Origin of the sequence: Streptomyces sp. enrichment culture, from assembly GCF_964273255.1 — a bacterium.
Taxonomy (GTDB): Bacteria; Actinomycetota; Actinomycetes; order Streptomycetales; family Streptomycetaceae; genus Streptomyces.
This window is the reverse complement of sequence record NZ_OZ186835.1, coordinates 3432275-3489182: the sequence shown is the minus strand read 5'-3', so window position 1 is coordinate 3489182 and position 56908 is coordinate 3432275. Positions and strand designations below refer to the sequence as shown.

The window sequence follows — 56908 nt, the reverse complement described above, 5'->3', positions numbered from 1 at the left end:
TCCGGGTGACGGACGGGCTGCAGAAGGACTTCGGCGAGAGCCGCGTCATCGACACCCCGCTCGCCGAGTCGGGCATCGTCGGCACGGCGATCGGCCTGGCCCTGCGCGGCTACCGCCCGGTCGTGGAGATCCAGTTCGACGGCTTCGTCTTCCCGGCGTACGACCAGATCGTCACGCAGCTCGCGAAGATGCACGCCCGCGCGCTGGGCAAGGTCAAGATGCCCGTCGTCGTGCGGATCCCCTACGGCGGCGGCATCGGCGCGGTGGAGCACCACTCCGAGTCCCCCGAGTCGCTGTTCGCGCACGTCGCCGGCCTGAAGATCGTCTCGCCGTCGAACGCCTCGGACGCGTACTGGATGATGCAGCAGGCCATCCAGAGCGACGACCCGGTGATCTTCTTCGAGCCCAAGCGGCGCTACTGGGACAAGGCCGAGGTCAACACCGAGGCCATCCCCGGCCCCCTGCACACCGCGCACGTGGCCCGCGAGGGCACCGACCTGACGCTGGTGGCCTACGGCCCGATGGTGAAGCTCTGCCAGGAGGTCGCGGACGCGGCCGCCGAGGAGGGCCGCTCCCTGGAGGTGCTGGACCTGCGCTCGGTCTCCCCGATCGACTTCGACGCGATCCAGGCGTCCGTGGAGAAGACGCGCCGCCTGGTCGTCGTCCACGAGGCCCCGGTGTTCTTCGGCTCGGGCGCTGAGATCGCCGCCCGGATCACGGAGCGCTGCTTCTACCACCTGGAGGCCCCGGTCCTGCGGGTGGGCGGCTACCACGCGCCGTACCCGCCGGCCCGCCTGGAGGAGTCCTACCTCCCGGATTTGGACCGGGTGCTCGATGCCGTCGACCGCTCGATGGCGTACTGAGGAGGGGGTCGTGACGACGATGACGAACGCGTCCGTACGCGAGTTCAAGATGCCGGACGTGGGCGAGGGCCTCACCGAGGCCGAGATCCTCAAGTGGTACGTCCAGCCCGGTGACACCGTCACCGACGGCCAGGTGGTCTGCGAGGTCGAGACGGCCAAGGCGGCCGTCGAACTGCCCATCCCCTACGACGGCGTGGTCCGCGCCCTGCACTTCCCGGAGGGCACCACGGTCGACGTGGGCACGTCCATCATCGCGGTGGACGTCTCCGGCGGCGCGGCTCCGGCCGAGGAGGCGGCGCCGCCCGCGCCGGACACCGCGGCCGAGCCCGAGCCGGAGCCGGAGTCGAAGGGCTCGGGCCGCCAGCCCGTGCTGGTCGGCTACGGCGTGGCCACGTCCTCCACCCGCCGCCGCCCGCGCAAGCCGGCGGCTCCCCAGCCGGAACTCAACGGCCACACCCCGCCCCCGGCGCCCGCCGCCGAGCCCGCCCCGGCGCCCGCCGCCGAGCCGGTCGCGGGCGGGCAGCGTCCCCTGGCCAAGCCGCCCGTGCGCAAGCTGGCCAAGGACCTCGGCGTCGACCTGACCACGGTCGTCCCGACCGGCCCGGACGGCATCATCACCCGGGACGACGTGCACGCGGCGGCTCAGCCGAAGGCGCCCGAGCCCCAGGCCCAGGCCCAGACCCCGGCCCCCGCCGCCCCGGCCCCGGCCCCGGCCCCGGCCCCGGCGCCCGCGCCCGCAGCCGCGGCTCCCGCAGCGGCGTCCTACGACACCGCCCGCGAGACCCGCGTCCCGGTCAAGGGCGTGCGCAAGGCGACGGCGGCGGCGATGGTCGGCTCGGCCTTCACCGCACCGCACGTCACCGAGTTCGTGACGGTCGACGTGACCCGCACGATGAAGCTGGTCGAGGAGCTCAAGCAGGACAAGGAGTTCGCCGGGCTGCGGGTCAACCCGCTGCTGCTGATCGCCAAGGCCCTGCTGGTCGCGATCCGGCGCAACCCCGACATCAACGCCTCCTGGGACGAGGCGGCCCAGGAGATCGTGGTCAAGCACTACGTCAACCTGGGCATCGCGGCGGCCACCCCCCGCGGCCTGATCGTCCCGAACATCAAGGACGCCCACGCCAAGACCCTGCCGCAACTGGCCGCGTCCCTCGGTGAACTGGTGTCCACGGCACGGGAGGGCAAGACCTCCCCGGCCGCGATGCAGGGCGGCACGGTGACCATCACCAATGTCGGCGTCTTCGGCGTCGACACGGGCACGCCCATCCTGAACCCCGGCGAGTCCGCGATCCTCGCGGTCGGTGCGATCAAGCTCCAGCCGTGGGTCCACAAGGGCAAGGTGAAGCCGCGTCAGGTCACCACCCTCGCCCTGTCCTTCGACCACCGCCTGGTCGACGGCGAACTCGGCTCCAAGGTCCTGGCCGACGTGGCCGCGGTCCTGGAACAGCCGAAGAGGCTGATCACCTGGGCCTGACGGCCACGATCCGGATCGGCTGACGCCGGGAGGGGCGCCGCATGTTCGAGTGGCGGCGCCCCTCCTGCCTCCCCCCGGCCCGCTGCCCCTCCCGCCGTCGCAGCCTCGGCTCGTTCCCGCAGCCCCGGGCAGCTATACACGACGCGTATACATGCCGTGTATAGTCCGCCCATGGCCACCGTGACCACCTTCCGCCGCGACGCTCCCGGCACCGCCCTCAGCGCGATCGCAGCCTTCGGGCTGCTCCTCGGCTGGGCGACCTACACCCTGCACGGGATCACACCGGTGCTGGACCGGGCGACCAACTCGGTCTCGACCTGGATCCTGTGGACCGCGCTGGCCGGGGCACTCGTGCCGTCCCGGCGGGGCGCCGTGGCGGGCGGGCCGCTGATGATGCTGTTCACCTGCTCCGGGTACTACGCGGCGTCCACGCTCGGGGGCCACTTCGGCGCCGGAGGGCTCGGCACCGCCGCGGTGTGGACCGTTGCGGGGCTGGCCGGCGGGCCGTTGCTGGGCTGGGCCGGGTGGACGGTGCGCCGCGGCTCCGGGCAGGTGCGGGCGGCGGCGGGTGCGGTCGTGGCGATGGTGGTGCTGGGCGAGGGGCTCTGGTTCGGCCTGGCCCTGCACTACTGGACCGGGGCGACCGTCTTCCTGACGGCCGGCGTCCTCCTTACCGCCGTCCTGACGACGTACCTCGTGCGCGCCCGCGTCCCCCGGGCCTGGCTCTGCCCCCTACTCGCCCCGCTCCTCGCCGCCGTCTTCGTCGGCGCCGAGGAGCTGATCCTGGACGCCTTGATCGGGACCGTCTGACGGCAGCTCCCACGGAAGCCGTTGTTCAGGGGTCCCCCTGCGGCCTCGACCCGGTGAAGCGGCGGACGACGAGGGCGAGCCACCCACTGGGGGAGAACGGCACGGGCGGGTCGACCTCCATGCCCAGTTCGGCCAGGGCGAGAGCGTAATCGAACTCGTCGAGGTCGAGGGCGAGCAGTTCATGCACTTCACCGACGAGACGGGCGGTCAGCTGGGTGTCGCTGCCGGCGCGGTAGTCGTCGAGGGCCGCGTCGTGATCGTCGAACTCGTCGGGCATGTCCTGGGAGAACCACCCGCCCAGGAGCTGGGCGAGCTCGGGGAACCGCGCATGCCACTCCCAGTGGGTGGCCGGAGCTGACGGGGCCGGAACCTCCCCCTGTTCGACGCTGTGGCGGATGTGGTCGGCCAGGCAGCGGAGCCACTGCTGGATCTCCCCCTCGGGCAGGCCGACGTCGGGGATCGCGTAGAACTCGCCCAGGCGCAGCCGGAGGCGTCCGGGCGGATTTTCCGCGTACTCCCGCAGCTGGCGTTCGGCCGTGGCCAGGGCCCAGGGACGGGTGTGCCAGGTGTGGCGCAGGTAGGCGGTGAGGGCCTTGCTCGGCTCATCAGGGGTGTCGTCCGCGGGCTGACCGAGGTAGGCGCGCACGACCTGGTCCAGCTCGCCGTAGCGGCGGTCGTGATCGAAAGGGCTCAGTGGCACGGTGGGTTGCCTCTTCAGGGTCAGAGGTAGATCGGGAAAGTGGCATGTACGGCGAAGCCGTGAGGCCGGGAGGGATCCCGCTTGAGGATCACCCGCGCGGCGCGTACATCCACCGGCTCCCGGCCGGCCAGCATCATCGCCTGCAGCAGCACCCGCCCTACCGGCGCGTCACGGGACGGCCAGGACGCCTCGACGGTGAGCCGGGGCCTGGTGGACTGCGCAAGCCAACGGTGGATGAGCTGCTCGTTGGCGCTGACGACGTGCTGGGTGGCCCACTGGGCCGTCTCGTGATCGGGGTAGGTGGCGGTTCGGGTGCGCATCTAGTCGGCCTTCGTCCGAGGGTTGGTGGGTTGGGGCTCCCACAGAGGCGAGTGGGCTTCCTTCAGGTGCTCGATGCACAGCCGGGCAAGAAGAGGGAAGAGATCCATGAAGTCCCCGGCACCTTGGGAGTCGGCCCCCATGGCGGCGTAGAAGAACTGGTCCATCTGTTCTTCGGTGTGGAACATTGCGATGGCCTGGGAGCACTCGGAGACGACGCTCGGGAGTTCCCAGGGGCAGTGGGGGTGGGTTTCTGCAATGTACAAGCGGATGCGTTCCTCGGCCCCGGGGCCCTGCTCGTCCTTGCTGACGGCGACGCCGTCGTGGCCGAACCGGGCCGGGAGGAGGTGTTCGAGACGCGGGAAGCGCAGGAGCAACTCCCGTGCAGTAAAGGGAACTTCCGCGTATGAGCGACGATCGGCCCGAGAGTCCCACTCTTCCATATGACGAGCGATCTGCCGGAGAACGTCGGGCGTTCGCTCCCTGGTCGCAGCTTGGGGGATCCCCAGCAAGTCCGGATGGGAGCCGTCGGGGAACTGCTCGTAGAGATCCCCGGCCACGCGGAGTTCCCTAGCGATCTCCGCCATTTTTCGCCCACCGTCCAACTCGGCCCTGCGGGTACCACGCAACAGCGGAAAGAGCTCTGCCTGCCATTGCCCGGGATCGTCGGGGATCCGCCGACTCTCACCGTCGTACCGGTCCAGCACCCTGTGGGCGCCCTCGAGGAACGAGTGACGTCCGGGTTCATTGTGTGCAGGGCGTCGCCTGATGGGAGTCGAGGAACAGGTTGGTTCCCACAGCGGTGAGTGGGCTTCCTTCAGGTGATCGATGCACAGACGGGCAAAGAGTGGGAAGAAATCCATGAAGTCGTCGGACCCTCCCGCTCCGCCGCCCATGGCGTAGTGGCAGAAGAACTGGTCCATCTGGTATTCCGTGTGGAACAGTGCGATGGCCTGGTAGCACTCGGAGACGACGCTCGGCATCTCCCACGGGCAGCGGGGATGAGTCTCCCGGATGTACATGCGGATGCCTTCTTCCGTAGTGGCATCCTGCATGTCATCGCTGATGGCGACACCGTCCTGACCGAAGTAGATCGGGAGGATCTGATCAAAGCGTGGGAAACGGAGCAGCAATTCCCTCGTGGTCAGGGGGACACTCAGGTAGGAAGCGTCGTCGATTCGGTGATCCCAATTGTCCACATGATCGGCGATCTCTTTCCAGGTGTCGGGCGTGCGCTCCTCAGTGGCGGACCGCGGAATGCGGTCGAGAGCTTGCTGAATGGTGTCTGACGAATCGGGAAATAGTTCTGCCGCCAACCTCAGCTGGGCTGCGATTTCAGTCAGATTCCGTCTTCCGTCGCAGGCAGAGTTGCGGATCCCGCGGATGAGCGGGAAGAGATGCATCTGCCACTGAGCAGGGTCATCGGGGATGCTCCGGCCCCACCCGTCGTAGCGGTCCAGGAGCATGCGGGCGCCTTCGAATGTCCAGTACCCGACCTTTGCTCGATCCGTCACGCAGTCATCCTATCCTTTGGACTCCTTGTTCTTGGGCATCGAGGTCAACACAGTGATGGGTGGGTCGAGGTCCGGGTTGTAGAGGACCCGCGTCTCCACACCGTACACATCCTGGGTCGCATGGGCGGGGAAGGGGTGATTTTTGATTTCCTCCTTGCCGATACTCCTCCCCGTGACTCCGAACGGAGTTGTTTCGAGGAATAGATCGGTGCGATCGCCGCGCTTCCGGTCCGGGTCGGAAAGCCAATCCTGGAGTTCTTTTGAATTCTTGTCGATGTTGTACTGCGTCAGTCTCTGGGCCGTTTCGAGGTCTTTGAAGGACGAGGCCTCTGCGACTCTTGGCTGGCCGTGAGGCCATTCCGTGCCCGGGCGGGGCGGTTTCTTGAGGTCGTCGCGCAGGCGTTGGGCCAGTTGGTTGTCGTCCAGGCCGACGTGTTTGCTGACCGTGTGGGAGTTCTCCAACCACTCCGTCGAGGCGAGGTCCACTTTGTAGATGCCACGGTCCGCGTCGCCCGGCGTGCTCCACTTGTGTTCCGCCTTGAACTCGTTCAACGCCCGTGCCCCGAAGGCCTCCGCGCGTGCCTCCTCCGACGCGTAGGTGGGTGCGCTGAGCCAGGCCTCCTGGAGTTCCGGCAAGAGGGACCGCAGCTTTTCGGCTCCTTCGTGGAAAGCCTGGTGCCGTGCTTCCACTGCCTTGTCGACGCCGGACTTGTCCATGTAGGACCGGAAGACGAGCACGACCTCGCCGAACGTGAGCACGGCGGCCAGTCTGGTGAGGTCGGACCAGCTGATGCCATCCGGTACGAAGTGTCTGACGGTCGCCTTGGTGGCCTCCAGGGCGAGCCGCTGGGTGGTTTCCCGGCCCCTGTCAGCGGCGCCCGCGGCCTCGTGGAAGACGTTCTCCATGGTGTCGCCGGTCTTCCTGAGGACCTCGATGATGGGGCGTCGAGTGGCCGGGTTCTCCCTGAAGTTGGTGCGCCAGTCGCGTCCGCCCTGCTGCTTCGGAGGTACGGCGTCCCCGTTCTCGTCCCACTTGCCGCCCCAGGCCGTCGTTCCCCAGATCGACTGGCAGAAGCCGTTCATGGCGCTCTGCCACTCACCGTTGCTCCCGTCCGTGATGTACCGGATGCACTGGGTGAAGTGGTCTGCGGATTCCTGCGCCGCCTTGCCGGCCGCTGCCCAGGCATTCCCGATGCTGCGTAGTTCGTCCGTCCGGGCACCCGGTGTGATCTCGTGGGTCTTGCCGAGCCGAAGCCCTTCTTCGACGGCGGGCTTGATCAAGTCGGCCAGGAAGTCCGGGATCTCACCGATTCCCGCGAGGAAGGCCGTGTCCGTGCCGTCGCCCGTGCCGGTCCATTTGATGGAGGCGACGGGCCCGTACGAGACCTTGCCGACCCCGATCGGAGGATCTCTCCGGGGCGGCGGTCCGTGCATACCGCGGGAGTGCCAGTCGGCGGCCACGTAGGTGTTGGCCGTATCGGTCAGGCCGACGGCGACGCCACCGATGCTCTGGATGCTTCTGGCCCACACGTCCAAGAACTTCTCCGCCACGTCCTTGTAGGCCGCGGCGAATGCGTCCGAACCCTCTCCCTTGCCCGCCGCCTGTCGGTAGTGCACGTTCTCGACGTGCTGGGTGGCGGTCTTGTGGAACGTGAACTGCTCGTCCCGGATCAGCGCGGACGTGTAGTAGAGGTGGGCGGGCTTGACGTCGAAGCCGCCGCCACCGCTGTCCGGGGCGGGTTGCTTGAGCTGTTGGCGCTCCCACGCGCGGCGGGCGTCGGAGGGGCGGCCGTCCGGCTCCGTGGCAGGCGGTGGTGGCGGCTCGTAGTCCGGGTCGGGGGACGTGCCGGGGCTCGGTTCGGGCAGCGGTGGGGTGGAGGGCTTCTCCGCCTCGGGGACCGGCGCGGGCGGTGTGGCCGACGGGCTCGGCTGCGGGGGCGCTGGGGTAGCCATCAGCCGGCTCCCCAGCTCCGCAGGACCGCTTTGTGTGCCGCCGAGTAGTTGGTGTGCCCGTTGGTCACATAGGCGCGCAGCCACTTCTGGGCCGCCTGCAGATCCTGGGCCGAGCGGTCCCATTCGTCGAGCTTCTCGACGAAGACCTCACGGGTTTCGCCCGTCCAGGTCAGGACGACCGGCTCGACACGGTCGTACAGGTCGTCCAGCTTCTCGTTGAGTTTCTTGAGAACGTCCTCCAGTTCGCCCGCCAGTTCGTGGAGCGTCGTGAAGGTGACGGCTATGTGGTCGTCGGCGGCGCCGGTTCCGCTGGGCATGGATTCCCCCGTGTGCTGTGGGCGGCTTTCAGTAGGTGTCGAGGCTGCTGTGCCGCGGCGGGGGCACAGCGTCCGGGTTCGGTGTGGAGAGCCGGTCGACCTCGCTGTCGATGTCCACCTGGACCGCGCGGATGCGGGCGAGTACGGCCAGGTCTTCCTCGGAGAAGCCGTCGCGGCTGAGGCGTACGGCCTGCTCCAGATGCTTCATCACTTCGCGGATGCGCACGGCGTCTTCGGCCGCGGCCCGGTGGAACTTCCGGTAGGTCGTCGCCGCCGGGCCCTGCCAGCCGGCCTCGATGCGGTCCACGAGCGCGTCCATGCGGCGGACCTGCTTGTCCAAGTGGTCCTGCATGTCGTGCAGGTCGTTCGCCAGCCTGGTCAGCTTGGGAGCCGATACGCGCAGGTCCGGTGTGTTCCCCTGAGCCGAGCCCCCTGGTCCGGACACTCCCATGCCGTGCTTCGCCCCCGTCGCACCGTCGATGCAAGTCCTCTGGTCCTGAGGGATTTTACGCACCGGGGGACGGGTGGCCGGGGCAGGTGGTGCGGGCTGACCAGGGGTGGTGGACGCGCTGTCGTTACTCCGGTGTCGCGCCTCCGGGCCTCGGCTTTTTCTGCGCATCCGACCGCCCAACGCCGAGGGGCTCACCCGCGCCCGTGCGCCGGTGAGCCCCTGGTCGGGTCGGGCCGGTGATGGGTGGCCGTCGGCCGGCGGGTCAGATCCTGCCGAAGCCGTAGCCCAGGAGCTTCTTGGCGTCCTTCTCGCGCTGGGCGCCCGAGGAGGAGGTCAGGACGGTGCCGATGACCGTCTTGCCGTTCCGCGTCGCGGCGAAGACCAGGCAGTACTTCGAGACGGAGCCGGAGCCGGTCTTCACGCCGATCGTGCCGCTGTAGTTGCTGAGCAGCGTGTTGGTGTTGGTCCACGGCGCCATCGTGCGGGTGCTGCCCGTCTTCGTCTTCGTCTTGGCCGTGTACTTCTTGGTCTTGACGATCGTGCGGAACGTGGAGTTCTTCATCGCGCTGCTGGCGATCTTCGTCAGGTCGCGCGGGGTGGAGTAGTTCTTGCCGTTGCCGATGCCGTCGAACGAGTCGAAGTGGGTGTTCTTCAGCCCCAGCTTCTTCGCGTCCGCGTTCATCTTGCCGATGAAGGACTTCACCCGGGCCGCCCGGGTCTTGCCCGAGCCGAACTTGTCGGCGAGCGCGTACGCCGCGTCGCAGCCGGACGGCAGCATCAGCCCGTAGAGCAGCTGGCGCACGGTGACCTTGTCGCCCACGATGAGGCGGGCGGACGAGGCTGTCTTGGAGACGATGTAGTCGCTGTAGGCCTTCTGGATCGTGACCTTGGCGTCGAGGTTCAGGTTCTTCTGCGCCAGGACGACCTTGGCGGTCATGATCTTCGTCGTGGAGCCGGTCGAGCGGCGGGTGTCCGCGGCCTTGGTGTACAGCGACTTGCCGTTCGCGTTGTTCATCACGTAGCCGCCCTTGGCGACGATCGTGGGCGCGGCGGCGGCCTGGGCGGGAGCAGCGTGGAGGGCTCCGGAGGCGAGGACGGCGCCTGTGGTCAGGGCCACGCCGATCGCTCTGCTCAGACGGATGCCCTTGATGCCGTTTTTCAACTGAGGTACCCCGATTGCCGTGAATGACCGTACGGTGCGGTCGAGTTGAGGTGCGGCCTGCAGGGGGCCGCACGTGTCTGACTCGCACCGGGGGGTGATGGTTGTGCGGGGTCAGTGAAAAAACCCGGGCCGTCGCCGTCCGTCGCCGTCCGTCGCCGGTCCGCATGATGGACGGGCGCCGTGATGCGTCCCTGTTGTATCTATCCTGTCGGCATGAGCCTGGCCGACGTGAAGCACCCCCCTGCCGCCGAACGGGTCTACACCCATGTGAAGCAAGGTGTCCTCGACCGCCGGTACGAGGGCGGCACGCTGCTCACCGAGGGGGAACTCGCCGAGGCCGTGGGAGTTTCCCGCACCCCCGTGCGGGAGGCGCTGCTGCGGCTGGAGGCCGAGGGCCTGATCCGCCTCTACCCGAAGAAGGGCGCCCTGGTGCTGCCCGTCTCGGCGCAGGAGATCGCCGACGTGGTCGAGACCCGGCTGCTCGTCGAGGAGCACGCGGCGCGCAAGGCCGTGCCCGCGCCGCCCGCCCTCATCGAGCGCCTGGAGGAGCTGCTGGCCCGGCAGAAGGAACAGGCCGCCGCCGGTGACTTCGCGGCCGCCTCCGTCACCGACCGGTGCTTCCACGCCGAGATCGTCCGCAGCGGAGGCAACGAGATCCTCTCCCGCCTCTACGATCAGCTGCGCGACCGCCAGCTGCGGATGGGCGTCGCCGTCATGCACTCGCACCCCGACCGCATCGCCAAGACCCTCGCCGAGCACGAGGAGATCCTCGCCGCCCTGCGCTCGGGCGACGCGGAGGCGGCCGTGGGCGCCGTGCACCGGCACGTGGGCTGGTTCTCGCACCTGGCCCGGGGAGAGGTGCGATGACCCGCCCCGGCCGTCCCGCCAGGAAGACCACCACCACGACCACCCGCCCCGGCGATCCCCCCGGCGGGCGGCGCGCCCTCGCCGTGTGGGGGATCGGCGTCTCGGTCTACTTCGTCGCGGTCATCTTCCGCACGTCCCTGGGCGTGGCCGGACTCGACGCCGCCGACCGCTTCGAGGTCAACGCCTCGGCCCTGTCCACGTTCTCCATCCTCCAGCTGATGGTCTACGCGGGCATGCAGATACCCGTCGGCCTGCTGGTCGACCGGCTCGGGACCAAGAAGGTGCTGGCCATGGGCGCCGTGCTGTTCACGGCCGGGCAGCTCGGCTTCGCGCTGTCCCCGTCGTACGGCATGGCGCTGGCCGCGCGGGTGCTGCTCGGCTGCGGCGACGCGATGACGTTCATCAGCGTGCTGCGGCTCGGCACCCGGTGGTTCCCGGCCCGCCGCGGTCCCCTGGTCGCGCAGATGGCGGGACTGGTCGGCATGGCCGGCAACCTGGTGTCCACGCTGGTGCTGTCCCGGTTGCTGAACGACGTCGGCTGGACGGCGGCCTTCGGGGGCAGCGCGCTCGCCGGTGCCGTGGTGTTCGTGCTGGTCGTGCTGTTCCTCAGGGACCACCCCGAGGGGCACGAGCCCGAACCGGTGGGCCGGCAGGGCGCCGCCTACGTGCGCCGGCAGATCGCCGAGTCCTGGCGGGAGCCGGGGACCCGGCTCGGCCTGTGGGTGCACTTCACCACCCAGTTCCCGGCGATGGTGTTCCTGCTGCTGTGGGGCATGCCGTTCCTGGTCGAGGCACAGGGGCTGTCCCGGGCAACGGCGGGCGAACTGCTCACCCTGGTGGTGCTGTCCAACATGGCCGTCGGCCTCGTCTACGGCCAGGTCGTCGCCCGGCACCACGAGGCGCGGCTGCCGCTGGCGCTGGGCACCGTGGCCCTCACCGCGCTGCTGTGGGCGGCCACGCTCGCGTACCCGGCCGAGACCGCGCCGATGTGGCTGCTCGTCGTGCTGTGCACGGTGCTGGGGGCCTGCGGGCCGGCGTCGATGCTCGGCTTCGACTTCGCCCGGCCCGCCAATCCGCCCGAGCGGCAGGGCACGGCGTCCGGGATCACCAACATGGGCGGCTTCATCGCCTCGATGACCACCCTCTTCGCCGTGGGAGTGCTGCTGGACGCCACGGACGACAGCTACCCGGTCGCCTTCTCCTCCGTCTTCGTCCTCCAGGCGCTCGGCGTCAGCCAGATCCTGCGGCTGCGGCGGCGGGCGGTGCGCCGCGAACGCGAGCGGCTGGTGGCGAGCCGCGTGGAGACGCAGCACGTCCCGGTGTGACGGACCGCTCGCGGTGGACCGTGCGCGAGGGGCCGTGGGCCGCATCGCGCGTCGTACGGGCCGCGCGAACGGACGGTCGCGGACGGACGGTCGCGGACGCACTGTCGCACACGGCCTGTCGCACACGGTCTGTCTCCGACGACTGCCTGCGGCGGCCGGAGGACAGCGGCCTGCGGCCTGCGGTCGGCGGACTGCGTCGGACTGACCCCTGCCGTGCCCCTGCCACGGCCCCCTGCAACAGACCCCGGCGACGGCCCGCCCGCGAGGCGGCGGCGCGACGGAGGCCCTGCCACAGGCCCTCTCCGGCGAGCCCCGGGTGCGGGTGCCGTCCGTGGGCACCCGCACCGGCACCCGCACCGGCACCCGCGGCGGACGGAACGCCCCGCGGGACGGACGGCTCGGGGCCTACTTGGTGACCGTGAAGTGGCGCAGGATCGCCTCGGCGAGTTCCGGGTCGCCCTCGGTCTTGATCCGGTCGGCGACCTGCTCGTGGGTCACCCGGCCGCAGGCCAGGCGGACGTACGTCTCCCAGTCGAGGGTGAGCGTGACGGCCGGGCCCAGCGCGGGCGCCGTTTCCAGCGTGCCGCGGCCCTGGATGTCGACGCGGACCGTGCGCAGGAACTCCAGCGGGCCGTGCACGTCGACGACCACGGCGGAGCTGCGCGGCGCCTGGGCCTCCTCCGCCACCACCCGCGGCAGCTCGTCCAGCAGCACGTCGCGGGCGACGTGGGCGCCCGGCGAGTCGAGGTTGCCGGGGCGGCCGAGGGCGGCGCGCAGGTCCTGCTCGTGGGCCCACACGTCGAAGGCGTGCCGCCGCATGGCCTCCTCGAGCGTGAGTTCGGTGCCCAGCGGGCCGCGCACCAGGGTGGAGGGGTCGCGGGACTCGTTGCGCAGCTGGCGGTTGCGGCGGATGACGACGTACTCCAGCTCGGAGGTCATCTCCGGCGCCGTGTGGTGGCGGCGCACGTCGACCTGCATCTCCATGTAGCGCTGGTGGTCGTTGGTGACGTGGAACAGGTCGCGGGGCAGCGTGTGGATGGGGCGCGGGTCGCCCAGCATCTCGGTGTCCAGCCCGATGACGTGGGACACCACATCACGGACCGACCAGCCCGGGCAGGGCGTCCGCCGGTTCCAGTCGGCCTCCACGAGCGGCTGCACCAGCTCGGATATCGCGTCGATGGAGTGCGTCCAGGCGTCGGCGTAGGACTGAAGGGCGGGATGCAGGCTCACGGAACTGGGACCCCTCGGCGGTCGGTACACGGGCAGGTTGTGGCGGCGGTGCCTGTGGGCGGTGGCTGCACTCGGCGGGAACCCCAAGTTACGCTGCTGTGGGGCACCCCGGCAGTGCTTTGGTGTGACGATCGTAGGCCCGTGGCCGCGGGTCGAATGCCAGGACGGTGGTAGTGTGCGCGCTTCTCTCCTCCAGATCGCCGTGAACGAGGACGAATCGGTCGAATCGCGCCGGCAGCGGGCCGCCGCGCTGGTGCGGGAACAGGCCGGGTCGGACCTCGTGGTGCTGCCGGAGCTGTGGACCACGGGGGCCTTCGCGTACGAGGAGTTCCACCGCGCGGCGGAGCCGCTCGACGGGCCCACCCGCGAGGCGATGGCCAAGGCGGCGAGCGACGCGGGCGTCTGGCTGCACGCGGGTTCCTTCCCCGAGCGGGCGCCGGCCGACGGCGACGGCCCGGCCGGGGAGACGCTCTACAACACCTCGCTCGTCTTTTCCCCCTCCGGCGATCTGGCCGCCGCCTACCGCAAGATCCACCGCTTCGGCTTCGACAAGGGCGAGGCCGTGCTGATGGGCGCGGGCGACACCCCCGTGACGGTGCGTCTGCCCGGCACGGTGCTGGGCCTGGCGACCTGTTACGACCTCCGCTTCCCCGAACTCTTCCGCGCGCTCGTCGACGACGGCGCCGAGACCTTCGTCGTCCCGGCGGGCTGGCCGGAGCGCCGCCGGTCCCACTGGACGCTGCTGGCCCGGGCGCGGGCGGTGGAGAACCAGGCGTTCGTGCTCGCCTGCGGCACGGCCGGGACGCACGGCGGGATCCCGCAGGCGGGTCACTCGATCGTGGTCGACCCCTGGGGCGAGGTCCTCGGCGAGGCCGGCCCCGGGGAGCAGGTCCTCACCGTCGACTTCGACCCCGCCGCGGTGGCGGGCACCCGCGAGCGGTTCCCCGCCCTGAAGGACCGCGCCATGGGGCTGCGCGACCCGCGGGGGTGAGGCACCGGCCGGAGGCGGTCCCGCCTCAGTCCTCCCGCTCCTTGTCCGCCAGGTGGATCACGCACACCGCCACCGCGATCAGCAGCGCCGGGTCGGCGTCCTCGCGCACGACGTCGACCCCGTAGGTCTCGCGGACGTGCAGCCACCGGCGGGAGACGACCGCGAGGAGTTCGCCGTCGTACTCCACGGCGAACTCGCGGTCCAGGATGCGGCCGCTGACGTCCAGTTCGCTGCCGTCGGCCAGGGCGACGCGGTAGTGGTTGCGCAGCAGGGACAGCCGTTTGCGGCGGATCGTCGCCAGTGGCTCGCCGCCGCGTTCGAGCACCATGGTGTCGCGCAGGGCGAACATCTTCTTGCGGATGTCCACCAGCACGCGGCCCTGGGTGTCCTTCAGCTCGAAGGTGTCCCGCAGCCGCATCGCCTTGCCGTCGACGAGGTAGACCTTGGTGCCGCGGTCGTCCTCGATCCAGTAGTCGTCACCGATGCCGAGCAGCCGCTCGCGTACGAGGAATCTCATGTCACCAGCACTTCCCCGCCCCCGTGGGCGGAACGCCGCCGGGTAGGCCGTTCGGCGCCACCGGCGGGAGGGCGCCCACCGGCGGGAGGGCGCCCACCGGCGGGAGGGCGCCAGGAGTCGGGGGTTCTGCCGGGTCGGCCGTGGCAGGACGGCCGGGACGGGCGCGGCAGGATTCCGCGGGTGCGGTGCCGTAGCCCCGTCCCGCAGGTCCCGCAGGTCCCGCCGCCGCCGTAGGACCGACGCCGCAGCCGCTGACGGCCGCTGACGGCCGCACCCGGCGGACTGCCGCGACCGCCGCGACCGCCGGGGTGCTGGGGCGATCCGGTCGGCCCGGGGTGCCCCGGTGACCGCCGGCGGTTGCCCTCCGGGACGGCCGGCGCGGTCCGCCGACCGTGGCCGTCGGGGGCCGGCCGCCGGGCGGAGTCCTCCGCAAGCGCCTGACCGGACCGGGCGCGCCGGCCACGGTCCTCCGCCAGCGGCCTCACCGGCGCGTTCGCCGGCCCTCTGAATGCGCCCCGACCGGGCGCCGTCCGCCCGCTCCGCCCGTTCCGGTCGGCGGGTCAGACCCCGTACCCGTCGCTGTAGCCGTCGCGGTGGGGCGGCCGGGTGTCGTCGACGACGGGCGTGGCGGGCGGCACCACGACCCGGCGGCGCCGGGCGATGCTGCTGAAGGTGGCCACGCCGATCAGGCCGACGATCATGAAGATGACGCCGACCAGGTCAAGGTTGACACCCTGCATGTCCCAGTCGGTCGCGAACGTGAGGATCGCCCCCACGGCAATGAGGAGTATGCATCCACCGAGACCCATGAGTGTGTCGCCTTCCCGTCCGGTCGTTCCGGTCGTCGACACCGGGTACCCGGACGGCCGCCGCTCATGCGCCGAGCGGCGGCCGACCCCGGCTGAATACCCGTCAATCAGCCTTCCAGGAAGGCCACCAGGGCGTTCGCCAGCAGGAACGGGTCGCGGGCGCCGCACAGTTCGCGGGCGCTGTGCATGGACAGGATGGCGACGCCGATGTCGACCGTCCGGATGCCGTGCCGGGCCGCGGTGATCGGGCCGATCGTGGTGCCGCACGGCATGGAGTTGTTGGAGACGAACGACTGGAACGGCACGCCCGCCTTCTCGCACGCGGCGGCGAACACCGCGCGGCCCGCACCGTCGGTGGCGTAGCGGTTGTTGACGTTGACCTTGAGGATGGGGCCGCCGTCGACCCGCGGGTGGTGCGTGGGGTCGTGCCGCTCGGCGTAGTTGGGGTGCACCCCGTGGCCGGTGTCGGACGACAGGCAGACGCTGCCGGCGAGGGCGCGCGCCCAGTCCTCGTAGGAGCCGCCGCGGGCGAACACCGAGCGGGAGAGCACGTTGCCGAGCAGCGGGCCGTCGGCGCCGGAGTCCGACTGGGAGCCGTTCTCCTCGTGGTCGAAGGCGGCGAACACCGGGATGTACGGCAGCCGGCGCCGCTCCGGCGACGGGCTCGTGGCGTGCCCGGCCACCGCCGCCAGGGCGGCCGTGCCGGCGTGCACGGAGAGCAGGTTGTCCATCCGCGGGCCGGCCACCAGCTCGCGGTCGCGGCCGAGGTAGGCGGGCGCCTCGACGGGGTGCACCATCAGGTCCCAGCCGGTGACCTGGCCGGCCGGGACGTCGGCGGCCTCGCCGAGGAAGGCGATGAGGTCGCCGTCGCGCACCTCGTCGCCCAGGCCCCACACGGGCTGGAGGTGGCGCTGCTTGTCCAGCTTGAGGCCGTCGCTGTTGACGGCGCGGTCCAGGTGGATGGCGAGCTGCGGCACCCGCAGCAGGGGCCGGTCGACGTTCACCAGCCGGGTGGTGCCGTCCCGCAGGGAGAGCCGGCCGGCCAGGCCCAGGTCGCGGTCGAGCCAGGAGTTGAGCAGCGGACCGCCGTAGATCTCCACGGCGACCTGGCGCCAGCCGTGCGACCCGCTGTCGGGCTGCGGCTTCACCCGCAGGTTGGGGGAGTCGGTGTGGGCGCCGATGATCCGGAAGGGGGTGTGCGTGGTCGCGCCCTCCGGCACGTACCAGGCGACGATGGCGCCGCCGCGCACCACGTACCGGCCTCCGGCCTTGGTGTTCTCCGCGTCCCAGGCGTCCGTCTCCGACACCTGCCTGAAGCCTGCCTTCTCCAGCCGCGCGGCGGACTCGGCCACGGCGTGGTAGGGCGTGGGGGCGGCCGCCAGAAAGGCCATCAGGTCGTCGGTGTGGCCGCGGTGGAACGCCCCGGTGGCTCCCGTGGAGCCCGAGGAGGGAGCGGCGGCGGAGGCGGGGGGGACGGTTTCGCTCATGGGTTCACCTTAACGAGGGCGAGGGCCCGCCCCCCATGGGAGCGGACCCTCGTGCGGTCCGTGCGGCAGCGGCGCCCGGCCGTGGCCTAGAAGGCGGCCTCGTCCAGCTCCATCAGGTCCAGCTCGACGCTCTCGGCGACCTTGCGGGCCAGGGTGACGCCGGGCAGGACGTTGGCCGCGAAGAACTTCGCCGCGGCGATCTTGCCGGTGTAGAACGCCTGGTCCTTGGCGCTCGCCGTCGGGAGCTTCTCGGCGGCGACGGCCGCGCCCTTGAGCAGCAGGTAGCCGACGACGACGTCGCCGGAGGCCATCAGCAGGCGGGTGGTGTTCAGGCCCACCTTGTAGATGTTCTTGACGTCCTGCTCGGTGGCCGCGAGGTCGGTGAGCATCAGGCCGACGACGGCCTCCAGCTCGACGGCCGCCTTGGCCAGGTGCTCGCGGGCGCCGGCCAGCTCCTCGCCGCCGGTGCCGAGGGCGAGGAACTTCTTGATGTCCTCGGCGAGCGAGTTCAGGGCGGCACCCTGGTTGCGGACGATCTTCCGGAAGAAGTAGTCCTGGCCCTGGATGGCGGTGGTGCCCTCGTACAGGGTGTCGATCTTGGCGTCCCGGATGTACTGCTCGATCGGGTACTCCTGCAGGAAGCCGGAGCCGCCGAAGATCTGCAGCGACTGCGCGAGCTGCTCGTAGGCCTTCTCGGAGCCGTAGCCCTTGACGATCGGCAGGAGCAGGTCGTTGAGGGCGTGCTCGGTGGAGGCGTCCTCGCCGTTGGCCTCCTTGACCTGGATGGCGTCCTGGATGGAGGCGGTGTACATCACCAGGGCGCGCATGCCCTCCGCGTACGCCTTCTGCGTCATGAGCGAGCGGCGCACGTCGGGGTGGTGGGTGATGGTGACCTTGGGCGCGGTCTTGTCCATGAAGTTCGCCAGGTCGGGACCCTGGACGCGCTCCTTGGCGTACTCCAGCGCGTTGAGGTAGCCCGTCGACAGCGTGGAGATCGCCTTCGTGCCGACCATCATGCGGGCGAACTCGATGATGCGGAACATCTGGCGGATGCCGTCGTGCTTGTCGCCGATCAGCCAGCCCTTGGCGGGGTGGCGGTCGCCGAAGGTCATCTCGCAGGTGTTGGACGCCTTGAGGCCCATCTTGTGCTCGACGTTCGTGGCGTAGACGCCGTTGCGCTCGCCGAGCTCGCCGGTCTCGAAGTCGAAGAGGTACTTCGGGACGAGGAAGAGGGACAGGCCCTTGGTGCCGGGGCCGGCGCCCTCGGGGCGGGCGAGCACGTAGTGGAGGATGTTCTCCGACATGTCGTGCTCACCGGAGGTGATGAAGCGCTTCACGCCCTCGATGTGCCAGGAGCCGTCCTCCTGCTGCACGGCCTTGGTGCGGCCGGCGCCCACGTCCGAGCCGGCGTCCGGCTCGGTGAGGACCATGGTGGAGCCCCACTGCTTCTCGGTGGCGACCTTGGCGATGTGCTTCTGGACCTCGTTGCCCTCCTCGAAGAGGATGCCCGCGAAGGCGGGGCCGGAGGAGTACATCCACACCGCCGGGTTCGCACCCAGGATGAGCTCGGCGTAGGCCCAGATGAGGGAGCGCGGCGCGGTCGTGCCGCCGATCTCCTCGGGGAGGCCGAGGCGCCAGTACTCGGAGTCCATGAAGGCCTGGTAGCTCTTCTTGAAGGACGCCGGGACCGGGGCGGTGCTGGTCTCCGGGTCGTAGACCGGCGGGTTGCGGTCGGCGTCGGCGAAGGACTCGGCCAGCTCGTTCTCGGAGAGGCGGTTCAGCTCCTCCAGGATGCTCTTCGCGGTGTCGACGTCCATCTCCTCGAACGGACCCGTGCCGTACAGCTTGTCGCGTCCGAGTACTTCGAAGAGGTTGAACTCGATGTCGCGGAGATTCGACTTGTAGTGCCCCATGGCGACGGCTCCGTTAGAGAGAGATCGGCGAGGCACTGACTCCTCGCACTCGTTCACGTACCAACAAGTAGCTACGATGATGCTACCCGTCGGTAATAAGAAGCAACCCCGATCCGGACATCTGTGACTCAGCCCTCGCGCGGGTCAGTAGTCTGTGCGGCATGTACGGCTACGACCAGAGCGCCGGAGCGCAACAGGGTTACGTCCCGCCGCAGCAGCACGTGCCGGGCGGGTACGGGCAGCAGCCGCCGCTGTACCCCGAGCCGTCCCCGCCCTCGCTCGCGGACGCGGTGCGTGCCTTCACCACCGGTCAGCTGGCCGCCGAGGACTTCCAGCAGATCTTCGCGACGTCCAAGGTGTACTGCCCGCGGGGCGACAACCCCGGGTTCCTGGCCCTGCACAACACCCAGCAGCCGGTGATCCCGATGTTCACCTCGCTCAAGGAGCTGCGGCGGTACGCGGGCAAGGAGTCCAAGTACTTCGTGATCACCGGCGCGGAGGTGATCGACCTGCTGCCGACCGGCTACGGCTTCGTGCTCGACATGGAGGGGGAGCACCGGATGGTGTTCGACGCGAAAGCGGTGGAGCAGATGGTCGAGTTCGCGATGCGCCGGATGTACGGCTGACGCCCCCGCCGCGCGGACGGCGGGAGCCGTCGTCGCGCCGAGGGCCGGGGCACCGCCGCGCGGACGGCGCGGGTGTCCGGCCCCGAAGGCGGAGCCGCGCCCCGCGGACGGCCGGTCGCCGTCGGCCCCCACACCACGTGGCCCGGAGGGAATGCCCTCCGGGCTCTCGTCGTTCGGGGTGGCGAGAAGTTCAACGCTCAACTAAAATGGTCGCAACCGAGGAGGTACCGCCATGCCCGCAGTGACCGTCGAGAACCCGTTGACGCTGCCCCGTGTGACCGCGCAGACCGATGCCGTGGCACGTCCCGTGCTCGCCGTCACCACCGCGCCGAGCGGGTTCGAGGGTGAGGGCTTCCCGGTCCGCCGGGCGTTCGCGGGGATCAACTACCGCCACCTCGACCCGTTCATCATGATGGACCAGATGGGTGAGGTGGAGTACGCGCCGGGCGAGCCCAAGGGCACCCCCTGGCACCCCCACCGCGGCTTCGAGACCGTCACCTACATCATCGACGGGATCTTCGACCACAAGGACTCCAACGGGGGCGGCGGCACCATCACCAACGGGGACACCCAGTGGATGACGGCCGGCGCGGGCCTGCTGCACATCGAGGCGCCGCCGGAGCACCTGGTCGTCTCGGGCGGCCTCTTCCACGGTCTGCAGCTGTGGGTGAACCTCCCGGCCAAGGACAAGATGATGGCCCCGCGCTACCAGGACATCCGCGGCGGCACCGTCCAGCTGCTGACCTCCCCCGACGGTGGCGCGCTGCTGCGCGTCATCGCGGGCGAGCTGGACGGCCACCAGGGCCCCGGCATCACCCACACCCCCATCACGATGATCCACGCCACGCTGGCCCCGGGCGCCGAGATCACCCTGCCCTGGCGCGAGGACTTCAACGCCCTGGCGTACGTCATGGCGGGCAAGGGCACCGTCGGCGCCGAGCGCCGCCCGGTCCACCTGGGCCAGACCGCGGTCTTCGGCACCGGCACCTCGCTGACCGTCCGCGCGGACGAGCAGCAGGACTCGCACACCCCCGACCTGGAGATCGTCCTCCTGGGCGGCCGGCCCATCCGTGAGCCCATGGCCCACTACGGCCCCTTCGTCATGAACACCCGCGAGGAGCTCCAGCAGGCCTTCGAGGACTTCCAGAAGGGCCGCCTCGGCACGATCCCGGCGGTGCACGGCATGAGCGAGGGCGGGCTGTAGGTCCCTGCGAGCCCGCACGGACGGGCCCGGCCCCCACGCGCAGGGCGGGGGCCGGGCCCGTCCGGCTCCGGGGCGCGGCTTCCTGGCCCCGGTGGCTGGTTCCGCGCGGTGTCGTGCCCGGCATGCGCTCGGACGTCCCCGGTCCGGTCCGCGCGGCCGACCGGGCAACGACGCCGTGGGAAGACTGCCCGCTCCGGGCAGTGCCCTCGGGCCCGGGCGGCGCGATCATGGCGCGGGGAGGGCTGAATGAACAAGCGATACGCGCGGAAGATGCTGCGGCGGATGGAGAGCGGGGAGCCCGTCGAGGTGCGGCCCGCCCGGGCCACCCTGCGCCACTTCTCGGAGCTCACGGCTCTCGCCGAACAGTTCGGCTACGTCTACGAGGACGTGCGGCGGGACGCCGGGCCGCAGGGCAACGGCTACGCGATCTCGATCGTCCCCGACCCCCGTCCGGAGGCCCGCGAACGCGCGGCGGCCCACCGGGCGGCCCATCCGCGTGCCGCCGACGGCGGTGAGCTGCCGCCGCTGGTGCCCGAGGAGGTCGAGCTGCTCCGGGCCCGCATCGGGTACGACATGGTCGCCGGGAACACCACCGGGAAGCTGGCCGTGGTCTCCGTCGTGGGCCTCACCGTGCTGGCCGTGTGCCTGGGAATTCAGCTCGGTGTCGGCCTCCGGGGCGCCCTCGTCATCGCCGTCGGCTGGGCCCTGGTGACGGCGATCGTCCCCGTGGGGTACGCCCGCAACCGGCGCTACGTGGCCCGCCAGGAGGAACTGCTGCGGGACGCCGGCTTCACCCCGGTGACGGAGCCGGACGGGCGGCTGCGTTTCCTGCCTCCGCAGGGGCAGGCTCCCGGGGCCGGGGGCAACCGCTGAGCGGCTGAGCCGAGCCGCTCGCCGTCGGCGCTCGGCGCTCGTCCGTCCCGGGCCGCGTTCAGGCCGGCTCGGCGGCCGAGGGGCGGGGCTCGTCGGTGCCGTCGGTGTGCTCAGGGTCCTCGGGGTCCTCGGTGTGCTCGGCGTCGGCGGTGGCCGTCGCCCCGGTCGCCCCCTCCGCGTCGTCCACGTCGTCCAGATCGTCCACGTCGTCCGCCTCGTCCGCCTCGTCCACGTCGTCCGCCTCGTCCGTCTCGTAGAGCTCGAACCAGATGCTCTTGCCGCGACCGCGCGGATCCACCCCCCAGGTGTCGGCCAGGATCTCGATGAGGAGCAGCCCGCGGCCGGAGGAGGCCAGCTCGCCGGGGGTGCGCAGGTGGGGGAGGTCGTCGACGGTGTCGGTGACCTCGATGCGCACCCGGCGGCCCTCGCCGCCGTCGGTGACCTCGGCGACCATCAGGGCGTCGGCGTCGGTGTGCACCAGGACGTTGGTGAGTACCTCCGACAGCAGCAGCACCGCCGAGTCGACCTGGTCCGGGGACGACCAGTCGTGCAGCAGTTCCCGGAGCTGGTGGCGGGCCACGGAGATCTGCTCGGGTTCGGTCTGGGCCACCGTCAGCATGGTCCGGCGCACCGGGGGCCGGACGCCGTCCCGGTCGGCGCCGCAGCCGCAGCCCTCGCCGGCGCGGCACAGCAGCAGGACGGCGATGTCGTCCTCACGGCGGTCTATCAGCGGGCCGGTGGTGTGGTGGGAGCGGGGGCCGTGCACCGCCTGGACCACGGCGTCGGCCAGCTCCTCCAGGTTGCCCCGATGCTCCTCGAGGATGCCGCGCAGCCGCTGCCAGCCGGTGTCCAGGTCGTGTCCGCCGGTCTCGATCAGGCCGTCCGTGCAGATCAGCAGGGTCTCGCCGGGTTCCAGGATCAGCCGCGTGATGGGGTAGTCGGCGTCGGGGTCGATGCCCAGCGGCAGACCGCCCGCCGTGGGCCGGGACAGCACCGTCGCGTCGGCCATGCGGATCACCGGGTCGGGGTGGCCGGCGCGGGCGAACTCCAGGACGCCGGTGCTGGGGTCCACCTCGACGTAGAGGCAGGTGGCGAAGCGCAGCCGGTCGAGGTCGCCGTCGCCTATGCCGTGCAGGAAGCGGGAGGCGCGGGCCAGTACGGCGTCCGGCGGATGGCCCTCGGAGGCGTAGGCGCGCAGGGCGATCCGCAGCTGGCCCATCAGGCCCGCGGCCTGGACGTCGTGCCCCTGCACGTCCCCGATGACCAGGGCGAACCGGCCGCTGGGCAAGGGGATCAGGTCGTACCAGTCGCCGCCGACCTGAAGGCCGCCGCCGGTGGGGACGTAGCGCCCGGCGACACTCATGCCGGGGATGCGCTGCGGGCCGAGCCTGGGCAGCATCGACTGCTGGAGGCCGTCGGTCAGCGCCCGCTCGCTCTCGGCCGTGCCCGCCCGGGACAGGGCCTGGGCCAGCATCCGCGCCACGGTGGTCAGCACGGACCGCTCGTCGGGGGTGAAGGCGACCGGGTAGGTGAAGGCCGCCATCCATGTGCCCATGGTCCGTCCGGCCACGGTCAGCGGCAGGAACGCCCAGGACTGGCGGCCGAAACGCCGGGCGAGGGGCCAGGTGAGCGGGTACCGCTCCATGTACTGCTCGGGGGACGACAGATACACCGCCCGGCCGGTGCGCAGCACCTCGGTGGCGGGGTAGTCGGTGTCCAGCGGCATGAAGGTGAACGGGCTGTCGTCGCCGATCTCGTGCCCGTGGTGACCGATGATCGTGAGCCGGTCGGCCTCGACGCCGAACACCGCCAGCCCGTCCGGGGAGAAGCCGGGCATGGAGAGGTTCGCCGCGACCCGCAGCACCTCCTGCGTCGACCGGGCCTCGGCCAGGGCCCGGCCGGCGTCCAGCAGGAACGCCTCGCGGGAGCGGCGCCAGTCACCGGTGACCGCGCTGCGTCCGGCCGCGGTGCCCGGTGTCGGGTCGGTGACCTCCTGGAGGGTGCCGGTCAGGACGTAGGCCTTGCGCGCGGTGTCGAAGGACGGCCGGAAGCGGCTGCGTACCACCCGCACCACCTCGGCCCGTCCGTCCAGCCGGCGCTGGTCGCCCATGATGCGGATCCGGACCTCGCCGAGGGTGCCCTCGGCGAGGGCGAGCCGGACCACGCCGGTGATCTCGTTCCAGTCGACCGGGTGCAGCCGGGAACGGACGCGGGCCTCCGTCAGGTGCGCCTGCTCGGCGGGCAGGTCGAGCAGCCGGGCCGCCACGGCGTCGACCGTGACCGTTCCCGTGGCGGTGTCCCAGTGCCAGCGGCCGGTGTCGAGAGTGGCGAGCAGGTCGCCCACGGACGGCAGGGGGTCACCAGTGCGCATTGCCCCACTTTAGGAAGAGTGCGCCGAATGATGCCACCCGTTGTCGTACGCGTTCCCGAGCGGTACGCGCGTGGTCATCGGGGCGAGACGATCTTGGCCCGGCCGGTAGGCTGGGAGGCGTTTCACGTGAAACAACAACCCCGATCCGCGAAGACTGGATGAACGACGATGCATCGGTACAGGTCCCACACCTGCGGCGAGCTCCGCGCCTCTGACGTCGGCAGCGACGTCCGGCTGAGTGGCTGGCTGCACAATCGGCGCGACCTGGGCGGCATCCTCTTCATCGATCTGCGCGACCACTACGGCATCACGCAGCTCGTGGCCCGCCCGGGCACCGAGGCGTACGAGGCGCTGGACAAGCTGTCCAAGGAGACGGTGGTCCGGGTCGACGGCAAGGTCGTCTCCCGTGGCGCGGACAACGTCAACCCCGAGTTGCCGACCGGCGAGGTCGAGGTCGAGGTCGGCGAGGTCGAGGTGCTGGGCGCCGCCGCCCCCCTCCCCTTCACCATCAACGCCGAGGACGGCGTCAACGAGGAGCGGCGCCTGGAGTACCGCTTCCTCGACCTGCGCCGCGAGCGCATGCACCGCAACATCCTGCTGCGCACGTCGGTCATCTCGGCCATCCGCCAGAAGATGACGGCCCTCGGCTTCAACGAGATGGCGACGCCGATCCTGAGCGCCACCTCTCCCGAGGGCGCCCGCGACTTCGTCGTCCCCTCCCGCCTGAACCCCGGCAAGTTCTACGCGCTGCCGCAGGCGCCGCAGCAGTTCAAGCAGCTGCTGATGATCTCTGGCTTCGACCGGTACTTCCAGATCGCGCCCTGCTTCCGTGACGAGGACGCCCGCGCCGACCGCTCGCCGGGCGAGTTCTACCAGCTCGACGTGGAGATGAGCTTCGTCGAGCAGGAGGACGTCTTCCAGCCCATCGAGAAGCTGATGACCGAGCTGTTCGAGGAGTTCGGCAACGGCCGTCACGTCACCTCCCCCTTCCCGCGGATCCCGTTCCGCGAGGCCATGCTGAAGTACGGCTCCGACAAGCCGGACCTGCGCGCCGGCCTGGAGCTCGTCGACATCACCGACGTCTTCGAGGGCTCGGAGTTCAAGGCGTTCGCCGGCAAGCACGTGCGCGCGCTGGCCGTGCCGGACGTCTCCGGACAGCCCCGCAAGTTCTTCGACCAGCTCGGTGACTACGCGGTCTCGCAGGGCGCCAAGGGCCTGGCCTGGGTGCGCGTCGGTGAGGACGGCTCGCTCACCGGCCCGATCGCGAAGTTCCTCACCGAGGCGAACGTCGCCGAGCTGACCAAGCGCCTCTCCCTGGCCCCCGGCCACGCGGTGTTCTTCGGCGCGGGTGAGTTCGACGAGGTCTCGAAGATCATGGGCGCGGTCCGCGTCGAGGCCGCCAAGCGGGCCGGGCAGTTCGAGGAGAACGTCTTCCGCTTCTGCTGGATCGTCGACTTCCCGATGTACGAGCGGGACGAGGACACCGGCACGATCGACTTCTCGCACAACCCGTTCTCCATGCCGCAGGGCGGTCTGGAGGCCCTGGAGACCCAGGACCCGCTGGACATCCTGGGCTGGCAGTACGACATCGTCTGCAACGGCGTCGAGCTGTCCTCCGGTGCGATCCGGAACCACGAGCCGGAGATCATGCTCAAGGCGTTCGAGATCGCGGGCTACGACCGCGAGACCGTCGAGGAGAAGTTCGCCGGCATGCTCCGCGCGTTCCGCTTCGGTGCCCCGCCGCACGGCGGCATCGCCCCCGGCGTCGACCGCATCGTGATGCTCCTCGCCGACGAGCCCAACATCCGCGAGACCATCGCCTTCCCGCTCAACGGCAACGCCCAGGACCTGATGATGGGCGCCCCGACGGAGCTGGACGAGACCCGGTTGAAGGAACTGCACCTGTCGGTGCGCAAGCCGCAGCCGAAGTAGACCACGACCGCGGGCGAGGGCCCGGACCGACTCGGGGAGTCGGTCCGGGCCCTTCCCCGTTGTCCCTGTGCGGCCGGTTCCGGATCTACGCGGCCGGTTCCGGATCGTCGAACAGATCCTCGGCCCGCCCCACCGTGCCGGAACGGTCGAGCCAGTCGCCGAGAACAGCGAGGTCGGTGCAGTCGGTGATGCGCTGCCGCACGTCCTCCGACACGGGAATGCCCCGCACCTCCAGAACGCGCAGGATGCCCTTGGCTTCCCCTTCGGCCCTGCCCTCCAGGTACTTCTCCTCGAAGAGCGTCCCGTGCCCCGGGAAGTGGGTGACGACGTCCTGCATCAGCTTCCTCCAGTTCTCCCTGGCCGGAGTGGACTCCAGGCCGACTTCCACCACTTCGAACCAGTGCTTCCTGATGTCCGGCGCTAAGGACAGGAGCCGCAGGCGACCGTCGGTCGGTGAGTCGGTGAGTCGGTGAGTCGGTGAGTCGGTGAGTCGGTGAGTCGGTGAGTCGGTGGCTCTTGAGCCGTGCCGCACCGGCTGTGTCAGGGTTCCAGCGGCAGGGACGACTGTTCGGCCGCCGGGCCGAGATACGTGTACTCGGTCGACCGGGCGATGCCCACCGCGTCGAGGCACTGGCGGAAGCGGACCCGGAAGTGCACGTTGTCCCCGAGCCCGGGTCGCATGCGCAGCAGTGCCGCCGGCTCCTCGAACCGCACGTCGTAGGCGTGGGCGTTCCTGGCGGTCCCCGTCTTGACCTTCACCCAGCCGCTCTCGCGGAGTTCGGTGATACGGCCCGAGATGATGATCTCCTGGTCACGGGCCCTCGTCGTCTCGCGCAGCCGCTCGACATGGCGTCTGCCGCGCTCCGTGAGCCGTGCCCTGCGCGTGTCGCCGTCGCCGCCGTACCACGTCATCCCGAGGTCGAGTCCGTACGTCCCCAGGGCGCGGGCCAGCGTGTCCACGGGATCGAAGAGGCGCGACCACTCACGGACGTCCTGTTCGGCCTCCAACGCGGCGATCAGTCTGGTGAGGGTCTGCATGCCGGTGCTCGCGGCGGATGTCGGAGGAGCCTCCAACGCCACGGGCTCCGGTGCGGCGACGGACGGCACCGGACGCGCATGGATCACGGTGCTGCCCGGCGAGATGCCCGTGAGCTCCAGGTGGACCGGAGTGCCCGCAGCGACGGAGATCGCGTTCTCCACCGGGCTCAGCAGGGCGTCACCCCACTGGAAGCGCAGAGCACCCCCCTCGGTGTCCGGTCCCGTCAGCCTCAGCCGCAGCTCCTCGTCGAGGCGGGCGTCCGGCTCGTAGGCGCGGACCGCGGCGAGGCGGGCGGCCCGGTGCTCGGCGTCGACCTCCTCCTCGTCCCGTTCCTCGGTACCCATGTCATCGAGGAGGCGCGCGGCGGCCTCGGCCGCCACCGGATCGTCCCTGAGCAGGGCACGCCTGCGCTCACGCCAGCTGTCGCCGGTGGTCACAGTCGCACCTCCAGGTATCCGCGTGCCGGTGCGGCACTTTCCCGGGACGGGGAACGGTCCGTCTGCCCGGGCAGACGGCATCGCTGCCACCAGTCGTCCCACACACCCCGTTCCATGAAGTATGTCCGTTCCTCGGCGGAGAAGTGGTCCGGCCGGAAGACACGATCGACGGGTTGGTACCCGACCCTGACCGGTGAGACTCCGAACTTGCGCAGCATGTTGTCCCGGCTCTGGAAAGCGGTGGTCAGCCATTTTGAGCCGGGCAGACCGCGTACGGCACGTTCGGCCCGCACGTCGATCAGGACCGTCGCATCGATGTTCCTCGGATCCGTCTTCGTGCTCACGAAGCTGCCGCCGAGCCACAGCCTGTGGATGAGTGGGTGTCCGTCCGTGAGGTCGGCGTGCCTGTCCTCAAGAACGAAAAAGCGTTCCAGATAGTCGTGCAGTCCGGCCCACAGTGTCTGCCGCGTTGTGGAGGACCGGAACTCCGGCGCGGTGACCAGCAGGGTCTCCGCCTCTCCGAGGGAGACGGAGTGGCGGCCCAGGGGAAGGAATCCGTTCGCGGCGAAGGAAGGCGGCACATGAAGTCCTGTCGGGTGTGGCGGAACGCCGTGGGGTGTGCGGTGTGGCGGCGCGTTCTGCGACGACGGCTCATCCGGCCACGCGGGTCTTCCCGGCTTTCGGGGGCTTCGGCGTCCTGTTGGCGCCGTTCTCCCTGCACTCACGGCATCGACCCGGTCGGGGTGCGCGGAAGGCGCGGTCGCAGCCGTCACAGGTCTGGAGGGGCGGGCGGGGGCCGGGGGCCGGGGCGGCCGGGGGCCTGACCGGGGGCGGGGGCGGTAGCTGGGCGGTCAGGCGGTGGGCGAGGAAGGCGGCCGGGCGGACCAGGGGCTCGTCGGGCAGGTTCGCGGTCAGGGCGTGGCGTACGGCGGTGGGAGTGAGGTCGCGTTCCAGCCAGGCGGCGACGCCGGGGGCGAGGTGTTCGGCGTCGGTGGCGGACAGGAGCAGGCGCGGGTCGTGGCGGCGCAGGCCGGCGAGGACCTCGACCGCCGTCCGGAGCAGGGCGGTCCAGGGGTGCGACGGCTGCGGCACGGCGGGGAGCCGCTTGCGGGGCGCGGGCTCGTCGGGTTCCGCCCGCCGCGCGGGCCTGCTGCGGGCGGCCTGCTCCCGGGCGCCCCGGTGGCCCGGCCGGTTGCAGGACACCGTGCGGGTGACGATCCGGCCGGTGGGGGTGCGCTCGCGGGTGCGGCGCAGGTAGCCGTGCGTTTCCAGCTCCCGCAGGGCGGAGGCGATGCGGGTGGGGCCCTCGGGGAAGCGGGCGGCCAGCGTCTTGATGTCGACGGCGGTGCCCCGCCGCACGGACTGGATGTAGCAGGCCAGCCCGATGGCGAGCAGGGACAGCTCCTGGTGCTGGGCCAGGTCGTTGCCGATCACCGTGAAGTTCTCGGTGTGCCGGACGTGGTCGTGGACGACGCCGGCGGGCCGTCGGCCGTCGGGGTGCCCGTCGGGGTGCTTCTTGTCCCGGTTCCGGGACTGGGAGCGCGCGGGCGCGCTAGGGTTTTCGCTATCCATCGGGAAGTGTTCCTTTGCTTTGGCTTCCTTGGTGGTCAGGCCCTCGCATCGGGAATTGCGCTCCCGGCGGGGGCCGTCACATGTCTGGAGTGGTGTGGTGCTGCTGGCGCTGAGCGTAAGGCAGGCAACCCGTCCCGAATCCAGCCCACTTGGGCATATTCACTCGCGGGAGTGAGTTTGCCCGGCGGGAGGGAGGGGTGGGGCTTGGTGGGGTTCTTTCTCCCCCGTGGGTGGTGCATAGGGATCGCAGGGAGGGCCGGAGCGTGAGCGCTCACGCTCCGGTGACTGCGGTGCGGGGAGGGTGAGTTCGGCCCAGACCGTCGTGCGGGGTGGCAGGCTGTCGGTGACGCCCCAGCGGTCGGCGAGGGCGGCGACGAGGGTCAGACCGCGGCCGGATTCATCGGTGGGGCCGGCGGGCCGGTGGGGCGGGAGCTTGTCACCGCGCGTGTCCGTGACCTCGATGCGGAGGGTCGCCCCGACCACCCGGAGCAGCAGCCGGAAGCTGCGGCCCGGGACGCGGCCGTGGGTGGACGCGTTGTTCGCCAGCTCGGCCACGACGAGCCGGGCCGGGTCCAGCGGGAGCCCCCAGCTGCGCAGTTGTTCGGTGGCGAGCAGACGGGCCAGGCGGGCGCCCCGGGGCGTGGGGGACAGCAGGGCGCTGAAGTTCCGGGCGGGACTGTCGGGTTGGGGGAATTCCTGATTCATGTCACTCAGCGTGGCCGTACGCGCCTACCGTGGGGAGTGACAGCGTGGTTGCGTACGGTGACTGTCCGTCGGTTGTCCGGTCGTGTCCGGGCTTGTCGGGGCGGTGCGCACGGGGAGGACCCGGCCGGTAGGTGGCGGTACGACGGAGGGGTGCACACATGTCGGTGGACGGTGAGGTCCGTCAGCTCAGGACCGAGGCGGACGAACCGGGGTGGGAGGTGGACCCGGACGACGAGTGGGGCGTGGCCGTGGTCGCCACCGTGGGACGGCAGTTGAAGCTGCGGCGTGAGGCGATCGGGATGCGGGCCGGAGAGTTCGGCGCGGCGGTGGGATACGGCGAGGACCTCGTCTACAAGATCGAGAGCGGGAAGAGGATTCCCCGGCCGGAGTATCTGGACAGGGCGGACGAAGTACTGGGGGCGGGTGGGCTGCTCTCGGCGATGAAGGAGGACGTGGCCAAGGTCCGCTATCCGAAGAAGGTGCGGGACCTGGCGCAGATGGAGGCGCGGGCAGTCGAGATCGGGGTGTACGAAAGCAGCAACATCGCGGGTCTGTTGCAGACCTCGGACTACACGAGGGCCCTGCTGGCGTCGTGGCTGCCTGCTTACACGCCCGAGGACTTGGAGCGCCGCGTGGCCGCCCGTGTCGCTCGGCAGGCCGTCTATGAGCGGTGTCCAGCACCGGCGTTGAGCTTCGTCCTGGAAGAGGCGACGCTTCGGCGCAAGGTCGGAGGCACAATGGTCCGGCGGCAGCAATTCGAACGCTTGCTGGAGGTGGGGCGGTTGAGCAACGTGTCCCTCCAGATGATGCCGATGGACAGTGCGCCACACCCCGGCATGAGCGGCAGGATCGAGTTGCTGAAGTTCGAGGACGGCACCGCCGTGGGGCGTTCCGACGGAGCGTTCACCGGCCGTCCCGTCACTGACCTGAGGCAGCTCCGTATTCTCGAACTGCGGTACGGCACCATCCGGGCGCAGGCGCTGCCACCAGGGGAGTCGCTTGCCTTCATCGAACAACTGCTGGGGGAATCGTGATCCGTAAGGTCTCCGCCGGGGACGCCTCCGGACCGGCGTGGTTCAAGAGCAGCTACAGCAGCGGCCCGGACGGCGACTCCTGCGTCGAGGTCGCCACCACCCCAGGTACCGTCCACGTCCGTGACTCCAAGTGCCGGGACACCGGCCCCCGGCTCGCCGTCGCGCCGGAGGCGTGGGCGGGCTTCGTGGCGTACGCGTCCGGGAGCCGGCCCGGCGAGTGACGTGTCCTGCTACCGCGCCACGAACTGGGTGAGGATGGCCTGGACCTCGTAGATGTCGACGCCCTTGGTGAAGGTCTTCTCGATCGGTGCCTGGTGACCGGAGATCCAGATCTTCAGTTCGGCGTCGAGGTCGAAGGTCCCGGCGGTCTCCACCGCGAAGTGGGTGATGCTGCGGTACGGCACCGAGTGGTATTCGACCTTCTTGCCGGTGATGCCCTGCTTGTCGATGAGGATCAGCCGGCGGTCGGTGAACAGGATGGTGTCGCGGATCAGCAGGAACGCGGCGTGCACCTGCTCGCCGTGGCCGAGCAGCCGGGCGTAGTCCTGCTGTGCCTGGGCGGGGTTGACGGTGTGGGCGTTGCCGAACAGTGCCATGGAGGTCCCCCGGGGTGAGTGGTCCGCGGCCGGGCGGCCGCTCTCCTCCGATCGTCGCAAAGGCACGGGGCCCGGGAGAAGGATGTCGTCCTCCCGGGCCCCGCCTGTGGCACGCGTGTTACGCGGTCGGCTTCTCCTCCAGGCGGGGGAAGAGCACCGCGCCCTTGGTGACCGTCGAACCGGCGGGCAGCCGGCCCCACTCGGCCGCCTCCCCGACCTTCTGGTCGGCGAGCGCGCCGAGGGAAGCCTCCGCGCCGAGCGAGTCCCAGAGCTTCTGGGAGGTCTCCGGCATGACCGGGTTGAGCAGGACGGCCACTGCGCGCAGCGACTCCGCCGCCGTGTACAGGATCGTCGCCAGGCGGGCCTTGCCCTCGTCGGAGGTGTCCTTGGCGACCTTCCAGGGCTCCTGCTCCGTGATGTAGCCGTTGACCTGCTTTACGAAGTCGAAGACGGCGAGGATGCCGCTCTGGAAGTCCAGTTCGTCGCCGATGCTGCGGTCGGCCTTGGCGACCGCCGTGGCCAGGCCGTCCCGGATGGCCTGCTCGGCCTCGCCGGACGCCGTCGCCTCGGGCAGTTCGCCGCCGAAGTACTTGCCGACCATGGCCGCCACCCGGGAGGCGAGGTTGCCGTAGTCGTTGGCCAGCTCGCTGGTGTAGCGGGCGGAGAAGTCCTCCCAGGAGAAGGAGCCGTCCTGGCCGAAGGAGATGGCCCGCAGGAAGTACCAGCGGTACGCGTCCACGCCGAAGTGCGAGGTCAGGTCCTGCGGCTTGATGCCGGTCAGGTTCGACTTGCTCATCTTCTCGCCGCCGACCATCAGCCAGCCGTTCGCGGCGATCTTCCCGGGCAACGGCAGGCCCTGCGCCATCAGCATGGCCGGCCAGATGATCGCGTGGAACCGGAGGATGTCCTTGCCCACCAGGTGGACGTCGGCGGGGAACGTGCCCTCGAACTTCTCCGGGTTCTCGTTGTAGCCGACCGCCGAGGCGTAGTTCAGCAGGGCGTCGACCCACACGTAGATGACGTGCTTGTCGTCCCACGGGACCGGGACGCCCCAGTCGAACGTCGAACGCGAGATGGAGAGGTCCTCCAGGCCCTGGCGGACGAAGTTCACGACCTCGTTGCGCGCGGACTCGGGCTGGATGAAGCCGGGGTTGGCCTCGTAGTGGGCGAGCAGCTTCTCGCTGTACTCGCTCAGCTTGAAGAAGTAGTTCTCCTCGCTGAGGATCTCCACCGGCTTCTTGTGGATCGGGCACAGCTTCTGGCCCGCGTACTCGCCCTCGCCGTCGAGCAGCTCGCCGGGGAGCTTGTACTCCTCGCAGCCCACGCAGTACGGGCCCTCGTAGCCGCCCTTGTAGATCTCGCCCTTGTCGTACAGGTCCTGCACGAACTCCTGGACGCGGTCGGTGTGCCGCTTCTGCGTGGTGCGGATGAAGTCGTCGTTCGCGATGCCGAGGTGCTCCCACAGGGGCTTCCACGCCTCCGTGACGAGCTTGTCGGCCCAGGCCTGCGGGGTGACCCCGTTCGCCTCGGCCGTGCGCATGATCTTCTGACCGTGCTCGTCCGTGCCGGTGAGGTACCACACCTTCTCACCGCGCTGGCGGTGCCAGCGGGTGAGCACGTCGCCTGCGACGGTCGTATAGGCGTGGCCCAGGTGAGGAGCGTCGTTGACGTAGTAGATGGGGGTCGTGACGTAGTACGCCTTCGCCCCCTGCTTCTCTGATCCAGTGGCCGCCATGCCCGAAATCCTACTGGGCCCGAGGTGATCGGCTCACACGCGTTTCGGGGGGTGGACGGGAGGGCAGTGGCCCGTCCCGCCCACCCCCCGGGGGTGTGGCTTTCCGCGTTCCCGGCGGCGGCCTACGGGCGCCAGGACGCCAGGACGCCCTCGTAGAGCTCCTTGTCCGTGAGCTCCCGCGGCGTCGCCCCCGCGAGGAAGTGCGCGGTGTTCGGCGTCTTCAGCTTGCGGAGGTAGTCGAACGCCTTGTTCTCCGGGTCGCCGAAGGCGACGAAGGAGAAGAAGACCGCCGGGTGCGAGGTGGCGGCCTCGGAGAGGGCCTGGTTGGCCGGGGTCTTCGCGTCCGGGGCGCCGTCCGTCTGGAAGACCACCAGGGCGGGCGTGTCCGGACCGGGGCCCGACTTGTCGTGCTGGGCGAGGACCTCGGCGACCGCCGCGTGGTAGCTCGTGCGGCCCATCCGGCCGAGGGACGCGTGCAGCGTGTCGATCCTGTCCTCGAAGTCGTCGAGGGTGAGGTCGCCGGTGCCGTCCAGCTCGGTGGAGAAGAAGACGACCTTCACCGTGGCCTCGGGGTCGAGGTGGGCGGCCAGGGCGAGCGTCTGCTCGGCCAGGGCCTGGGCGGAGCCGTCCTTGTAGTACGGGCGCATGGAGGCGGACCGGTCCAGGACCAGGTACACCTTGGCGCGGGTGCCCGAGAGGTGGTGCTGCTCCAGGACGGAGGCGGCGGCCTCGTAGGCGGTGGAGAGGGCTGCGGGGACGGAGACGGGAGCGGGGGCGGAGGGGGAGTCGGAGGGGGCTGTCGGCTCGGGGGCCGGGGCCGGGGCCGGGGCCGGGGCCTCGGAGTCCGTCTCGGCTCCGGCTTCCGCTGCGGCCGCGGCTTCCGCGTCGGCGTCCGCCTTGTCCGTCGTCTTGTCGGACGCCTTGCCGGTCGTCTTGCCGGTCGTCTTGTCATCCGCCTCGGCCGTGGCCTGCGGCTCGGGGGCCGACTCGGGCTCGGGGGCCGACTCGGGCTCCGGGGCCGACTCGGGCTCCGGCTCGGCCGCGGGCGCCGCGTCGGCCTCGGGGGCGGGGTCGGCGTCCGCCTTCGGGGTGGCCTCGGCGTCCGCCTCGGTCGTGCTGTCGGCCTCCGTCGTCGTGGCGGGGGTCGGCTCTGCCGGGGCGGCTGCCTCCGGCTCGGGGGCGGCCTCGGCGTCCGCCTCCGCCTCGGGCTTGGGGGCTTCCGCGTCGGTCCCGGCCACGGCCTCGGCCGCGGTCCCGGTCTCGGCTTCCGCCTCGGGCTGGCTCTCGGGCTCGGCGGCCTCGGCCTTCGCGTCCGTCTCCGCGTCCTGCGCCTCCGGCTCGGCGGCGGGCTCCGGCTCGGCGGCGGGCGTCGGCTCGGCCTTCGCCTCGGCCTCGGCGTCCGGGACCTCGGCCTTCGCCTCGGCCTCCGGGGCGGTTCCGGGCTGCGGGTCCGCCGCCTGCGCGGTCCCGGCGGGCTTCGGTGCCGTCTCCGCGTCGGTCTCCGTGTCGGTCTCCGCGTCGGCCTTCGTGCCGGCCTCCGTCGCCGGGCGCTCGGCGACGGCGTCCTCGGCCTCGGTGCCGGCGTCGGTGTCCGTGCCGGCGGCAGCCTCGGCCGGTGCGTCGGCGGCCGCTTCGTCGGTGGCCTTCGCCGTGCTCGTGGCAGCGGCCCCGGTCGTGGAGTCGGCCTCGGCCTCGGGCTCGGCCGTGGCCTCGGGCTCGGCCTTGGGCTCGTCCGACGGGGACGTCGCATCGTCCGAACGGGTGGGGTGGGGCACCGCCACGTTGTCGAAGGCCGCCGAGACGAGATCGTGCTCGCTCCGGGGCTCGGGCACGGCAGCCGAAGCCGACCGCTCCGGCTGATCCGACCGCTCCGGCTGATCCGACGGTTCCGTGGTCGACCGCGGGGCCGGTTCCGAGGCGGGCTCGGGGGACGGCGACGGGAGCTTGGGCTCCGGGGAAGCGGAGGCGGGCTGCGGTTCGACGGCCTGCGCCGCACCCTCCGCCTCGGCGGTCCTTGCTCTGCGTGACCGGCCGAACGCGTTCCGCAAGAGAGTGAGAATGCCCATGTGCGCAACCCTTCGCTGAGTTGATGCCCGTCAATCCCTGGCCAGGACGGACACGTAAGGTTAGCGGCCCGCACAGGCGATCTTGGGCAGGGTCGGGATGTCCGGCCGCTCCCCTGTCAAGGGGGACTTCCGGCCCGTGCGCCCGCGTCCGCAGCCCCGTGCTCAACTCCTCGAAGGCCGCCACGGGTTCACCCGCCGTTCACCCGGTCGCCCGGCTGTGGCACCGCTGCGCTCCTAGCGTCGCGCTGACACTCACGGGCATCCAAGGAGAACGAAGTGCGCAAGCTGCTGCCGTTGATCGGAACGCCGTCCGGTTCGCACCCCGGCGGCCGGTCCGCCCTGACTTGTCGATTCCGGTGTGGTGACGCCTGCTTCCACGAGGTGCCCAACACCAGCACCAACGAGTACGTCGGTGACGTGATCGCCGGTGCCCTCAGCCGGCGTTCGGTGATGCGGGCCGCCGCCGTGGTCACCGTCGCCGCGGCCGGCGCCGGTGCGGCCGGTGTCGCGACCGCGCCCGAGGCGCAGGCGGCACCCGTGGCCGGGCGCGGGAAGCCCCACCACCCCAGAGAGAAGGGCGCCCGCGGCCTGCGGTTCACGCCCGTCGCACCCAACACCACCGACGCGGTCACCGTGCCCGAGGGCTACCGGCAGAACGTCGTCATCCGCTGGGGCGAGCCCATCCTGCGCGGGGCGCCCGCCTTCGACCCGGAACGGCAGAGCGCGAAGGCGCAGGCCGGACAGTTCGGCTACAACTGCGACTTCCTCGCCCTGCTGCCGCTGAAGGGCGAGCGCGGCCGCCAGTTGCTCGTCGCGAACCACGAGTACACCGACGAGATCCTGATGTTCCGGGACTACGACCCGGCCAACCCCACCCGTGAGCAGGTGGAGATCGCCTGGGCCGCGCACGGGCTGGCCGTGGTGGCGGTGGAGGAGGACCGCAGGACCGGGAAGCTCGCCCCGGTCCCGCGCCACCGGCTCAACCGGCGGCTCACCGCCACCTCCGAGTTCCGGCTCACCGGCCCGGCCGCCGGGTCGGAGCTGCTGAGGACGTCGGCCGACCCGAGCGGCACCAAGGTGCTCGGCACCCTGAACAACTGCGCGGGCGGCACCACCCCCTGGGGCACGACCCTGCACGCGGAGGAGAACTTCAACCAGTACTTCGCGCGCGGCAGCCGCCCCACGGACAAGCGCTACGGCATCGGCAGCGGCGAGACCGAGCGCAAGTGGGAGCGATTCGACCGGCGCTTCGACCTCTCCCAGGAGCCGAACGAGGTGCACCGGTTCGGCTGGGTCGTCGAACTCGACCCGCACGACCCCACGTCGACGCCCCGCAAGCGCACCGCGCTGGGCCGGTTCAAGCACGAGGCGGCGACCGTGCGGCTGACCCACGACGGGCGGCCCGTCGTCTACTCGGGGGACGACGAGCGCTTCGACTACTTCTACAAGTTCGTCGGCAGCAAGCGGATGCGTCACGGCAACAGCCGCTGGGCCCGCGAGCACAACCGCACGCTGCTCGACGAGGGCACCCTGTACGTCGCCAGGCTGACCGGGGACTCGCCCGCCCTCGAGATCGACGGTACGGGCAAGCTGCCCCGGGACGGCGAGTTCGACGGCAGCGGACAGTGGATCCCGCTGGCCACCGCGACCGCCGACGGTGCCGTCTCGCACGTCGAGGGCATGACCGCCGAGGAGGTCTTCGTCTTCACGCGCCTGGCCGGTGACAAGGTCGGCGCCACCAAGATGGACCGCCCCGAGGACATCGAGCCGAACCCGGTCACCGGCAAGGTGTACGTCGCCCTCACCAACAACTCCAACCGCGGTGTCGGCTCGAACCCGAAGGCGGACGAGGCCAACCCGCGTCACGCCAACAAGCACGGCCACGTCCTGGAGCTCACCGAGCGCTGGAACCGGCCGGAGAGCACCCGGTTCGCCTGGTCGCTGTTCCTCGTCGCGGGCGACCCGGAGGACCCGGCGACGTACTTCGCCGGCTTCCCCAAGGACGCCGTGAGCCCCATCTCCTGCCCGGACAACGTCGCCTTCGACGACCACGGCAACCTGTGGATCTCCACCGACGGCAACGCCCTCGGCTCGCACGACGGTCTCTTCGGCGTCGCCACGCGGGGCAGCCGGCGCGGTGAGCTGAAGCAGTTCCTGACGGTGCCCAGGGGCGCGGAGACCTGCGGTCCCGTCATCCAGGACCGGCGGGTGCTGGTCGCGGTGCAGCACCCGGGCGAGGTCGACGGCGCGACGGTGGAGAACCCGGGCAGCACCTGGCCCGACGGTCCCGGCACGTACGTCCGTCCGGCCGTCGTGGCGGTGTGGCGCGCCGACGGGCGGGACATCGGCGTCTGAGGCCGCGGGCCCCGGCGGCCCCGGCGGCCTCGGCGGCGTACCGGTCGCGAAGGCCGGGCGCCGCGCACCGATCACGAGCGTCGGGCGCCGAGGGCTGAAGGCCGGGCGCCGGGGCCGCTCACGGCTCAGGGCCACGGCTCATCGCCCGCCGGCCGCCCGGGGAGCCAGCCGGCCACCCGGGAAGCCCGCCGGCCACCCGGGGGGAAGCGGAACGCCTTCCGGTCCGTTCCCGTCTCCCCCGGGGCGGCCACGCCGTGCGGTCACGGGAGGGCCGGAACGGGTGCTCCCGGACCGCTGCGTTCCAGCCACTCCCGGTACGCCGGGGCCTGCCGGGCGACCTCCCCGTACGCCTCCGCGAGGTCCGGGTAGACGCCCTCCAGTTCCGTGTCGGTGCGGGCCGCCAGCAGCAGCCGTACCCCGAGCGGGTCGCCGTGCAGGCGGCGCACGGCCGTCTCGGCGCGGGAGGGGGAGGTCGGCTGGACCACCGTGACGACCTCGCCGGTCGCGACCAGGGACGCGGCGGTGTGGTAGTCCCCGTGCAGGATGCGCGGGTCGAGTCCCTCGGCGCGCAGCACCCGGCGCACCGCGTCCCACTCGCCGTCGACGGTGGGGTCGATCATCCAGCGGTCACGGGCCAGGTCGGAGAGGCGCACGACCGGCTTGGCCGCCGCCGGGTGGTCGGCCGGCAGGCAGACGAACTGCGGTTCCCGTTCGACCAGGACGCGGATCCGCAGCCCTTCCGGGACGCGCAGCGGGCTGCCCTCGACCTCGTGCACGAAGGCGACGTCGAGCTGGCCGTCGGCCACCATCCGCAGCAGGGCGTTGGCGGAGACGTCCATGTGGAGGGTGGGCTCCTGCCAGTGCCTGCGGAGCCGGCGCAGCCATCCCGCCAGCGCCCGGCTGGCGGTGGACCCGATGCGCAGCTGGCGTTCGCCGACGGCGGCGGCCCGCGCCTCGCTGACCAGGGAGCGCAATTCGGCCACCAGGGGGCGGGCACGGCTGAGGACCAGCCGGCCCAGCGGGGTGGGGCGGCAGCCGGTCCGGGCCCGGACGAACAGGGCACCGCCCAGCTCGTGCTCGATGCGCCGCAGCTGCGTGCTCAACGAGGGCTGTGCCACTCCCAGTTGGCGTGCCGCGCGGTGCAGGCTGCCGGTGTCGGCGATGGCGCACAGCGCCCTGAGGTGCCTGACCTCAAGCTCCATGCCCTGGGAGGGTAAGGCGGAAGTTCAGCTTTCACCAGACATACAAATGGCGACCGATCAGGACCATCGGGCCTTCGCGGCGTGAGCGGCCGGCACCGGCCGGCAGCGGTGCCCGGCCGGGCCGCCGGGCATGCCGGGGCAGGTGGGGACGGAGAGGGATAGGGCGGTCCTATCGGCGGTTGCCATCATCACAACGGCCGTACGGGCACGGACACTCACGGTGTCTGACTCATCCCCCCACCTCGAGGAGTCACCCATGCGCCTGCGCATGCCCCTGTCCGTTCTCACCGCCGCCGGACTGAGCCTGGCCACCCTCGGACTCGGCACCGCCGGGCCGGCCTCGGCGACCCCCACCGCCGAGGGCGCGCCGGTCGTCGCCTACGAGTCTCCGGCCGCCGGTTCCGCCGCCGAGGCCGACGCGCAGGCCGAGGCCCGCGCCAACCGGGCCTTCTTCGAGGCCGTGCTGCGGTCGGTCGCCGAGAAGCGGGCCGCGAACCCGAAGAGCACGGCCGCCGTCACGGTGGTCTACAACGCCTCCCGGGCACCGTCGTTCGCCACGCAGATAGCCCGCAGCACGCAGATCTGGAACAGCTCGGTCTCCAACGTCAGACTCCAGGCGGGCACGTCGGGCGCCGACTTCTCCTACCGGGAGGGCAACGACCCGCGCGGCTCCTACGCGTCCACGGACGGCCACGGCCGGGGGTACATCTTCCTGGACTACCGGCAGAACCAGACGTACGACTCCACCCGCGTGACCGCGCACGAGACCGGCCACGTGCTCGGGCTGCCGGACCACTACTCGGGCCCGTGCAGCGAGCTGATGTCCGGTGGCGGCCCCGGCCCGTCCTGCACCAACGCCTACCCCAACGCGGCGGAGCGGTCCCGGGTGAACCAGCTGTGGGCCAACGGCCTCGCCGCCGCGATGCAGGAGGCGACGGACAAGGCGCTGGAGAAGTCGTCCCGCTGACCGGGCGCCGGGCCGGGTGCGCGCCACGGCCGTCCGCACAGGACGGCTCAGGACGGCTCAGGACGGCTCTCGACGGCTCAGGACGGCACGGGGCGGCACAGGACGCCAGGCGCCACGGCACCGTTGCCCGGCCGGAGTGCGCGGGCCGTCCCCTCGCGGGGGCGGCCCGCGCCGCCGTGCGTCAGCGGCCCTCGTGCAGGGTGAGGTCGACGAGCACCGCGCGATGGTCGGTGCGGGCGAGGTCCAGGAACCGGACGCGGTGCGCCGCGAACTGTCCGGACACCAGGACATGGTCGATCTGGGCCCCGAACGCGGGCATGGTCCGGGCCGGCCAGGTCGGCGTCCGGTCGGCGCCGGCCAGCCGGGCGGCGTCGCGCAGGCCGGTGTCGAGGATGCGGCGGAAGGCGGCGTGGTCCTGGGAGGCGTTGAAGTCACCGGCGAACACGGCGGGCGTGGTCCGGTCACGGGCGGCGGCCTCGCGCAGCCGCCCCAGCTCGCGCTGCCACAGCTCGGTCTGACCCGGCAACGGCGGCATCGGGTGGGCGAGTTGCAGCCGCACGGCATGCCCGTCGACGTCGGCGACCGCGGCGGGCATGCCCATGGTGCCGGGCACGGGCTCGGCGTCCCGCAGGGGGTGGCGGCTGAGGATGACGGAGCCCTCGGAGCCGCCGCCGGACACGGCGCTGCGGTGCGGGTGGCTGTCCGCCAGGTCCCGCTCCAGCCGCGCCTCGCAGCCGGGGTCGCACTCCTGCACGAACACCAGGTCCGGCTGGTCGCGGCGCACCGCCTCGACGAGCGGACCGGTCCCCCCGCCGAACTCCACGTTCGAGGTCAGCACCCGCAGGGAGACGACCGGCCGGCCGGTGGGCTCCACGCTCTTGCCGTACGGTTCGATGAACCAGGCCAGCAGCCCGAGCAGGGCGATGCCCCAGGCCAGGCCGATCCACCACCGGGCGAGCAGGGTCAGCAGCAGACCGGCCCCGGTGGGCACGAGCAGCCAGGGCAGGAACGCGAGCAGCTGGGTCACGGGCGTGACGCCGTCGGTGTCGGCCACCCGGCAGCCGACGACCACGCTCACCCCGGCGAACAGCAGCGCCGCACACCGGGAGCGCAGGCGCCGCCGTGCGCTCCGGCGGCCGGCCGTCCCGTCGTCGGCGGTCCACTCGGCAGTCGCAGTGTCCAACGTCCGGCCTTCCGCTCGCGAGGGCAACGCCCGCATCCTCCCTCATGGACGACGGGGCGTCCGCCGGGGTTGCGTCACCTCGCACGACAGGCGAGCCGCTCCAGAGCCGCTCCACGGCGGGACCGGTGGTGCGGGGCGGGCGGGCGCGGGCCGGGTGCCGTCGGAGGGCGCTGTGTTCACACCCGCGCGCGGGGCGGGGCGGCGGGAGGCGCGGGGGCGGCGCCGTCCGGGGCCTTCACGCGGTGGCGGAGGCCGGGCAGGCGGTGGTGGTGCCCGGCCAGCCAGGACAGCAGGGCCACGCCCGCGCCCAGGGCGACCAGCAGCCAGGACGCGGTGCGCAAACCCGCGGTGAGGGCGTCGTAGACCGCGCCCGCCGCGGGCCGGTGGACGCGTTCGGGCAGGTCGGCCAGGGTGAGGCGGCGGCCGGCGAACACGGCGGCCCCGAGCAGGGCGCCGCCCAGTGCCGTGCCGAGGCCGGTCGCGACGAGGGCGCGGCGACGGCATCCGGCGACGGCGATGCCCGCGACGGCGAGGGCGACGGCCGACAGGGGCAGCCAGAGGGCGGCCGTGTCCAGCATCCGGTATCCCTTGCGCAGGCCGGGGACGTCACGGGCCGGGACCACCGCCACCTCGGTGTGCTCGACCGGGATGTGCCGGGCGAACGGCACCCGGTCGGCGACGAGACGCTCCTTCACCTCCGCCGCGACCGGGGCGAGGTCGACGGTGACCGGTCCCGGCGCGGCCCGTTCGTCGCGCACCGCGTGCAGGACCGCGTCGTGCACGGCACGGTTGCCCGCCTCCCACGCCGTGGCGTACGCCTCGGTGTGCGTGAACGAGCGCACCGCGTCCCGGACGAACGCCGCCAGGGCCGGGGACCCTTCCGCGCCGAGTTCCCGCACCAGCCCGTCGCCGACGGCGTCCGCGACCGCGTCCCGCACGTCCGGGTCGGCGGCCAGCGGAGCCATCGTGCCGACGTAGCGGCCGGTGTCGGCGAGCCCGTGCGACGCCCAGACCGCGAGGGCGCCACAGGGGAGCAGCAGGCACGCCAGCGCGGTCAGCGCGGCCGAGACGGCGTCGCGCAGCCGCCGGCCGCCGGGACGGCCGGGCGCGATGGGCCCGGTGGCGGTCGGGTCGGACACGGGGTGGGTCGCCCGTGGGCCGGAGCCGGGCGGGACGGAGGAGGCGGACACCCCTCCAGGCAAGGCGGCCGGAGCCGGGTCCGCGAGCGCAGCGCCCGCAGACGGGTGCACGGGAGCCGCCGGGCCGTGCGACGGAGGGGGTGCTTCACCCGAACGGGTGATGGGACCGGCCTGCGGGCACACCGAACGGACCGACGTGGGCCGCCTCGTTCGCCCGGTTCGGCTCGGGCTCGTCACCGCAGCCCGAGCCGAACCAACCACCGCCGCTCGACCGCTCAGCCGCTCAGCCGCTCGGCTGCCGTGCTGCCGCGGGGCTTGCCGCGCCGCCGCTCGGCCGCCGGGTGGCTCACGGGCGCCGGTGCCCCGCCGCGTCCTCTCGGGAGTGGTAGCGGTAGAACAGCATCGCGCCGAGAGCCGCGCCCGTCGCCAGGCCGAGCCACATGGACCACAGCACGCTGAAACCGGTGGTGCTGACCAGGAACCCGACGGCCGCCGCGGTGAACGCGCCCCACAGCGCCGCGTGCGGCTCGCGCTTCAGGCGCGGGGCCATCGCCTGCACGGCCAGGTACAGCACGATGAACACCAGGGCGGCGAGGAAGCCGAACAGCACGTTGCCACCGGTGATGGGCCCGCCGTACCGCACGTTGGCGGCGGCCCAGTAGCCGTAGACCAGGCCGAGCACGACGGGGACGGCGATCCGGGCGATCCGGTGGGTCCGCCCGCTGAAGATGTCGGGCGTGCCGGACCGCTCGTTCCCGGTCCGCATCCTCACCCTGGACCTGGGTGCCGCGTGAGCCATGAGAGCACTCCTCTCTCCTCGCCCCCGCCTACCAGAGCACACCGGCCGGGCCCCGCGGGCAAGTCGACGGCACCGACTTTCACCGGCCCGCGGCCCCGGTGGCCCGCCCTCCGTCGTCCTCCGGCGGGCCGGGCCCGGCCCCGTCCCCCGTCCGGGGCCCCGGTTCCTGCCCTGGCCCCGAACTCCGGCCTCCGTCTCCGCCCCGCAGGGGGAACGTTCGCCGTCCCCGTCCCCTCGCGCGGGGCGCAGCGGTTACCGTGCTGCCCGTGGGTGATCGACAGGGGGAGGCGACCGTGCCCGGAACCGTGCTGCTGCTGGCGGCCTCGCCGGTGGGCCGGGGACGGCTGGTGGACGCCGCGTCCGTGCTCCCCGTCCTGGCGGCCGTACCGCCCGGCGTGCTGTCCGCGAGCGGCAGCGGCTCCGTGAACGTCATCGAACTCGCCGACCCGCTGGAACCCCAGGCCGTGCTGACGCGGCTGCGTGCCGCCGCCGCCGCGCCGGGACCGCTCACCGTCTACGTCACCGGCCAGCTGCAGCTCGACCGGCGCCAGCGGCTGCCGCACCTGGCGCTGGCCCGCACGACCCCCGCGACCGTGCGCTACACGGCGTTCCCCTGGCACTGGTTCCGGGACGAGCTGCGGCTGCGCCCGGCGGGCGCGACGACCCTGGTGCTCGACCTGCACGCGGACGCCGAGACCCGGCGGGTGCTGTGCGCGCCGCTGCCGCCCGGCCGCCGGTCCCCCCTTGGCTGCGGTCCGCACAGCGCCGTCCACGGCCGGATCGCCCCGGCGCCGGGCCGCCGCACGGTCGCCGCTCCCGCGTACATGACGGCGATCGCGACGATCCTGCGCAGCGGCCGGCGGCCACCGGAGGAGGAGCTGCACCGGCTGGCGTTCACCCGGATCGCCGCGGACGGCACGGACCCCGGCCTGGAGCTGGCACCCGTCCGGCCCGGCAGGGTGCCGGACGACCCGCACGCGGCCGTCTCCGCCGCCGCGCGCTCCGGCCGCCACGGCGACGCCGACGCGCTCGCCGCCCGGCACGAGCGGGCTGCCGCCCTGGCCCACGGAGCGGCCTCCGAGGAGGCCCTGCACTGGGCGGAAGTACGGGCGGACCTGGCGATGCTGGCCGGGGAACCGGCGCGCAGCTGCCGCACCTGGCTCGCGGTGGCGAGCGCACGGCTGAGCGCCGGCCAGCCGGCCGACGCGCCCGGGGTCGAGACGGCCGTGGACCGCGCGCACCACCAGTGGGGCCGCATCGAGGACCCGCACCGGGCGCGGGAACTCGGCCCGGCGCTCGCCGGGCTGCGGACGGTCGTGCCCGGCCGGCGGGCCGGCGCCCTGGACCACGTGCAGCGCCGCCTCGCCCGCCTGCAGCAGATGCAGCAGAGCCCGCAGGTGCAACAGAGCCCGCGGGTGCAGCAGGCCCGGCAGGCGCAGCAATCCCCGCAGGTGCAGCAGTCCCCGCAGATCCCGCAGCCGCATCAGCTGCAGCAGCCGCCGGTAACGCAGCCTGCGCGGCAAGAGCGGCAAGCGCGGCAAGCGCGGCAAGCGCCGGGTGAGCAGGAGATGCAGCAACAGCTCTGACGGGAGCCGTCGCGGGCGCACCGTCGAGCGGGAGCGGTGCCGCGCCCGCCGGCCGGGAAGGCGTGCCGGGGCCGCGGCCGAACAGCGCCGGGGGCGGGGGCCTGTCGGCGCCGTTCGCCGGGCGGCGCGGGCCGGTGGTGCGCAACGACGCCCGAGGTGCGCGGGGAGTGCCCGACCCCTCCCTGTGCGGCACGCGCGGTGCCATGATGGTGCGTTATGGCTGAGGGGGATGGTGTGGCCGACGCGGGCATTCGGGTGCGACTGGACGGGACGGCGAGCGAGAGCGACATCGGGGCGCTGCGCAAGTGGCTGGAACGGGAGAAACCGCTCCACGAACGGGTGCGCGCCGGCGAGTTACGGATCCTGGAGCGGAGCCGCACGGACGAGGAGGGCGCCCCCATGGGGGCCGGCCTGGAGATCGTCCTGGTCGTCGTGGGGGCGGGTGCGGGCGTGGTCTTCACGGAACTGCTGGAGCAGGTGAAGCGGGCCGTGACGGCCTGGCGGGCCAACCGGCGGGACGTCGAGAACGGTGAGCCGCCGGAGGGCAGAGTCGAGCCGGTGGACCTCGACGACAGGTAGGCCGGTGTCCCTCTTCGACCCGCGTGGACTGCCCAACCGGGCCCTGCTGGTGGGCGTGTCCGCATACGACCGCACGGATCCGCCGCACGGCGTGTCCGGTGACCTGCCCGCCGTGGAGCACAGCGTGACCCGCATGCGGGAGGTGCTCGCCCGGGGGCGGCTGTTCACGGACGACGAGATCGAGGTCGCCCGTTCGCCGACCCTGGACGCGTTCGGACAGCTGCTCATCGAGGCCGCGCAGGAGGCCGAGGGGGTGCTGCTCTTCTACTTCGCGGGGCACGGCGCCATCCCGAGCGCGGGGGACGAGCTGTTCCTGCAGATGCGCAACGCGCGCGTCGTCGCCGGGGGGCACGCGGTGTTCCCCGGGGCGGAGATGTTCACCACCGTGCTGACGGTGCTGGCGACCAGCCGGGCCCGGCGGATCGTGGTGATCCTGGACTGCTGCTTCGCGGGGAACGCGGCCTGGGTGTGGGAGACCTTCCACGACAAGCGGCGCGTGCTGCTGCTGATGAGCGTGCAGGCCAACCACCGTATCGACGCGGGCGACCCGGGGACGCCGACGCCCTGCACCGCCGCCCTGGCCGACCTCCTCGACGAGCCGGGCGAGGCGGGTTTCCGGGACGTGTCCGAACGGCTGCGGGAGCGGATGAGCGCCGGCCGGCACCGCACCGTGCGCGACGAGCGGTGGGAGCCGCAGTGGCGCGCGGAGCCGGACGTGGACGTACTGCTGGTGGCGGGGACGACGCCGCCGACCGGCACTCCGTCCCCCGGCACTCCGCCCGACGACCCGTCGTCCCCCGCCCCGCCCGACGGCCCGCCGTCCACCCCGCCGGACGGTCCGCCACCCCTCACACCGTCGGACGGTCCGCCGTTCACCCCGCCCGACGACCCGCCGTCCACCACCCCGCCCGACGGCCCGCCGTCCACCCCGTCGGACGGTCTGTCGTCCACCACCCCGCCCGACGGTCCGCCGCCCCCTGCCCCGCCGGACGGTCCGTCGCCCGGCGATCCGCCGGACGGCCCGCTCCGGGGCGGGACGCACGCGTCGCCCGGCCCGGGGGAGCGGAGCCCGGGGCGGATCGCCGCCCGTCTCGCCGCCGCGCTCCGCGCGGGGCGCGCCCGGGTGCTCGCGTGGCTCGCCCCGGCGCCCCTCGGTGCGCCCGGCGGGCGGGGCATCGGCAGGCTGGTGCTCGCCGCGGTGCTGGGGGCGGTGCTGCTCGGCGCGGGCGGGTACGGCCTGTTCCGGCTCGTCGCCGCCGACGACGCCCTCTGCGCGCCGCCGGTGGAACTGCGGGTGCTGACCGGCCCGGACCTGGAGCCCACTCTCCGGACCGCCGCCGACGCGTTCGTCGCCTCCGCCGACAACACCGCCGGCGACGGCTGCCGGCGCGCGGGCGTCACCGTGCACAGCGCGGGCGCCGCCGACGTGGTGGACGCGCTGAGCCGCCAGTCCGGCCTGTGGCAGGAGCCCCGCGACGAGGACACCAACCCGCAGCGCGACATCGGTCCGCAGCCCGACGTGTGGATCCCCGCCTCCGGCGCCGACGTCGCCCGGGTCGTGGACGGTCAGGACACCGACGCGGTCGCCGCGCTGGAGACGGTCGGCGAACCGCTCGCCTACTCGCCCGTGGTGCTGGCCGTGCCGCAGCACGCCGCCGGTGAGGCCCAGACCGAGCGCACCGGGAGGACGCTGACCGAGATGATCGAGGAGCTGACCGGCCGTGAGGAGGACGCCGCCGTGCGGCGCCCGGACCCGGAGTTCTCCGCCGTCGGCCTGCTCGCCACCGTCGGCCTCTACGGCGAGGACGCCCGGGCCGCCGACCGGGGTGAGCGGATGGTCGCCCAGCCCGGACCGCCGTCCCCGACGGCCGGGGAACTGCTGTGCACGCTCCCGGACGACAAGGTGACCGACAACCGCACCTCCGCCCTCGTCCCGGAGTTCCTGCTGCTCAGCGGGGTCGACTGCGACAGCAACACGCGCACGCCCCGCATGGCGCAGTACCCGCAGGACGTGCCCGGGATGGAGCCGGCGTTCGTCCGGGTCCGCTGGCGCGGCGGCGACCGGGACGCCGCGACGCGGGACGCGGCGGCCGAGGCGTTCCGGGCCTGGCTGGCCGGGCCGCAGGGCCGCGCCGTGTTCGCCCTGGCGGGCTTCAGGGACCCGGACACCCGGATGCCGCTCGACGAGAGACGTCCGTGGGACGGCGTGCTGCACGCGCCGAGCCCGCTGCACGAGTCGGCGGGACAGCGCGCCATGGAGCGGGCGCTGGCCGAGTACCGGGAGGCGGGCGGCCCCGGCCGGGTGCTGTACCTGCTGGACAGCTCGGGCTCGATGGGCCGGCTGTGGGAGGGGCCGAGCGGGGGCCCCGGTCTGCTGCGGCAGTCGCTGGGCGGGCTCGGCGGCCGGGACGTGTACGGCGTGTGGGGCGTGGCCGGGGACGGCGACGAGCCCTACCGGACGGTGCTGCCGCTCGCCGCGCACCGGCGGGCCGACGCCGAACGGACCATCGGGCTCCGGGCCGAGGTCCAGGACGCGGAGGCGGACCCGCACGCGGCGCTGCTCGCCGCGTTCGACGTGATGGAACGTCTCGGCGACGACGGACGGCCGCAGCTCATCGTGCACATCACCGACGGGGAGGACCACGACCGGCTGACCGGGGCACGGCTGCGCGAGGTGCTCGACCGGGCGGAGACCGCGGGGGTGCCGGTGACGGTGGTGTCCCTGCAGAACGCGGGCTGCGACGCGGACCGGCCGGACCGGCGGATCGCCGAGGCGAGCGGCGGACGCTGCCTGGACGCGGCGGACGACCTGGGGCCAGCCCTCCAGGACGAGGTCGCGCGGACCGGAACGGGGGACGGCTGATGCTCCGACGGCTCGCGGCGCTCTCGGCGGCGCTGCTGATGGCGGCCGCCTGCACGGCCGGCGGGGACGGCGGCCGGCCCCCGTCCGTGCCCTCCGCCGACGACGTGCCCGGCACCATCGTCGTCGCCAGCGGGCGCGACGTCACCGGCAAGAACGGCATCCGCCAGCAGCTCATCGACGCCTGGAACAAGGAGCAGCGGCGCGCCGGTTCCGAGTACCGGGCGCGTCTGGTGGAGCTGCCCGGCAGCGCCGACGAACAGCGCAGCCAGCTGCTCGGCGCCCTCCAGTCGGGCAGCGCCGCCTACGACGTGGTCAACCTGGACGTGACGTGGGTGCCGGAGTTCGCCGCCGCCGGGCTGGTCCGCCGGCTGCCCGAGGGGCTGGTGGACGGGGACGTCGTCGAGTCGGTGGCGGGGACGGCCCGGTGGGACGGCGACGTGTACGCGGTGCCGTTCAACAGCGACGTGGGGCTGCTGTACTACCGGCGCGACTACCTGGAACGGGCCGGGGTGCGGCGCGTCGACCTGACGTCCTGGGCCGGGGTCCGGGACCTCGTGGAGACCCTCGACAGCCGCCTCGACGAGCCGGCCTACGACAAGGGCTGGACCACCCAGCTCGCCGCGTACGAGGGGCGCACGGTCAACGCGGTGGAGGCGTTCGCGTCGGCGGTGGAGGACTTCTCCCTGGTCGACGGGGAGGGCCGCTACACCGGCACCGTGGAGGACCTGGCCGACGGCATCGAGGAGCTGAGCCGGCGCACCGGGCGGCCGTACACGCTGGCCGACGCCGTGCAGTCCGACGAGGCGGCCTCCCTGAGCGACTTCGCCGAGGGCCGGACCGCCTTCCTGCGGCACTGGCCCTACGTCTACCCGGCGCTGCACCGGACGTTCACCGAGGAGCAGCTCGGGGTGGCCCCGCTGCCCGGCCGGGCGGTGCTCGGCGGGCAGAACCTGGCGGTGACCTCGTCGTCGCCGCGGGCGCGCAGCGCGACCGACCTGATCCGGTTCCTCACCGGCCGGGAGAGCGAACGCTGCCTGCTGGACGCCGGGTTCGCGGCGACCCGTGTCTCGGCCTACCGGGACGGGGTGCGCTGCACCACGGCCACCGTCCCGTCCGCCCCGGCCACGCCCTCGGCGTCCCCCGCCGGGGAGGGCGCCGACCCGGTGCCGCGCGATGCCGGGGGGCGGCCCGCGTACGCCCGGGAGATCCTGCTGGACGCCCTGCGCAAGGCGGTGCAGCGGCCGAGGACACCGCTGTACGGGGCGTTCACCCAGACGTTCACGGCCCAGCTGGGCCCGCTGCTCGGCGACGACCCGCCCGACGGGGACGAACTCGCCGCCCGCCTCGACCGGGCCCTGCGCGAGGCGCTGTCGGACTGAGCCGGGCCGGTCCGGGGCCCCGCCCGTGTCGCGGGGCGGCGGGCCGCGCACGGGGAGGGAGGGCTGAGACGCGGGTGCTGAGGCAGGGGTGGGGCCACGGACGTACGTACGGGGGCGCCGCCGGGATCGGCGGCGGCGGGGGCGGGCAGCCTTCAGGGGGAACGCACGCACCCCCCGCGGAAGCGTCCTAGCGGACCGCGGCCTCCACCGGGGCGGTGGTGTGCTGGTCCGGGTCCGGCTGGGCGGTGTCGGAGGTGGGGCCGGTGACCGATGCCAGGAGGAGCGCGGCGACGGCGGCGACGGCCGCGGCGACGCCACGGGCGTACCGCTCGACGGTGCGGGTGTGTGCCTGCACGGCGACCTCACTACAGCGATGGGGTAACCATGGTTAATCCGGCGTTTAACCTAGAGCCTGTCGGACTCGAACGGCAAGAGCCACAAGGAGAGTTGGGCGTGGGGGAGCGGGACGATCCGGGCACCATCGGACGCCGGGTGCAGCAGTTGCGCACGGCGCGCGGCCTGACCCAGAAGCAGCTGGCGGAGCCGGTGTACACCCCCGCCTACATCTCCACCCTGGAGTCCGGCCGGGTCCGGCCCTCCGACGACGCCCTGCGCCATCTCGCCGGCCGGCTGGGCGTCACCTTCGACGAACTGGCCACCGGCCGCCCGGCCCGGCTCGTCACCGAGCTGCGGCTCGGCCTGACGGAGGCGCAGCGCGTCCTGGCCGCCGGGGAGACCGGGCCGGCCGTGGAGCAGTTCACCGCGCTGCTGGCCTCCGCGGAGGCCCACCACCTGGCCGAGGAGCAGGCCGCCGCACTGCTCGGGCTCGGGGAGTGCGCGCTGGAGACCGGTGACCTCGTCCCCGGCCGGGAGTTCTTCGAGCGGGCCGAGGCGTGCCTGGCCGATGCCCCGCTGCCCGCCCGGGTGCCCGCCCTGCGCGGCCGGGCCGTCGCCCACTACCTGGCGGGCGAACTGCGCTACGCCGTCTACCTGCTGGAGTCCACCCTCGACGAGCTGAACCGCGGCGGCCTCCACGACCCGGACGCGCTGCTGCTGCTCTACGCCAGCGCCATCGGCCCCTACATGGACATGGGGGCGCACGCCCGGGCCGCGCAGGCGGCGGAGTTCGCGCTGGCGCTGGCGCCGCGCTCCGGGGATCCCGCGCTGGTGGCGCGCATGCACCGGTCGGTCGCCCGCACCCTGCTCGCCGAGGGCCGGCTCGCCGAGGCCGACGCCTCGCTGGCCAAGGCGGCCGAGCTGTACCGCGGGCTGCACCTGCGCACCGAACTCGCCAACTGCCACTGGATGCGCGGCTACGTCTGCGCGCAGAACGGCGAACTGGAGCGGGCGGAGGCGGAACTGCGCGAGGCGCTGCGCATGCTGTCGGCCCGCCGCGCCTCGCTGTACAGCTGCCAGGTCACCGTGGAACTGGCCGACGTCCTGCACCGGCGCGGCTCCTCCGACGAGGCCGCGGACCTCCTGCGGGACGTGCTCGGCGGCCTGTCCCCCGAGCGCGGCGCCGTCCACGCGGCGGCGGCGCACCGCCTGCTCGGCATCATCGCGGAGGACGCGCGCGACACCGAGCGGGCCGAGGAGCACTACGTGCGGGCCATGAGCCTGCTGGAGCGGGCGGGCGCGGTCGGTGACCTGGCCGACCTGTGCCGTCTCCTGGGGGACCTGTTCCGGCGCGGCGGGCGCGTCGAGGCCGCCCTCGACGCCTACCGCACGGGCCTGGGGCACCGCACGGCGCCCGGCACCACGACCCTCGGCCCGGCGCCCGCCCAGCCGACGCTCTGATCACGATGCGGACTCGAACATTCCGCATCGTGTTTCGGTGCGGAGGCGTCGGGTAGTCGGGCCTCGTTTCGGCCGGCTCAGGCCACATCACGAGCGAAGGAGGCGGTGCCGCCGTGCGGTCCGGGGACGACCCTGGTGGCGGCTCCCTGCCGGGCCGCCCCGACGGGCCGGACCCCGCCGGGTACGAGCGGGCCGCCGAGGCGATCGCCGCGGGCGTGCGCGGAGCCGGGCCCGAGGAGGTCCCGGGACGGCTGTGCGCCGTCGTCGTGGGGCTGCTGCCGGTCGACGGCGCCAGCGCGTCCCTGCGCACCGAGGACATGCCGGTCCCCCTCGGCGCCAGCAGCTCCCGGGCCGCTCACCTGGCGCAGCTCCAGGCCACGCTCGGGGACGGGCCCTGCCAGTGGGTGCTGCGGACCGGAGAGCCGGTCCTCGCCGCCGACCTGGAGTCCGTCCGCAGCAGGAACCGCTGGCCCGTCTTCGCCCAGCAGGCCGTCGCGGCCGGGGTACGGGCCGTCCACGCCCTGCCCCTGGGCAGCGACCGGTTGTGCGTCGGCACCCTCGACCTGTACCGCGGCACCCCCGGCTCCCTCACGGACGGGCAGCTGCGCGTGGCACGCCTCGCGGCCGGGATGATCACGGTCGCGCTGATGGCGCTGCCGCGCGGGGAGGAGGACGAGTACCGGGGCAGCGAACCGTGGCTCAGCGGGCTGGCCGCGGACCACGACACGATCCACCAGGCGGTCGGCATGATCATGGCGCAGCTGGGGCTCGGCGCGGCCGACGCCCTGGCCCGGCTGCGCGGGGACGCCTTCGCCCAGGGCCGCACCGCGCTCGACGTGGCCGGGGACGTGGTGGCGCACCGTCGGCGCTTCGACGCGCCCTGACGCCGCCTCCGCCCACCCCCGGCCGGAGCTGACCGCCGCCCCCTAGGCTCGTCGGTCATGGACATACTCATTCCGATCCTGGCCTGCGCGGTCGTCCTGGCGGCCACGGGCGTCCAGAGCCGCATCGCCCGCACCGACCGACGGCTGGCCCGAGTGGAGCGCAAACTCGACCTGGTCCTCGGCCACTTGGGCCTGCAGGAGGAACTGCCGCGCCGGGAGGAGATCATGGCGCTCGTGCGGGAGGGCAGGACCGTCCAGGCCATCAAGGTCTACCGCGAGGCCACGGGCGCGGATCTGCTGGAGGCCAAGCAGGCCGTCGACCGCCTCGGCTGAACCGGAGTCCGGGGCCGGAACTCCGATCCGTGCCCGGCGCCCGGCGCCCGGCGCCCGTGCCCGGCGTCCGGTGACGGGTGCCTGAGCCGGTACTGTCCCGTGCGCCGCCGGCCCCGGTTCCTCGCGGCGTCGGGATCCGGGCGGTCCCGGCCCCGAGCGCTCCGGCCCGGAGCGGCCCGGCCGTCACACCCGGAGGCGGCCCTGCCGGCGGATCTCCGTGAGCCGTTCCGCCCCCAGCTGGGCCACCGCCTGCGTGATCTCGGACAGCACCTCGCCGGGGCCGCCGTTGGTGAGGGTGATGGTCTCCTCGCCGACCCGCACGGCGGCCAGGTCCAGCGTCAGGTACGTCTCCTCGCCGTCCGGCGTCGCGCCGGAGAGGAAGACCCGCAGCGCCGCCCGGGCGTCCCCGGCCTCGGGCAGCGGCAGTTCCTCGACCCGTACCTCCTGGCGGCCCGCGCCCGCGGACGTCGCCGTGAACCGCTCGCACCGCTGCGGGAGCGAGGCCATCCACGCCAGGGTGCGGTCCACCGCGGCGGACGCGTGCGCGGCCACCTGGTAGCGCAACTGCGCGTCGCGGTAGACGTCGTCGAGGGCCACCGCGGCGCGCGGTCCCGTCGGCTCGCCGAACAGGTCCTCCGTGTACAGGGCGTCGAGGAGCCGGCGGCAGTCGGCGTCCTGCGTCGTGGCCTTCAGCTGCGCGTCCCGCCAGGTCGCGGCACCCCGGGTCGGGATCCACGGCTCCCCCAGGTCCGCCTCCGTGATCAGCGCGGCCCGCACCTGCTCCGCGGTCAGCACGGACGGCGCCGACGAACCGCTGGGGGTCGGCTGTTCGGCCGCCGGGGCGGCGGCCGAGGCCGGCGGGGAGGAGACGGCACGGGGAGCGGCGCCCCCGTCCGAGGAGCAGGCCGTCACCGTCAGCAGGGCGGTCGCCGACGCGGCGGCGACGAGAGCGGCACGGGCGGCGGCGGCCGGGGCACGGGTCATCGGGCTGTCTCCTGGGGGCCGGGCTGTCCGGAGTAGGACACTGCCCCTACGGCACCACCGCCCCGCCACCCCCACCAGCGCGAACGGTCCGTCCGGGTGAGGACCGATGGCCCCGGGACCTCGAGCAGCGTCTCCGCACGGCCCCGCGGACCCCCGGCGGCGTCGCCCCGGCCCGTCCACGCCCCCGGGCAGGGCCCCGCGTAGGGTCACGGACGGGACGCCGCCGCACACCCCCGCGCGGGTGCGCCGGCCCCATGCCAGGAACGGAAGGCCGCCGCGCAGGCACCGGACGGGACGCGGGAGCCGCCCGCCCCGGCCGGGGCACCGGCGCACGGTGAAAGGACCCGCAGTGACCCACGTCCCGCCGCCCACCCCGGTGATCATCGACTGCGACACCGGGGTGGACGACGCCCTGGCGCTGCTGTTCGCGGTGCGCCACCCGGCGATCGACCTGCGCGCGGTGACCTGCGTGGCCGGCAACACCGACGTCGACGGCGTGGTCCGCAACACGCTGACCGTGCTGGAGCAGGCGGGCGCCCCCGACGTCCCGGTCGCCCGGGGCGCCGAACGCCCGCTGATCGAGGCCCCCCGTTCGGCACGCCACGTCCACGGCCACGACGGCATGGGCGACCTCGGCCTGCCCGCGCCGCGCCGCACCCCGGCCGACGTGGACGCGGTGACCCTGCTGCGCCGCGAGATCCTCGCCTCCCCGCGCCCGGTCACCCTGGTGCCGACCGCCCCGCTGACCAACATCGCCCTCCTGCTGCGGACCCACCCGGAGGTCGTCCGCAACATCGAGCGGATCGTGTTCATGGGCGGCGCGGCGGGCACCGGCAACGCCTCCCCGGTGGCCGAGTTCAACGTCTGGCACGACCCCGAGGCGGCGGCGATCCTGCTCACCGCCGGGGTGCCGGTCACCATGTACGGACTGGACGTGTTCACCCGGGTCGTGGTCCCGGCGGCGGACGTACGACGGCTGCGCGCGAGCGCGGAGCCGGGCGCCCGGCTGGCCGGCGACCTGCTCGCCCACCGCCCCGCCACGCCCGGCAGCCGGCCCGACGACCCCGCCGAGGACGCGGGCGGCCTCGGCGACGCGGGTGCGCTGTGCGCGGTGGCCGACCCGGAGGGGCTGACCACCTACCGGCTGCCCGTGGAGGTGTCCCTGGCCCCCGGCCCGTCCCGGGGGCAGACCGTCGTGGACCGCCGCCCCCGCGCCGGCGAGACGGAACTCCACGAGGGCACCCGCGAACAGGCCCTGGTCGACGTCGCCCTCGACGTCGACGTCGAGCGGTACGTGCGGCTGTACCTGGCGACGGTGGAGGACGGCGGCCAGGAGGGCACCCCCTAAGGGGCCGGTGACGGCCGGGGCGGGGTGGGCCCGGGGCGGGGTGGGGCGCGGAAATGTTCCGCCCGGCCCGAGTGTTCACTTTTAGGACGTTGTGGACAGATTTCCACTGGTGCCCCGCACGCGACCTGGAGGAGCCCGAGTGACCGACCGTTCCCGCCTGCCCGACACCGCCGCGCCCCGGCCCGCCCGCGACGTCGCCCCCGACCTGTCCTCCCGCAACCCCGACTGGTGGCGGCAGGCGGTCGTCTACCAGGTGTACCCCCGCAGCTTCGCCGACGCGGACGGCGACGGACTGGGCGACCTGCGCGGCATCACCCAGCGCCTCGGCCACCTCGCCGCCCTGGGGGTCGACGCCCTGTGGATGAGCCCGTTCTACCCCTCCGAGCTCGCCGACGGCGGCTACGACGTCGCCGACCCGCGCGACGTCGACCCCCGGCTGGGAACCCTCGACGACTTCGACACCCTGGTCGCCGAGGCCCACCGGCTCGGCCTGAAGGTGATCGTCGACATCGTCCCCAACCACACCTCCCACCAGCACGTCTGGTTCCAGGAGGCGCTGCGGTCCGGCCCCGGCTCGGCGGCCCGCGACCGGTACGTCTTCCGTGACGGCCGGGGGGAGAGCGGTGAGCTCCCGCCCACCGACTGGCAGTCCCTCTTCGGCGGCAGCGCCTGGCAGCGCGTCCCCGACGGGCAGTGGTACCTGCACCTGTTCGCCCCCGAACAGCCGGACCTCAACTGGGACAACCCGGAGGTCCGCGAGGACGCCCTCGCCACCCTGAAGTTCTGGGCCGACCGGGGCGTCGACGGGTTCCGGATCGACGTGGCGCACGCCCTCGTCAAGGACCTGAGCGAGCCGCTGCGCGACCTCGGCGCACCCGAGCTGAGCCGGGAGGAGGCCCTGCACCGGTTCGAACCCGGCACGCACCCCTTCTTCGACCGCGACGAGGTGCACGAGATCTACCGCGACTGGCGCACCCTGTTCGACACGTACTCCCCGCCCCGGGCGGCGGTCGCCGAGGCGTGGATCCCCGACCCCCGGCGCGCCCTCTACGCCCGCCCGGACGAACTGGGCCAGGCGTTCAACTTCGAGTACCTCCAGGCGCCCTGGGACGCGGAGGCCCTGCGCCGGGTCATCACCGACTCGCTCGCGACGGCCCGCACGGTCGGAGCCTCGGCCACCTGGGTCCTCTCCAACCACGACGTGGTCCGCCACGCCTCCCGCCTGATGCTCCCGCCGGGCACGGACGAGAACGCCTGGCTGCTGTCGGGCGGCCACGCCCCCGCCGTCGACCCGGAGGCCGGGCTGCGCCGGGCCCGTGCGGCCACCCAGCTCATGCTGGCGCTGCCGGGCTCCGCGTACGTCTACCAGGGCGAGGAACTCGGCCTGCCCGAGGTCGCCGACCTGCCGACCGAGGTCCTCCAGGACCCGGTCTGGGAACAGACGGGCCGCGTCCGCAAGGGCCGCGACGGCTGCCGGGTCCCGCTGCCGTGGACCCGTACGGGCCCCTCGTTCGGCTTCGGCGCGTCGGGCTCCTGGCTGCCGCAGCCGCCCGGCTTCGCCGCCTACTCCGTCGAGGCCCAGGACGGGGCCGAGGGCTCGACCCTGGAGTTCTACCGGACGGCCCTGCGCCTGCGCCGCAAGCTCGCCGTCGACGAGACCCTGACCTGGGCCGAGGACACCCCGCCCGGCGTCCTGCAGTTCGACCGCTCCGAGGGCTGGCGCTGCGTGGCCAACCTGTCCGGCGAACCCGTCGACCTGCCGGCCGGGGACGTCCTGCTGACCAGCGCGCCCCTGGAGGACGGCCGGCTGGGCCCGGACACCACCGCCTGGCTGAGCCGCTGAGCCAGTGAGCCGCTGAGCCGTTGGGCCCAGCCGGCCCGGCTCCCGCGACGGCGGGTGTACTCCGCGGAGGTCCCGGCCGCCCTCACCCCGGTGGGCGGCCGGGACCGGCGGTCCGCCGGCCTCGAGGGGCGCCCGGCCGGCTCCTCAGGGCACGGCCGAGGGCGGGGGCGGGGACACGGCCGGGTCCGGTTCCACCGGGGCCGGCTGCGGATGGTCGTCGGAGGCCAGCAGCGGAGCCAGATGCCGCTCCGGGCGGAGCAGGGCGTGCGCCGGGACCCGGACGCGCGGCTCCCCCGCCACCCCCGGCAGCGGCACGGGACGCCGGGCGACGAGGTGCCCGGCCCCGCGGTGTCCGCACCGGGCGCACGCCGGCGCGGACGCGGGATCGTACGGGGAGGGGACGACGGTGTTGTCCCGGTGGAAGTACTCCCACTCGTCCCCATGACCGTCCAGATAGCGCTGGACGTCGTAGTCCACGCTCCAGCAGTGCCCGCACGCACCGCAGGAGAACTGCACGCGTTCGACGGCGAGTTCGGTGATCACGAGGAAGCACCTCCTGAGCCCGCGGAGCCTTCTTCCACCTTGCTCCCGTGACCCGCCCCGCCGCCACCGTTCCCGCGCCCCGTTCGCACCACCCGCCCGCACCCTCGCCACGGGCCGCCACGGCGGCCACCCGTACGGTGCAGCATCGCGCGTCACCTGCGGGAACGGCCCGCCAGAATCGCTCCCAGACAGGCCGGCAGGATCCGCGCGGCCCCGGACGTCGCGAACGCGAC

50 protein-coding genes and 1 pseudogene (1 of these 51 only partly in view) are annotated in these 56908 nt (G+C 72.8%); 23 read left to right on the top strand and 28 right to left on the bottom strand.

The window, feature by feature from the left end:
* The 3 genes from ACSU53_RS14995 to ACSU53_RS14985 form a co-directional block, all read left to right on the top strand.
* Positions 1-863, top strand: partial view of an alpha-ketoacid dehydrogenase subunit beta gene (locus ACSU53_RS14995; RefSeq protein WP_437028060.1) — the 3' portion only. The gene continues 115 nt to the left of window position 1, outside the view; 863 of the gene's 978 nt are visible here — the last part of the coding sequence; its start codon lies beyond the left edge, outside the window; the stop codon is at positions 861-863.
* A gap of 10 nt (positions 864-873) precedes the next feature.
* Entirely contained in the window at positions 874-2337 is a 1464-nt protein-coding gene (locus tag ACSU53_RS14990) for a dihydrolipoamide acetyltransferase family protein (RefSeq protein WP_437028058.1), read from the top strand.
* A gap of 171 nt (positions 2338-2508) precedes the next feature.
* A complete protein-coding gene (locus ACSU53_RS14985) occupies positions 2509-3147 on the top strand; it encodes a DUF6518 family protein (protein WP_437028056.1) in 639 nt (212 codons plus the stop codon).
* A gap of 25 nt (positions 3148-3172) precedes the next feature.
* Here the strand turns inward: ACSU53_RS14985 and ACSU53_RS14980 are convergent, their stop codons facing one another.
* The 7 genes from ACSU53_RS14980 to ACSU53_RS14950 form a co-directional block, all read right to left on the bottom strand.
* Positions 3173-3847, bottom strand: a complete 675-nt coding sequence (locus ACSU53_RS14980) for a contact-dependent growth inhibition system immunity protein (protein WP_437028055.1) — start codon at positions 3845-3847, stop codon at positions 3173-3175.
* Positions 3848-3867: 20 nt separating this feature from the next.
* Positions 3868-4167 (bottom strand): RNase A-like domain-containing protein, encoded by a 300-nt coding sequence (locus tag ACSU53_RS14975; protein ID WP_437028053.1) that lies wholly within the window; start codon positions 4165-4167, stop codon positions 3868-3870.
* Positions 4168-5679, bottom strand: a complete 1512-nt coding sequence (locus ACSU53_RS14970) for a hypothetical protein (RefSeq protein ID WP_437028051.1) — start codon at positions 5677-5679, stop codon at positions 4168-4170.
* 9 nt (positions 5680-5688) lie between these two features.
* Positions 5689-7632 (bottom strand): RNase A-like domain-containing protein, encoded by a 1944-nt coding sequence (locus ACSU53_RS14965; RefSeq protein ID WP_437028049.1) that lies wholly within the window; start codon positions 7630-7632, stop codon positions 5689-5691.
* On the bottom strand, positions 7632-7949 hold the full coding sequence (locus ACSU53_RS14960; protein WP_437028047.1) for a WXG100 family type VII secretion target: 318 nt from the start codon (positions 7947-7949) through the stop codon (positions 7632-7634). The genes ACSU53_RS14965 and ACSU53_RS14960 overlap by 1 nt, the downstream gene beginning before the upstream one ends.
* 28 nt (positions 7950-7977) lie before the next feature.
* Positions 7978-8400 carry a WXG100 family type VII secretion target gene (locus tag ACSU53_RS14955; protein WP_437028045.1) on the bottom strand — a complete coding sequence of 141 codons (423 nt, stop codon included), beginning with the start codon at positions 8398-8400 and terminating at the stop codon, positions 7978-7980.
* A gap of 262 nt (positions 8401-8662) precedes the next feature.
* Complete coding sequence (locus ACSU53_RS14950; RefSeq protein WP_437028043.1) at positions 8663-9562, bottom strand: D-alanyl-D-alanine carboxypeptidase family protein; 900 nt, start codon at positions 9560-9562, stop codon at positions 8663-8665.
* A gap of 213 nt (positions 9563-9775) precedes the next feature.
* Between ACSU53_RS14950 and ACSU53_RS14945 the strand changes: the two genes are divergently transcribed.
* Positions 9776-10429, top strand: coding sequence for a GntR family transcriptional regulator (locus ACSU53_RS14945; protein ID WP_362094219.1), 654 nt, complete (start codon positions 9776-9778; stop codon positions 10427-10429).
* Complete coding sequence (locus ACSU53_RS14940; protein WP_437028041.1) at positions 10426-11754, top strand: MFS transporter; 1329 nt, start codon at positions 10426-10428, stop codon at positions 11752-11754. The genes ACSU53_RS14945 and ACSU53_RS14940 overlap by 4 nt, the downstream gene beginning before the upstream one ends.
* A gap of 405 nt (positions 11755-12159) precedes the next feature.
* Here the strand turns inward: ACSU53_RS14940 and ACSU53_RS14935 are convergent, their stop codons facing one another.
* Complete coding sequence (locus ACSU53_RS14935) at positions 12160-12984, bottom strand: maleylpyruvate isomerase family mycothiol-dependent enzyme (protein ID WP_437028039.1); 825 nt, start codon at positions 12982-12984, stop codon at positions 12160-12162.
* A gap of 175 nt (positions 12985-13159) precedes the next feature.
* Here ACSU53_RS14935 and ACSU53_RS14930 point away from each other — a divergent pair, with 175 nt between their 5' ends.
* Positions 13160-13975, top strand: a complete 816-nt coding sequence (locus ACSU53_RS14930) for a carbon-nitrogen family hydrolase (RefSeq protein WP_437028037.1) — start codon at positions 13160-13162, stop codon at positions 13973-13975.
* Positions 13976-14000: 25 nt separating this feature from the next.
* Here the strand turns inward: ACSU53_RS14930 and ACSU53_RS14925 are convergent, their stop codons facing one another.
* The 4 genes from ACSU53_RS14925 to ACSU53_RS14910 form a co-directional block, all read right to left on the bottom strand.
* Positions 14001-14492 carry an LURP-one-related/scramblase family protein gene (locus ACSU53_RS14925; protein ID WP_437028036.1) on the bottom strand — a complete coding sequence of 164 codons (492 nt, stop codon included), beginning with the start codon at positions 14490-14492 and terminating at the stop codon, positions 14001-14003.
* A gap of 560 nt (positions 14493-15052) precedes the next feature.
* Positions 15053-15301, bottom strand: a complete 249-nt coding sequence (locus tag ACSU53_RS14920; RefSeq protein WP_164334617.1) for a DUF6458 family protein — start codon at positions 15299-15301, stop codon at positions 15053-15055.
* Between the two features lie 107 nt (positions 15302-15408).
* Positions 15409-16788, bottom strand: coding sequence for a M18 family aminopeptidase (locus tag ACSU53_RS14915; protein WP_437028035.1), 1380 nt, complete (start codon positions 16786-16788; stop codon positions 15409-15411).
* Positions 16789-16874: 86 nt separating this feature from the next.
* Positions 16875-18701, bottom strand: a complete 1827-nt coding sequence (locus ACSU53_RS14910; protein WP_437028033.1) for an acyl-CoA dehydrogenase — start codon at positions 18699-18701, stop codon at positions 16875-16877.
* Positions 18702-18862: 161 nt separating this feature from the next.
* On the opposite strand from ACSU53_RS14910, the gene ACSU53_RS14905 reads away from it, so the two are divergent.
* The 3 genes from ACSU53_RS14905 to ACSU53_RS14895 all read left to right on the top strand — a co-directional run bounded on the left by ACSU53_RS14905 (position 18863) and on the right by ACSU53_RS14895 (position 21404).
* Positions 18863-19327 (top strand): SseB family protein, encoded by a 465-nt coding sequence (locus ACSU53_RS14905; RefSeq protein WP_164334620.1) that lies wholly within the window; start codon positions 18863-18865, stop codon positions 19325-19327.
* Positions 19328-19559: 232 nt separating this feature from the next.
* Positions 19560-20531: a pirin family protein gene (locus ACSU53_RS14900; protein WP_437028031.1), complete on the top strand. Its 972-nt coding sequence runs from the start codon at positions 19560-19562 to the stop codon at positions 20529-20531.
* Positions 20532-20777: 246 nt separating this feature from the next.
* Positions 20778-21404, top strand: coding sequence for a hypothetical protein (locus tag ACSU53_RS14895; RefSeq protein WP_437028029.1), 627 nt, complete (start codon positions 20778-20780; stop codon positions 21402-21404).
* Positions 21405-21462: 58 nt separating this feature from the next.
* Here ACSU53_RS14895 and ACSU53_RS14890 read toward each other — a convergent pair whose 3' ends face one another.
* A complete protein-coding gene (locus ACSU53_RS14890) occupies positions 21463-23775 on the bottom strand; it encodes an ATP-binding SpoIIE family protein phosphatase (protein WP_437028027.1) in 2313 nt (770 codons plus the stop codon).
* Positions 23776-23943: 168 nt separating this feature from the next.
* Here ACSU53_RS14890 and aspS point away from each other — a divergent pair, with 168 nt between their 5' ends.
* Positions 23944-25707 (top strand): aspartate--tRNA ligase, encoded by a 1764-nt coding sequence (gene aspS, locus ACSU53_RS14885; RefSeq protein WP_437028025.1) that lies wholly within the window; start codon positions 23944-23946, stop codon positions 25705-25707.
* Between the two features lie 85 nt (positions 25708-25792).
* On the opposite strand, the gene ACSU53_RS14880 is transcribed toward aspS, so the two are convergent.
* The 5 genes from ACSU53_RS14880 to ACSU53_RS14860 all read right to left on the bottom strand — a co-directional run bounded on the left by ACSU53_RS14880 (position 25793) and on the right by ACSU53_RS14860 (position 29460).
* Positions 25793-26098, bottom strand: a complete 306-nt coding sequence (locus ACSU53_RS14880) for a hypothetical protein (RefSeq protein ID WP_437028024.1) — start codon at positions 26096-26098, stop codon at positions 25793-25795.
* Positions 26099-26247: 149 nt separating this feature from the next.
* Complete coding sequence (locus ACSU53_RS14875) at positions 26248-27183, bottom strand: hypothetical protein (RefSeq protein ID WP_437028022.1); 936 nt, start codon at positions 27181-27183, stop codon at positions 26248-26250.
* Complete coding sequence (locus ACSU53_RS14870) at positions 27180-27764, bottom strand: DUF6932 family protein (protein ID WP_437028020.1); 585 nt, start codon at positions 27762-27764, stop codon at positions 27180-27182. The genes ACSU53_RS14875 and ACSU53_RS14870 overlap by 4 nt, the downstream gene beginning before the upstream one ends.
* Positions 27765-27834: 70 nt before the next feature.
* Positions 27835-28755: a helix-turn-helix domain-containing protein gene (locus tag ACSU53_RS14865; protein ID WP_437028019.1), complete on the bottom strand. Its 921-nt coding sequence runs from the start codon at positions 28753-28755 to the stop codon at positions 27835-27837.
* Positions 28756-28914: 159 nt separating this feature from the next.
* Positions 28915-29460, bottom strand: a complete 546-nt coding sequence (locus tag ACSU53_RS14860) for an ATP-binding protein (RefSeq protein WP_437028017.1) — start codon at positions 29458-29460, stop codon at positions 28915-28917.
* A 158-nt stretch (positions 29461-29618) separates the two neighbouring features.
* Here ACSU53_RS14860 and ACSU53_RS14855 point away from each other — a divergent pair, with 158 nt between their 5' ends.
* Entirely contained in the window at positions 29619-30494 is an 876-nt protein-coding gene (locus tag ACSU53_RS14855; RefSeq protein ID WP_437028016.1) for a helix-turn-helix domain-containing protein, read from the top strand.
* The gene (locus ACSU53_RS14850; RefSeq protein ID WP_437028014.1) at positions 30491-30715 is read left to right on the top strand and encodes a DUF397 domain-containing protein; all 225 of its coding nucleotides are present in this window, start codon (positions 30491-30493) and stop codon (positions 30713-30715) included. The genes ACSU53_RS14855 and ACSU53_RS14850 overlap by 4 nt, the downstream gene beginning before the upstream one ends.
* A 9-nt stretch (positions 30716-30724) precedes the next feature.
* Here ACSU53_RS14850 and ACSU53_RS14845 read toward each other — a convergent pair whose 3' ends face one another.
* The 3 genes from ACSU53_RS14845 to ACSU53_RS14835 form a co-directional block, all read right to left on the bottom strand.
* On the bottom strand, positions 30725-31090 hold the full coding sequence (locus ACSU53_RS14845; RefSeq protein WP_164338597.1) for a PH domain-containing protein: 366 nt from the start codon (positions 31088-31090) through the stop codon (positions 30725-30727).
* 118 nt (positions 31091-31208) lie between these two features.
* On the bottom strand, positions 31209-32825 hold the full coding sequence (gene metG, locus ACSU53_RS14840; RefSeq protein WP_437028012.1) for a methionine--tRNA ligase: 1617 nt from the start codon (positions 32823-32825) through the stop codon (positions 31209-31211).
* Between the two features lie 122 nt (positions 32826-32947).
* Positions 32948-34657, bottom strand: coding sequence for a VWA domain-containing protein (locus ACSU53_RS14835; protein ID WP_437028010.1), 1710 nt, complete (start codon positions 34655-34657; stop codon positions 32948-32950).
* 510 nt (positions 34658-35167) lie between these two features.
* Between ACSU53_RS14835 and ACSU53_RS14830 the strand changes: the two genes are divergently transcribed.
* A complete protein-coding gene (locus ACSU53_RS14830; RefSeq protein WP_437028008.1) occupies positions 35168-37246 on the top strand; it encodes a PhoX family protein in 2079 nt (692 codons plus the stop codon).
* A gap of 260 nt (positions 37247-37506) precedes the next feature.
* Here the strand turns inward: ACSU53_RS14830 and ACSU53_RS14825 are convergent, their stop codons facing one another.
* Positions 37507-38448, bottom strand: a complete 942-nt coding sequence (locus tag ACSU53_RS14825; RefSeq protein ID WP_437028006.1) for a LysR family transcriptional regulator — start codon at positions 38446-38448, stop codon at positions 37507-37509.
* 256 nt (positions 38449-38704) lie between these two features.
* On the opposite strand from ACSU53_RS14825, the gene snpA reads away from it, so the two are divergent.
* Positions 38705-39415, top strand: a complete 711-nt coding sequence (gene snpA / locus ACSU53_RS14820; RefSeq protein WP_437028004.1) for a snapalysin — start codon at positions 38705-38707, stop codon at positions 39413-39415.
* A 181-nt stretch (positions 39416-39596) separates the two neighbouring features.
* On the opposite strand, the gene ACSU53_RS14815 is transcribed toward snpA, so the two are convergent.
* From ACSU53_RS14815 to ACSU53_RS14805, 3 genes are all read right to left on the bottom strand, one after another.
* Positions 39597-40598, bottom strand: coding sequence for an endonuclease/exonuclease/phosphatase family protein (locus ACSU53_RS14815; RefSeq protein ID WP_437028003.1), 1002 nt, complete (start codon positions 40596-40598; stop codon positions 39597-39599).
* A 176-nt stretch (positions 40599-40774) separates the two neighbouring features.
* A complete protein-coding gene (locus tag ACSU53_RS14810; protein ID WP_437028001.1) occupies positions 40775-41737 on the bottom strand; it encodes a hypothetical protein in 963 nt (320 codons plus the stop codon).
* 346 nt (positions 41738-42083) lie between these two features.
* On the bottom strand, positions 42084-42536 hold the full coding sequence (locus tag ACSU53_RS14805; RefSeq protein ID WP_437027999.1) for a hypothetical protein: 453 nt from the start codon (positions 42534-42536) through the stop codon (positions 42084-42086).
* Between the two features lie 293 nt (positions 42537-42829).
* Here ACSU53_RS14805 and ACSU53_RS14800 point away from each other — a divergent pair.
* The 4 genes and pseudogenes from ACSU53_RS14800 to ACSU53_RS14785 all read left to right on the top strand — a co-directional run.
* Positions 42830-43912 (top strand): annotated as a pseudogene (locus ACSU53_RS14800) (hypothetical protein); the annotation flags it as partial.
* Between the two features lie 426 nt (positions 43913-44338).
* A complete protein-coding gene (locus ACSU53_RS14795) occupies positions 44339-44701 on the top strand; it encodes an effector-associated constant component EACC1 (RefSeq protein ID WP_437027997.1) in 363 nt (120 codons plus the stop codon).
* 4 nt (positions 44702-44705) lie between these two features.
* Complete coding sequence (locus tag ACSU53_RS14790; protein ID WP_437027995.1) at positions 44706-47564, top strand: substrate-binding domain-containing protein; 2859 nt, start codon at positions 44706-44708, stop codon at positions 47562-47564.
* Positions 47564-48943, top strand: a complete 1380-nt coding sequence (locus ACSU53_RS14785; protein WP_437027994.1) for an extracellular solute-binding protein — start codon at positions 47564-47566, stop codon at positions 48941-48943. The genes ACSU53_RS14790 and ACSU53_RS14785 overlap by 1 nt, the downstream gene beginning before the upstream one ends.
* A 187-nt stretch (positions 48944-49130) precedes the next feature.
* Here the strand turns inward: ACSU53_RS14785 and ACSU53_RS14780 are convergent, their stop codons facing one another.
* Complete coding sequence (locus tag ACSU53_RS14780; protein WP_437027992.1) at positions 49131-49298, bottom strand: hypothetical protein; 168 nt, start codon at positions 49296-49298, stop codon at positions 49131-49133.
* Positions 49299-49396: 98 nt separating this feature from the next.
* On the opposite strand from ACSU53_RS14780, the gene ACSU53_RS14775 reads away from it, so the two are divergent.
* The 3 genes from ACSU53_RS14775 (at position 49397) to ACSU53_RS14765 (ending at position 51957) form a co-directional block, all read left to right on the top strand.
* Entirely contained in the window at positions 49397-50740 is a 1344-nt protein-coding gene (locus tag ACSU53_RS14775) for a helix-turn-helix domain-containing protein (protein ID WP_437027990.1), read from the top strand.
* Between the two features lie 113 nt (positions 50741-50853).
* On the top strand, positions 50854-51624 hold the full coding sequence (locus tag ACSU53_RS14770; RefSeq protein ID WP_437027988.1) for a GAF and ANTAR domain-containing protein: 771 nt from the start codon (positions 50854-50856) through the stop codon (positions 51622-51624).
* Between the two features lie 57 nt (positions 51625-51681).
* Positions 51682-51957 carry a hypothetical protein gene (locus tag ACSU53_RS14765; RefSeq protein ID WP_437027986.1) on the top strand — a complete coding sequence of 92 codons (276 nt, stop codon included), beginning with the start codon at positions 51682-51684 and terminating at the stop codon, positions 51955-51957.
* Between the two features lie 183 nt (positions 51958-52140).
* Here the strand turns inward: ACSU53_RS14765 and ACSU53_RS14760 are convergent, their stop codons facing one another.
* Positions 52141-52941: a hypothetical protein gene (locus tag ACSU53_RS14760; protein WP_437027984.1), complete on the bottom strand. Its 801-nt coding sequence runs from the start codon at positions 52939-52941 to the stop codon at positions 52141-52143.
* A gap of 349 nt (positions 52942-53290) precedes the next feature.
* On the opposite strand from ACSU53_RS14760, the gene ACSU53_RS14755 reads away from it, so the two are divergent.
* Both ACSU53_RS14755 and ACSU53_RS14750 read left to right on the top strand, forming a co-directional pair.
* Entirely contained in the window at positions 53291-54289 is a 999-nt protein-coding gene (locus tag ACSU53_RS14755) for a nucleoside hydrolase (RefSeq protein WP_437027982.1), read from the top strand.
* 139 nt (positions 54290-54428) lie between these two features.
* Positions 54429-56132, top strand: coding sequence for a glycoside hydrolase family 13 protein (locus ACSU53_RS14750; protein ID WP_437027980.1), 1704 nt, complete (start codon positions 54429-54431; stop codon positions 56130-56132).
* Positions 56133-56276: 144 nt separating this feature from the next.
* Here ACSU53_RS14750 and ACSU53_RS14745 read toward each other — a convergent pair whose 3' ends face one another.
* A complete protein-coding gene (locus ACSU53_RS14745) occupies positions 56277-56675 on the bottom strand; it encodes a hypothetical protein (protein ID WP_437027978.1) in 399 nt (132 codons plus the stop codon).
* Between the last annotated feature and the right edge of the window lie 233 nt (positions 56676-56908).

Bases quoted from the DNA above. Each gene is read 5' to 3' on its own strand.
- metG (WP_437028012.1), bottom strand. From the start codon at position 32,825: ATGGCGGCCACTGGATCAGAGAAGCAGGGGGCGAAGGCGTACTACGTC.
- ACSU53_RS14940 (WP_437028041.1), top strand. From the start codon at position 10,426: ATGACCCGCCCCGGCCGTCCCGCCAGGAAGACCACCACCACGACCACC.
- ACSU53_RS14960 (WP_437028047.1), bottom strand. From the start codon at position 7,949: ATGCCCAGCGGAACCGGCGCCGCCGACGACCACATAGCCGTCACCTTC.
- ACSU53_RS14890 (WP_437028027.1), bottom strand. From the start codon at position 23,775: ATGCGCACTGGTGACCCCCTGCCGTCCGTGGGCGACCTGCTCGCCACT.
- ACSU53_RS14910 (WP_437028033.1), bottom strand. From the start codon at position 18,701: ATGGGGCACTACAAGTCGAATCTCCGCGACATCGAGTTCAACCTCTTC.
- snpA (WP_437028004.1), top strand. From the start codon at position 38,705: ATGCGCCTGCGCATGCCCCTGTCCGTTCTCACCGCCGCCGGACTGAGC.
- ACSU53_RS14900 (WP_437028031.1), top strand. From the start codon at position 19,560: ATGCCCGCAGTGACCGTCGAGAACCCGTTGACGCTGCCCCGTGTGACC.
- ACSU53_RS14975 (WP_437028053.1), bottom strand. From the start codon at position 4,167: ATGCGCACCCGAACCGCCACCTACCCCGATCACGAGACGGCCCAGTGG.
- ACSU53_RS14760 (WP_437027984.1), bottom strand. From the start codon at position 52,941: ATGACCCGTGCCCCGGCCGCCGCCGCCCGTGCCGCTCTCGTCGCCGCC.
- ACSU53_RS14855 (WP_437028016.1), top strand. From the start codon at position 29,619: ATGTCGGTGGACGGTGAGGTCCGTCAGCTCAGGACCGAGGCGGACGAA.
- ACSU53_RS14985 (WP_437028056.1), top strand. From the start codon at position 2,509: ATGGCCACCGTGACCACCTTCCGCCGCGACGCTCCCGGCACCGCCCTC.
- ACSU53_RS14915 (WP_437028035.1), bottom strand. From the start codon at position 16,788: ATGAGCGAAACCGTCCCCCCCGCCTCCGCCGCCGCTCCCTCCTCGGGC.
- ACSU53_RS14805 (WP_437027999.1), bottom strand. From the start codon at position 42,536: ATGGCTCACGCGGCACCCAGGTCCAGGGTGAGGATGCGGACCGGGAAC.
- ACSU53_RS14865 (WP_437028019.1), bottom strand. From the start codon at position 28,755: ATGGATAGCGAAAACCCTAGCGCGCCCGCGCGCTCCCAGTCCCGGAAC.
- ACSU53_RS14925 (WP_437028036.1), bottom strand. From the start codon at position 14,492: ATGAGATTCCTCGTACGCGAGCGGCTGCTCGGCATCGGTGACGACTAC.
- ACSU53_RS14895 (WP_437028029.1), top strand. From the start codon at position 20,778: ATGAACAAGCGATACGCGCGGAAGATGCTGCGGCGGATGGAGAGCGGG.
- aspS (WP_437028025.1), top strand. From the start codon at position 23,944: ATGCATCGGTACAGGTCCCACACCTGCGGCGAGCTCCGCGCCTCTGAC.
- ACSU53_RS14785 (WP_437027994.1), top strand. From the start codon at position 47,564: ATGCTCCGACGGCTCGCGGCGCTCTCGGCGGCGCTGCTGATGGCGGCC.
- ACSU53_RS14795 (WP_437027997.1), top strand. From the start codon at position 44,339: ATGGCTGAGGGGGATGGTGTGGCCGACGCGGGCATTCGGGTGCGACTG.
- ACSU53_RS14825 (WP_437028006.1), bottom strand. From the start codon at position 38,448: ATGGAGCTTGAGGTCAGGCACCTCAGGGCGCTGTGCGCCATCGCCGAC.
- ACSU53_RS14945 (WP_362094219.1), top strand. From the start codon at position 9,776: ATGAGCCTGGCCGACGTGAAGCACCCCCCTGCCGCCGAACGGGTCTAC.
- ACSU53_RS14845 (WP_164338597.1), bottom strand. From the start codon at position 31,090: ATGGCACTGTTCGGCAACGCCCACACCGTCAACCCCGCCCAGGCACAG.
- ACSU53_RS14965 (WP_437028049.1), bottom strand. From the start codon at position 7,632: ATGGCTACCCCAGCGCCCCCGCAGCCGAGCCCGTCGGCCACACCGCCC.
- ACSU53_RS14955 (WP_437028045.1), bottom strand. From the start codon at position 8,400: ATGGGAGTGTCCGGACCAGGGGGCTCGGCTCAGGGGAACACACCGGAC.
- ACSU53_RS14920 (WP_164334617.1), bottom strand. From the start codon at position 15,301: ATGGGTCTCGGTGGATGCATACTCCTCATTGCCGTGGGGGCGATCCTC.
- ACSU53_RS14765 (WP_437027986.1), top strand. From the start codon at position 51,682: ATGGACATACTCATTCCGATCCTGGCCTGCGCGGTCGTCCTGGCGGCC.
- ACSU53_RS14860 (WP_437028017.1), bottom strand. From the start codon at position 29,460: ATGAATCAGGAATTCCCCCAACCCGACAGTCCCGCCCGGAACTTCAGC.
- ACSU53_RS14905 (WP_164334620.1), top strand. From the start codon at position 18,863: ATGTACGGCTACGACCAGAGCGCCGGAGCGCAACAGGGTTACGTCCCG.